This is a genomic window from Thioreductor micantisoli (assembly GCF_055392745.1).
Map to the genome: position 1 here is coordinate 461,372 of NZ_AP043760.1, position 57,671 is coordinate 519,042.

58 protein-coding genes (2 of these 58 running past the window's edge) are annotated in these 57,671 nt (G+C 26.7%); 52 read left to right on the forward strand and 6 right to left on the reverse strand.

The genetic code is table 11. The annotated features are described in order from the left end of the window. The 15 genes from yidD to ACZ5OA_RS02580 form a co-directional block, all read left to right on the forward strand. Positions 1-159: the 3' portion of a membrane protein insertion efficiency factor YidD gene (gene yidD / locus ACZ5OA_RS02510; protein WP_464907953.1), read on the forward strand. The gene continues 156 nt to the left of window position 1, outside the view; 159 of the gene's 315 nt are visible here — the last part of the coding sequence; its start codon lies off the left edge, out of view; the stop codon is at positions 157-159. A gap of 1 nt (position 160) precedes the next feature. Next, a complete protein-coding gene (gene yidC, locus ACZ5OA_RS02515; protein ID WP_464907954.1) occupies positions 161-1,729 on the forward strand; it encodes a membrane protein insertase YidC in 1,569 nt (522 codons plus the stop codon). Continuing rightward, entirely contained in the window at positions 1,726-2,499 is a 774-nt protein-coding gene (locus ACZ5OA_RS02520) for a Jag N-terminal domain-containing protein (protein WP_464907955.1), read from the forward strand. The genes yidC and ACZ5OA_RS02520 overlap by 4 nt, the downstream gene beginning before the upstream one ends. Continuing rightward, entirely contained in the window at positions 2,486-3,844 is a 1,359-nt protein-coding gene (gene mnmE, locus ACZ5OA_RS02525) for a tRNA uridine-5-carboxymethylaminomethyl(34) synthesis GTPase MnmE (RefSeq protein ID WP_464908314.1), read from the forward strand. The genes ACZ5OA_RS02520 and mnmE overlap by 14 nt, the downstream gene beginning before the upstream one ends. 9 nt (positions 3,845-3,853) lie before the next feature. Further along, positions 3,854-4,015 (forward strand): hypothetical protein, encoded by a 162-nt coding sequence (locus ACZ5OA_RS02530; protein ID WP_464907956.1) that lies wholly within the window; start codon positions 3,854-3,856, stop codon positions 4,013-4,015. Then, complete coding sequence (lpxB, locus tag ACZ5OA_RS02535) at positions 3,990-5,000, forward strand: lipid-A-disaccharide synthase (RefSeq protein WP_464907957.1); 1,011 nt, start codon at positions 3,990-3,992, stop codon at positions 4,998-5,000. The genes ACZ5OA_RS02530 and lpxB overlap by 26 nt, the downstream gene beginning before the upstream one ends. Before the next feature lie 3 nt (positions 5,001-5,003). After that, positions 5,004-7,934, forward strand: coding sequence for a caspase family protein (locus tag ACZ5OA_RS02540; protein WP_464907958.1), 2,931 nt, complete (start codon positions 5,004-5,006; stop codon positions 7,932-7,934). A 15-nt stretch (positions 7,935-7,949) separates the two neighbouring features. Continuing rightward, a complete protein-coding gene (locus tag ACZ5OA_RS02545) occupies positions 7,950-8,840 on the forward strand; it encodes an HAD family hydrolase (protein WP_464907959.1) in 891 nt (296 codons plus the stop codon). 238 nt (positions 8,841-9,078) lie between these two features. Then, entirely contained in the window at positions 9,079-9,570 is a 492-nt protein-coding gene (gene greA / locus ACZ5OA_RS02550) for a transcription elongation factor GreA (RefSeq protein WP_464907960.1), read from the forward strand. Then, entirely contained in the window at positions 9,566-9,994 is a 429-nt protein-coding gene (dut, locus tag ACZ5OA_RS02555; protein ID WP_464908315.1) for a dUTP diphosphatase, read from the forward strand. Before greA ends, dut begins: the two co-directional genes overlap by 5 nt. After that, positions 9,991-10,974 (forward strand): N-acetyl-gamma-glutamyl-phosphate reductase, encoded by a 984-nt coding sequence (argC, locus tag ACZ5OA_RS02560; protein ID WP_464907961.1) that lies wholly within the window; start codon positions 9,991-9,993, stop codon positions 10,972-10,974. The genes dut and argC overlap by 4 nt, the downstream gene beginning before the upstream one ends. Continuing rightward, the gene (locus ACZ5OA_RS02565; RefSeq protein ID WP_464907962.1) at positions 10,931-11,623 is read left to right on the forward strand and encodes a UDP-2,3-diacylglucosamine diphosphatase; all 693 of its coding nucleotides are present in this window, start codon (positions 10,931-10,933) and stop codon (positions 11,621-11,623) included. Before argC ends, ACZ5OA_RS02565 begins: the two co-directional genes overlap by 44 nt. A 67-nt stretch (positions 11,624-11,690) precedes the next feature. Beyond that, entirely contained in the window at positions 11,691-12,644 is a 954-nt protein-coding gene (locus ACZ5OA_RS02570; protein ID WP_464907963.1) for a chemotaxis protein, read from the forward strand. Continuing rightward, a complete protein-coding gene (locus ACZ5OA_RS02575) occupies positions 12,644-15,010 on the forward strand; it encodes a hybrid sensor histidine kinase/response regulator (RefSeq protein WP_464907964.1) in 2,367 nt (788 codons plus the stop codon). Before ACZ5OA_RS02570 ends, ACZ5OA_RS02575 begins: the two co-directional genes overlap by 1 nt. Positions 15,011-15,019: 9 nt before the next feature. Continuing rightward, positions 15,020-15,520 carry a chemotaxis protein CheW gene (locus ACZ5OA_RS02580; protein WP_464907965.1) on the forward strand — a complete coding sequence of 167 codons (501 nt, stop codon included), beginning with the start codon at positions 15,020-15,022 and terminating at the stop codon, positions 15,518-15,520. Between the two features lie 64 nt (positions 15,521-15,584). On the opposite strand, the gene lon is transcribed toward ACZ5OA_RS02580, so the two are convergent. The 3 genes from lon to ACZ5OA_RS02595 are packed head-to-tail and all read right to left on the reverse strand — an operon-like array spanning position 15,585 to position 21,133. Next, positions 15,585-17,909, reverse strand: coding sequence for an endopeptidase La (gene lon / locus ACZ5OA_RS02585; protein WP_464907966.1), 2,325 nt, complete (start codon positions 17,907-17,909; stop codon positions 15,585-15,587). 9 nt (positions 17,910-17,918) lie between these two features. Further along, positions 17,919-18,542: an outer membrane protein assembly factor BamD gene (gene bamD / locus ACZ5OA_RS02590; protein ID WP_464907967.1), complete on the reverse strand. Its 624-nt coding sequence runs from the start codon at positions 18,540-18,542 to the stop codon at positions 17,919-17,921. A 2-nt stretch (positions 18,543-18,544) separates the two neighbouring features. Then, on the reverse strand, positions 18,545-21,133 hold the full coding sequence (locus ACZ5OA_RS02595) for a valine--tRNA ligase (RefSeq protein ID WP_464907968.1): 2,589 nt from the start codon (positions 21,131-21,133) through the stop codon (positions 18,545-18,547). Between the two features lie 86 nt (positions 21,134-21,219). Between ACZ5OA_RS02595 and fliW the strand changes: the two genes are divergently transcribed. The 6 genes from fliW to hpf are packed head-to-tail and all read left to right on the forward strand — an operon-like array spanning position 21,220 to position 24,972. Then, entirely contained in the window at positions 21,220-21,594 is a 375-nt protein-coding gene (gene fliW, locus ACZ5OA_RS02600) for a flagellar assembly protein FliW (protein ID WP_464907969.1), read from the forward strand. Continuing rightward, complete coding sequence (locus ACZ5OA_RS02605) at positions 21,594-22,313, forward strand: pyrroline-5-carboxylate reductase (protein WP_464907970.1); 720 nt, start codon at positions 21,594-21,596, stop codon at positions 22,311-22,313. Before fliW ends, ACZ5OA_RS02605 begins: the two co-directional genes overlap by 1 nt. Then, positions 22,291-22,938, forward strand: a complete 648-nt coding sequence (locus tag ACZ5OA_RS02610) for a type II secretion system protein (protein ID WP_464907971.1) — start codon at positions 22,291-22,293, stop codon at positions 22,936-22,938. Before ACZ5OA_RS02605 ends, ACZ5OA_RS02610 begins: the two co-directional genes overlap by 23 nt. Then, positions 22,935-24,023: a pilus assembly FimT family protein gene (locus ACZ5OA_RS02615; protein ID WP_464907972.1), complete on the forward strand. Its 1,089-nt coding sequence runs from the start codon at positions 22,935-22,937 to the stop codon at positions 24,021-24,023. The genes ACZ5OA_RS02610 and ACZ5OA_RS02615 overlap by 4 nt, the downstream gene beginning before the upstream one ends. Next, positions 24,020-24,427 (forward strand): hypothetical protein, encoded by a 408-nt coding sequence (locus ACZ5OA_RS02620; RefSeq protein WP_464907973.1) that lies wholly within the window; start codon positions 24,020-24,022, stop codon positions 24,425-24,427. The genes ACZ5OA_RS02615 and ACZ5OA_RS02620 overlap by 4 nt, the downstream gene beginning before the upstream one ends. Positions 24,428-24,471: 44 nt before the next feature. After that, on the forward strand, positions 24,472-24,972 hold the full coding sequence (gene hpf, locus ACZ5OA_RS02625; RefSeq protein ID WP_464907974.1) for a ribosome hibernation-promoting factor, HPF/YfiA family: 501 nt from the start codon (positions 24,472-24,474) through the stop codon (positions 24,970-24,972). 15 nt (positions 24,973-24,987) lie between these two features. On the opposite strand, the gene mqnF is transcribed toward hpf, so the two are convergent. After that, a complete protein-coding gene (mqnF, locus tag ACZ5OA_RS02630; RefSeq protein WP_464907975.1) occupies positions 24,988-26,202 on the reverse strand; it encodes an aminofutalosine deaminase family hydrolase in 1,215 nt (404 codons plus the stop codon). Positions 26,203-26,277: 75 nt separating this feature from the next. Between mqnF and aroQ the strand changes: the two genes are divergently transcribed. The 9 genes from aroQ to fliY are packed head-to-tail and all read left to right on the forward strand — an operon-like array spanning position 26,278 to position 33,193. Continuing rightward, complete coding sequence (gene aroQ / locus ACZ5OA_RS02635; protein WP_464907976.1) at positions 26,278-26,748, forward strand: type II 3-dehydroquinate dehydratase; 471 nt, start codon at positions 26,278-26,280, stop codon at positions 26,746-26,748. Continuing rightward, entirely contained in the window at positions 26,741-27,763 is a 1,023-nt protein-coding gene (locus ACZ5OA_RS02640; RefSeq protein WP_464907977.1) for a M24 family metallopeptidase, read from the forward strand. The genes aroQ and ACZ5OA_RS02640 overlap by 8 nt, the downstream gene beginning before the upstream one ends. Next, complete coding sequence (gene folK, locus ACZ5OA_RS02645; RefSeq protein ID WP_464907978.1) at positions 27,750-28,205, forward strand: 2-amino-4-hydroxy-6-hydroxymethyldihydropteridine diphosphokinase; 456 nt, start codon at positions 27,750-27,752, stop codon at positions 28,203-28,205. Before ACZ5OA_RS02640 ends, folK begins: the two co-directional genes overlap by 14 nt. Further along, positions 28,206-29,411 (forward strand): flagellar biosynthesis protein FlhF, encoded by a 1,206-nt coding sequence (flhF, locus tag ACZ5OA_RS02650; protein ID WP_464907979.1) that lies wholly within the window; start codon positions 28,206-28,208, stop codon positions 29,409-29,411. Beyond that, the gene (locus tag ACZ5OA_RS02655) at positions 29,408-30,280 is read left to right on the forward strand and encodes a MinD/ParA family protein (RefSeq protein WP_464907980.1); all 873 of its coding nucleotides are present in this window, start codon (positions 29,408-29,410) and stop codon (positions 30,278-30,280) included. Before flhF ends, ACZ5OA_RS02655 begins: the two co-directional genes overlap by 4 nt. A gap of 11 nt (positions 30,281-30,291) precedes the next feature. Then, positions 30,292-30,651 (forward strand): hypothetical protein, encoded by a 360-nt coding sequence (locus tag ACZ5OA_RS02660; RefSeq protein ID WP_464907981.1) that lies wholly within the window; start codon positions 30,292-30,294, stop codon positions 30,649-30,651. Next, complete coding sequence (gene fliA / locus ACZ5OA_RS02665) at positions 30,632-31,306, forward strand: RNA polymerase sigma factor FliA (RefSeq protein WP_464907982.1); 675 nt, start codon at positions 30,632-30,634, stop codon at positions 31,304-31,306. Before ACZ5OA_RS02660 ends, fliA begins: the two co-directional genes overlap by 20 nt. After that, entirely contained in the window at positions 31,299-32,363 is a 1,065-nt protein-coding gene (fliM, locus tag ACZ5OA_RS02670; protein WP_464907983.1) for a flagellar motor switch protein FliM, read from the forward strand. The genes fliA and fliM overlap by 8 nt, the downstream gene beginning before the upstream one ends. Then, positions 32,360-33,193, forward strand: a complete 834-nt coding sequence (fliY, locus tag ACZ5OA_RS02675) for a flagellar motor switch protein FliY (RefSeq protein WP_464907984.1) — start codon at positions 32,360-32,362, stop codon at positions 33,191-33,193. The genes fliM and fliY overlap by 4 nt, the downstream gene beginning before the upstream one ends. Before the next feature lies 1 nt (position 33,194). Here the strand turns inward: fliY and lolA are convergent, their stop codons facing one another. Next, on the reverse strand, positions 33,195-33,704 hold the full coding sequence (gene lolA / locus ACZ5OA_RS02680) for a LolA-like outer membrane lipoprotein chaperone (RefSeq protein ID WP_464907985.1): 510 nt from the start codon (positions 33,702-33,704) through the stop codon (positions 33,195-33,197). Between the two features lie 48 nt (positions 33,705-33,752). On the opposite strand from lolA, the gene secA reads away from it, so the two are divergent. The 5 genes from secA (at position 33,753) to ACZ5OA_RS02705 (ending at position 40,467) form a co-directional block, all read left to right on the forward strand. Then, positions 33,753-36,413, forward strand: coding sequence for a preprotein translocase subunit SecA (gene secA, locus ACZ5OA_RS02685; RefSeq protein ID WP_464907986.1), 2,661 nt, complete (start codon positions 33,753-33,755; stop codon positions 36,411-36,413). Beyond that, positions 36,406-37,599: an FtsX-like permease family protein gene (locus ACZ5OA_RS02690; RefSeq protein WP_464907987.1), complete on the forward strand. Its 1,194-nt coding sequence runs from the start codon at positions 36,406-36,408 to the stop codon at positions 37,597-37,599. The genes secA and ACZ5OA_RS02690 overlap by 8 nt, the downstream gene beginning before the upstream one ends. Positions 37,600-37,608: 9 nt before the next feature. Next, positions 37,609-38,427 carry a carboxylating nicotinate-nucleotide diphosphorylase gene (gene nadC / locus ACZ5OA_RS02695; RefSeq protein ID WP_464907988.1) on the forward strand — a complete coding sequence of 273 codons (819 nt, stop codon included), beginning with the start codon at positions 37,609-37,611 and terminating at the stop codon, positions 38,425-38,427. A gap of 65 nt (positions 38,428-38,492) precedes the next feature. Further along, positions 38,493-38,780 (forward strand): hypothetical protein, encoded by a 288-nt coding sequence (locus ACZ5OA_RS02700; RefSeq protein WP_464907989.1) that lies wholly within the window; start codon positions 38,493-38,495, stop codon positions 38,778-38,780. A 10-nt stretch (positions 38,781-38,790) separates the two neighbouring features. Beyond that, on the forward strand, positions 38,791-40,467 hold the full coding sequence (locus ACZ5OA_RS02705; RefSeq protein ID WP_464907990.1) for an EAL domain-containing response regulator: 1,677 nt from the start codon (positions 38,791-38,793) through the stop codon (positions 40,465-40,467). A 5-nt stretch (positions 40,468-40,472) separates the two neighbouring features. Here ACZ5OA_RS02705 and ACZ5OA_RS02710 read toward each other — a convergent pair whose 3' ends face one another. Beyond that, positions 40,473-41,150 (reverse strand): response regulator transcription factor, encoded by a 678-nt coding sequence (locus ACZ5OA_RS02710; RefSeq protein WP_464907991.1) that lies wholly within the window; start codon positions 41,148-41,150, stop codon positions 40,473-40,475. Between the two features lie 56 nt (positions 41,151-41,206). Here ACZ5OA_RS02710 and ACZ5OA_RS02715 point away from each other — a divergent pair, with 56 nt between their 5' ends. The 17 genes in view from ACZ5OA_RS02715 to ACZ5OA_RS02795 are tightly spaced (at most 40 nt apart) and all read left to right on the forward strand, a layout consistent with a single transcriptional unit that may run on beyond the window. Further along, positions 41,207-42,712: a SpoIIE family protein phosphatase gene (locus ACZ5OA_RS02715; protein WP_464907992.1), complete on the forward strand. Its 1,506-nt coding sequence runs from the start codon at positions 41,207-41,209 to the stop codon at positions 42,710-42,712. Then, positions 42,702-43,760: a flagellar biosynthesis protein FlhB gene (gene flhB / locus ACZ5OA_RS02720; protein ID WP_464908316.1), complete on the forward strand. Its 1,059-nt coding sequence runs from the start codon at positions 42,702-42,704 to the stop codon at positions 43,758-43,760. Before ACZ5OA_RS02715 ends, flhB begins: the two co-directional genes overlap by 11 nt. A gap of 40 nt (positions 43,761-43,800) precedes the next feature. Further along, positions 43,801-44,736 (forward strand): DHH family phosphoesterase, encoded by a 936-nt coding sequence (locus tag ACZ5OA_RS02725; RefSeq protein WP_464907993.1) that lies wholly within the window; start codon positions 43,801-43,803, stop codon positions 44,734-44,736. Continuing rightward, positions 44,733-46,097: a M23 family metallopeptidase gene (locus ACZ5OA_RS02730; RefSeq protein ID WP_464907994.1), complete on the forward strand. Its 1,365-nt coding sequence runs from the start codon at positions 44,733-44,735 to the stop codon at positions 46,095-46,097. The genes ACZ5OA_RS02725 and ACZ5OA_RS02730 overlap by 4 nt, the downstream gene beginning before the upstream one ends. Next, the gene (locus tag ACZ5OA_RS02735) at positions 46,094-46,639 is read left to right on the forward strand and encodes a septum site-determining protein MinC (protein WP_464907995.1); all 546 of its coding nucleotides are present in this window, start codon (positions 46,094-46,096) and stop codon (positions 46,637-46,639) included. The genes ACZ5OA_RS02730 and ACZ5OA_RS02735 overlap by 4 nt, the downstream gene beginning before the upstream one ends. Then, positions 46,636-47,529 carry a UDP-3-O-acyl-N-acetylglucosamine deacetylase gene (gene lpxC, locus ACZ5OA_RS02740; RefSeq protein ID WP_464907996.1) on the forward strand — a complete coding sequence of 298 codons (894 nt, stop codon included), beginning with the start codon at positions 46,636-46,638 and terminating at the stop codon, positions 47,527-47,529. The genes ACZ5OA_RS02735 and lpxC overlap by 4 nt, the downstream gene beginning before the upstream one ends. Further along, a complete protein-coding gene (locus tag ACZ5OA_RS02745) occupies positions 47,501-47,965 on the forward strand; it encodes a hypothetical protein (RefSeq protein WP_464907997.1) in 465 nt (154 codons plus the stop codon). Before lpxC ends, ACZ5OA_RS02745 begins: the two co-directional genes overlap by 29 nt. Positions 47,966-47,974: 9 nt before the next feature. After that, on the forward strand, positions 47,975-48,856 hold the full coding sequence (gene thrB, locus ACZ5OA_RS02750; RefSeq protein ID WP_464907998.1) for a homoserine kinase: 882 nt from the start codon (positions 47,975-47,977) through the stop codon (positions 48,854-48,856). Between the two features lie 8 nt (positions 48,857-48,864). After that, positions 48,865-49,080 (forward strand): DUF448 domain-containing protein, encoded by a 216-nt coding sequence (locus ACZ5OA_RS02755; RefSeq protein WP_464908317.1) that lies wholly within the window; start codon positions 48,865-48,867, stop codon positions 49,078-49,080. Beyond that, entirely contained in the window at positions 49,070-51,505 is a 2,436-nt protein-coding gene (infB, locus tag ACZ5OA_RS02760) for a translation initiation factor IF-2 (RefSeq protein ID WP_464907999.1), read from the forward strand. The genes ACZ5OA_RS02755 and infB overlap by 11 nt, the downstream gene beginning before the upstream one ends. Then, positions 51,502-51,849 carry a 30S ribosome-binding factor RbfA gene (gene rbfA, locus ACZ5OA_RS02765; protein ID WP_464908000.1) on the forward strand — a complete coding sequence of 116 codons (348 nt, stop codon included), beginning with the start codon at positions 51,502-51,504 and terminating at the stop codon, positions 51,847-51,849. The genes infB and rbfA overlap by 4 nt, the downstream gene beginning before the upstream one ends. Continuing rightward, positions 51,846-52,442: a hypothetical protein gene (locus ACZ5OA_RS02770; protein WP_464908001.1), complete on the forward strand. Its 597-nt coding sequence runs from the start codon at positions 51,846-51,848 to the stop codon at positions 52,440-52,442. The genes rbfA and ACZ5OA_RS02770 overlap by 4 nt, the downstream gene beginning before the upstream one ends. Continuing rightward, positions 52,414-52,833 (forward strand): ribosome maturation factor RimP, encoded by a 420-nt coding sequence (gene rimP, locus ACZ5OA_RS02775; RefSeq protein ID WP_464908002.1) that lies wholly within the window; start codon positions 52,414-52,416, stop codon positions 52,831-52,833. The genes ACZ5OA_RS02770 and rimP overlap by 29 nt, the downstream gene beginning before the upstream one ends. Continuing rightward, positions 52,824-53,801: a bifunctional diaminohydroxyphosphoribosylaminopyrimidine deaminase/5-amino-6-(5-phosphoribosylamino)uracil reductase RibD gene (gene ribD, locus ACZ5OA_RS02780; protein WP_464908003.1), complete on the forward strand. Its 978-nt coding sequence runs from the start codon at positions 52,824-52,826 to the stop codon at positions 53,799-53,801. The genes rimP and ribD overlap by 10 nt, the downstream gene beginning before the upstream one ends. Next, the gene (locus tag ACZ5OA_RS02785) at positions 53,783-54,442 is read left to right on the forward strand and encodes a class I SAM-dependent methyltransferase (protein ID WP_464908004.1); all 660 of its coding nucleotides are present in this window, start codon (positions 53,783-53,785) and stop codon (positions 54,440-54,442) included. The genes ribD and ACZ5OA_RS02785 overlap by 19 nt, the downstream gene beginning before the upstream one ends. Then, positions 54,435-55,241 carry a J domain-containing protein gene (locus ACZ5OA_RS02790; RefSeq protein WP_464908005.1) on the forward strand — a complete coding sequence of 269 codons (807 nt, stop codon included), beginning with the start codon at positions 54,435-54,437 and terminating at the stop codon, positions 55,239-55,241. Before ACZ5OA_RS02785 ends, ACZ5OA_RS02790 begins: the two co-directional genes overlap by 8 nt. After that, positions 55,238-57,671, forward strand: partial view of a MutS-related protein gene (locus tag ACZ5OA_RS02795; RefSeq protein WP_464908006.1) — the 5' portion only. 326 nt of this gene lie beyond the right edge of the window; the window shows 2,434 of its 2,760 coding nt (coding positions 1-2,434); the start codon lies at positions 55,238-55,240; the stop codon falls past the right edge of the window. The genes ACZ5OA_RS02790 and ACZ5OA_RS02795 overlap by 4 nt, the downstream gene beginning before the upstream one ends.

The following is a 57,671-nucleotide window of genomic DNA, read 5'->3' on the forward strand; positions in this document are numbered from 1 at the left end:
ATATTAAGATGTAATCAGCTGTTTGAAGGTGGAATAGATTACCCTAAAATAAGATTTAAACCAAAAAAAATAGTATATGGAAAAATAATAGATATAAAGTTTTGGATAGTTCCTTATAAAAAAGATATTTATTATATTATAAAAGTATTAAAGGATTGAGATGAAAGATGAAGGAATGATGAAAAGAATAATAATAGCTACGGTTATTTCATTTGTATTTTTTATGGCTTATAGTTATTTTGTTATACAACCTCAAACTAAAGAAGCAAACAAGATAGAACAACAACAAGCTACTAGTACAAACACTACACAAACAAATAATCAAACACAAAATTTAAAAAAAATATCAAAAACAGAAGTAAAAAAAGCAAAAATTATAGCTACAATAAAATCATCTGCATTTGAAGTACATATTGATGAATTAGGAAGAATTTCACAATATATTTTAGAAAAAAATATTTTTAATGATAAAAAAGGTCATAAACTTAATTTATTGGGAGATAAACTTCCAAAACCTATGGAAATTAGATTTAAAAATGAAAATTTAAATAAAGAAGCTTTTCATACACCTGTAAGTATAGATAAAAGTGATGTTGTTTTAAATGGTAAAAAAGAAACAGTTACTATAACTCAAAAACTAAAAGAGTTAACTCTTAAAAAAATTATTACTTTTTATCCAGATGGTCATTATGATTTAAATGTAAAACTTTCAAAAAATGAGCCATATTTCTTAGCTGTTGGTTATGAGCCACAAGCTGCCACAAATATGTATGCATTTCATGGTGCTATTTTAGAAAATCCAGATGGCTCTTTGGAAAAAATTAAAGATGGTGATGCAGAAGAGAAAACATTTCATAATATGAAAATAGCTGCAATGGTTGATCAATATTATACAACTTTTATGTATAATCTTAAAAACCCTATGACAGTTATTGAAATGAGTGATAATGCAAAAGATGAGATTCCTATTTTATATATTAAAGGTGAACAAAATTTAAAACTAAATGGTTATATGGGTCCAAAATATGTAGAAGTTTTAAAGAATATAAATCCAGAACTTACAAAAGTAGTTGATTATGGGTTTATGACATTTATAGCTAAGCCTATGTTTAGCATTATTGTATTTTTATATAATATAGTTCATAATTGGGGTGTAGCTATTATTTTATTTGTTGTTTTAGTTAGACTTATTTTATTCCCTCTAACATATAAGGGAATGGTAAGTATGTATAAACTAAAAGAGATGGCTCCAAAAATGAAAGAGCTAAAAGAAAAATATGGAAAAGACCCACAAAAATTCCAAAAAAAGACAATGGAAATGTACAAAAAAGAGGGTGCAAATCCTTTAGGTGGATGTTTACCTATGATTTTACAAATTCCGATTTTCTTCTCAATCTATAGAGTTTTAATAAATGCAATTGAACTTAAAGGTGCAAGCTTTTTATGGATTAGTGATTTGAGTAGTATGGATCCATATTTTATATTGCCAGTATTGATGGGGCTTACTATGTATATGCATCAAAGAGTTACACCAAATAACTTTACTGACCCTATGCAAGAAAAAATATTCAAGTTTTTACCACTTATATTTACATTCTTTTTCTTTAGTTTTGCAGCTGGACTTGTATTATATTGGACAACAAATAATATTTTATCATTCTTACAACAACTTGTAATAAATAAAAAAATGAAAGCTATTGAAGAAGCTAAAAAGGAAGCGAAAAAATGATTTTTGAAGGTAAAACATTAGAAGAAGTTTATCAAAAAGCGAGTGATAATTTTGGTGTTTCAATTTCTGAGCTTCAAATTACAACTATTCAATCTCCTTCAAAAGGTCTTTTTGGATTTTTTTCTAAAAAAGCTATTATAGATGTTCAAGAACCTGAAGTCATAGTAAAATCTAAAAAAGAACAAGAAAAAGATGTAAAAGTAGAAAAAATTTTAGAAGAAAAGCAAGATAAAAAAGAAAATAAAAAAGAAACAACTGGGGTAAAACCAGAATATTTTGAGTATGAAATTGAACAAATTACTATCGAAGATGTAGTTAAATTAGCAAAAAAAGAAGTAAATGAACTTTTTAAATTGAGTTGTTTTGATATAAAAGAAATTGATGTAAAAGTTTATGACGATGAAACTATTATTTTTATAGTAAATGGAGAAGATGCAGCTCTTTTAATCGGAAAAGAAGGATATAGATATAATGCACTTTCAACTATGCTCTTTAATTGGATTTCTCAAAAATATGGATATAAAGTAAAACTTGAAATTGCTGAATTTTTAGAACAACAAGAAGAAATGATGAGAAAACTGCTTGAATCTTATATTCGTGAGATTGAAGAAAAAGGAAGATGTAAAACAAGAACTTTTGACGGTGTTTTAGCATATTTAGCTGTTGAGATTTTAAGAAGTGAATTTCCAGATAAATATGTGGCTATCAAAAAAAATAGAGATGGAAGTCAATATGTTGTGGTTAATAGGTTTTTAAATAAAGATGAATGATACAATAGCGGCAATATCCACTGCAAATGGGAGTGGGGCTATTTCTATCGTTAGAATGAGTGGACCTAATTCTCTCAAAATAGCCCAAAATCTAACCAAAACCACTTTTACTCCAAGAGTTGCAAAACTTGCAAAATTTTACAATTTAAATGACGAATTAATTGATATGCCTTTGGTTATCTATTTTAAAAATCCAAACTCTTTTACAGGTGAAGATATTGTGGAATTTCAATGTCATGGTGGAGTTGCGGTAAGTAGGCTTGTTTTGGAAAGTTTAATAGAGGCGGGTGCTAGACTTGCTGAGGCTGGAGAATTTAGTAAAAGAGCTTTTTTAAATGGTAAAATAGATTTAAGCCAAGCTGAAGCAATTGCCAAACTTATTGAAACAAAATCAAAAGAGAGTGTAAAGCTTTTATCCAAACAACTTCGTGGAGATTTAAGCCATTTTGTAGATGATATTAGAGATAAGCTACTTGAAATTATGGCTTATGTAGAGGTGAATATCGATTATGCAGAAGAAGATTTACCACAAGATTTGATAGATCAAATCAAAGATAGACTTAAAACTTTATCACAATTATTAGAAAAATCATTAATTGCATCTAAAAAAAGAGAAGCTATGTTTAATGGTTATAAAGTTGCAATTATTGGAAAACCAAATGTTGGAAAATCTTCACTTTTAAACAATTTACTTGATTTTGATAGAGCTATTGTAACTAGTATAGCAGGGACTACAAGAGATATAATCGAAGAAGAGATAACTATCGGAAGTCATATAATTAAAATAGTTGATACTGCTGGAATTCGTGATGATACAATTGATGAAATTGAAAAAATAGGTATTTCCAAAAGCCGCGCGGCTGCTGGGGAATCTGATATAGTTATTGCAATGTTTGATAATTCAAGAAAATTTGACGCAGAAGACGAAGCAATTTTAGAAATCATCAAAAACACAAATAAAGATGTCTTAGTTGTTTTAAATAAAATTGATTTAGAAACTAAATTTGATGAAACTAAATTTGATGAAACTAAATTAAATGAATTTGATATAATTAAAACTTCTCAAAAAGATGAAAATTATGAAATAGAGAAAAAACTTGAAAAAATTTTGGATTCTTATTCAAATACAGAGGATAATGTGCTAATTTCTCAAAGACAAGTAAAAGCTGTAGAAGATGCATATAATTCTATAAATGAAGCATATGAATTAATTGAAACGGCTGAGCTTGAACTATTTAGTTATAATGTACAAGAAGCAATTTTAGCAATTAGTAAAATTACAAAACCTTATGAACATGACGATGTATTAGACAAGATGTTTGGTAGTTTTTGTGTTGGAAAATAAGGAGTAGATATGTGTATGCCTACAAATTTTGGTAGTAAAAAAGATAAATCTTACAAAATTAAAGAGAAAAAAAAGAAAAAATCTGATTTTGATGATGACTTTTTTAATGATGATTTTCTAAAAGATGATAAAAATAAAAAAACAGATGAAACTTCTAATATCAAGTCTTGAACCTAGTGCAAATTTACACTTAGGAGAAATTTTAAAAAGAGAGAAGTTTGATATTGTTGGTATTTTTGATGAAAAATTTGGAGACTCATTATATTCAAGCAAAGAATTTGCTGTGATGGGTTTTTTGGATGTTTTACCAAAAATAAAAAAAGCAAAAGAAGCTATCAAAAAAATGGCCGAGCTTAGTAAAAACTGTGATAAAGTTTTACTAATTGATGGTCCTTCATTTAACATACCGCTTGCTAAAGAGATAAAAAAAGTAAATCCAAATATTGAAATAATTTATTATATTTTACCAAAAGTATGGGCTTGGAAAAAAGGAAGAGTAAAAGTAATTAATGAATTAATTGATAAAAAAGCTTATATTTTTCCTTTTGAAAAAGAGTATTGGGGCAAAACTTATGTAGGAAATCCACTTTTAGATGAAATTACTTCATTTAGAGATAATAAACTTTATAATCAAGTTGCTTTTTTAGCTGGAAGTAGAAAAAGTGAAATAAAATCTCTTATGCCTATTTTTAGAGAAATAGCAAAAAAAATTGATGTAAAAAAAGTGCTTGTAGTTCCAGAAAGTTATAAAAATGATATGAGTATTTATGGAGATATATCTCAGTTTAAAATATCTTTTGATACTCACGAAACTTTATTAAAGAGTGATTTTGCTTATATTTGTAGTGGAACGGCAACTTTGGAAGCAGCAATTATTGGAACTCCTTTTGTTTTGATGTATAAAGCTCGTCAAATTGAATATTTAATAGCAAAAATGTTTGTTAAATTAAATTATGTAGGTTTAGCAAATATTATTTTTGAAAAAGAGGGGTTAGAGAAGTATCACAAAGAGTATTTACAAGAGTTTGATATTGATGAATTAATAGATGATTATAAAAATACTAATTTAGAAGAGTGGCTTAAAAAGTCTCAAAAATTAAAAGAAATTTTAAAATTTGGAAGTAGTGAAAATGTTATAAAACTTTTAAAGGAATGAGAAATGAGACTATTACTTTTACTTTTACCATTTATGCTTTTTGCATCAAATGCAATTTTGAAACTTGACACAAAAGGTCATACGGCACAGATAACAGATATTATCGTTACAAAAAATGGGGATATAATATCTGCAAGTGATGATAAAACTATTAGAGTTTGGGATAAACAAGGACATGAAAAAAGAAAAATATTAGGACAAATAGGTGCTGATAGTGGTGAAATATATGCAATAGCATTAAGTCATAACGAAAAATATTTAGTAGTTGGAGGGTATTTAAATAATAATGGTAATTATGAGTATGGAAATATTAGAATTTACAATTATAAAACTGGGAAACTTATTAAAGTTTTAAAATCTCATAAAAATGTTGTATTGGACCTTTCAATAAGCAGTGATGACAGATATCTTATAAGTGGTTCAGGAGATAAAACTGCAAAAATATGGGATATTAAGCATAATTTTAAATTAGTTGATACTATTTATTTTCATACAAATGCAGTTTATGCAGTAAAAATTATAAAAAATCATAACAAATATTTTGCAGTTACTGCTGGATATGATAAAAAAATAGCTATTTATGATATGCAAAAAAGAAAAATTATAAAAAGTGATACTTTTAATTATATGCTTCAATATCTTGCAATAAATAAAATTAAAAAACATATTGCAGTTTGCGGATATGGAAATGAGATAAGAATTTATGATTACAATTTAAACCTTTTAAAAATTATAAAAAGTAAAACAGAGCCATCAGGACTGAATTATAGCCTTAATGGAAAATATTTAATTGCTGGATTTGGGGCACATCCTTATAATATAAATATTTATAATGTAAATAATAATTATTCATTAAAGTCATCATTTGAAAAACATACTAATTTAACTATGGCAGTTAATTTTATTGATAACCATACAGCAGTAAGTGGCGGTGGAAATAATAATGAAATATATATTTGGGATATTAATACTCTAAAAGTAAAAACAAAAATAGAGGGTGTTGGAAAAAGTGTTTGGAGTGTTGGAATAGAAGGAAATAATATTGCTTGGGGAAATATTTCTATGACACAAATAAATCAACACACACAACTTAAAAAATATATTAATTTAAATAATTTTAAAATATCATCTATTTATAATCAAAATTTTCATAGGATTTCTACTATAAATGGGGATTATTCTCTTTCTCATTCAAAAGGTGGTCCTTATGGATATGTTGATGCAGTTTTGAATGTATATAAAAGCAATCAAAAAATAGCATCAATTGTAAGAAATCCTTATAATGGATTAAATCATAGATGTTATGGTTGGTATAAAAATTATATTATTAGTGGTGGAAGTCATGGTCATCTTGAAATATATTCAAAACAGGGAAAAAAGATGGCAAATTTAATCGGACATACAGGAGAAGTTTGGTCTATTGCTATTGATGGAGATAGATTAGTTAGTGGAAGTGATGACCAAACTATAAAAGTATGGAATTTGAAAGAGTTGGATTATTTGAATAAAAGAAAATATGATGAAAAATATATTCAAGCAGTTATGAAAAAATATCATTATTCACGAAAAGAGGTAATAGAAATTGCTAAAAAAAGAAATATTGATATTTATTTAACTCCACAACTCTATCCAATGCTAAATATTTTCGTAAGTAAAGATAATGAATATGTAATTTGGTCAAAAAGTGGATATTATGCAAGTAGTGTTGGTGGTGATAAATATGTGGGGTATTGGATAAATCAAGGACCAGATAAAGAAGCGAGATATGTAAGTAGTGATAAATTTTATAAAACTTTTTATAGACCAGATATCATTAAATATATTTGGGAGTTGGGAAGTGAAGAAAAGGCAATTGCCTTTGCAAACAGAACAAAAAAAGTAAAAAAAATTGATGTTTTAAATTCACTGCCACCGGTTGTAACTCTTTTAAGTAATGACACAATAACAACTTTAAAAGATAAAATAACTATAAAATACAAAATTGAAAGTAATACTCCTATTAAAAAAGTGATTATTACTCAAAATGGTAGAAAATTAGATCGAAGAGCTTTAAGATTAAAAAAATCAAAAGGAGTTAAATCAATTACAATTGACCTTGAAAATGGAATAAACATAATCTCAATTCAAGCAAAAAACAGATATGCTTTAAGTGATGCAGTTTATCTAAACATAATTAAAAAATCTAAAACAAAAAATATTTTCAAACCAACTCTTTATATTTTGAGTATAGGAGTTAGTAAATATAAAAATAATGAATATAATTTAGAAGTAGCAGACAAAGATGCCGTGTCAATTGCTAAAATGTTTGAAGCTCAAAAAGGTAAAATTTATAAAGATGTAAAAGTAAAAGTTCTAACTAATCAAAATGCCTCAAAAGATAATATTTTAGATGCCTTAGATTGGATTGATAGAGAAGTTACAAGCAAAGATGTTGCAATGATATTTATTGCTGGACACGGAGTAAATGACGAAAAAGGAAAATATTATTTTATGCCGTATAATGCAAATGTTGAAAGATTAAGGAGAACGGGAGTTGCGTGGTATGAAATTCAAGATACTATAAGTGATTTACCTTCAAAAGTTATACTTTTAGCAGATACTTGCCATAGTGGTAGCATAATGGGAAATAGAAGAGATATAACTTCGGCAATCAAATCAATTGTAAATAGTGGAATCGGAAGTGTAATTATGACCGCAACTACTGGAAGTGGATACTCTTACGAACAAAACGACTGGGGACACGGAGCATTTACAAAAGCGATTTTAGAAGGAATAGCAAAAGATAAAGCAGATTATGACCACGATGGAATAGTTACTATAAAAGAACTTGATTTATATGTTACAAACAGAGTAAAACAACTAACAAAAGGTAAACAAAAACCAACAACAATTATTCCAAGAAGTGTGCCAGATTTCGCACTTAGTGCTAAATGAAAATAAAGGAATAAAATGAAAAATATAATTGCGGTTGTTTTTGATTTTGATATTACTTTGTCACCATATTTTCAACAAGATATAATTTTCAAAAAATGGGGAATTAAACCTAGCGAATGTTGGAGCAAGGCTAAAAAATTTATGCAAAAGGGATATGACCAAGAACATGCATATTTAAGATGTTTGATTGATTATAATAAACAAAAAGGCTATGTTCTTAATAATAAAAAACTTTACGAATATGGAAAAGAAATAGATTTATATGAAGGTCTTAGTAAAAAAAATAATCAGCACTCAATTTTTGATGATTTAGAAAATTTACTTAAAAAAGATGAATTTTCGGATGCAAATATTAAAATAGAGTATTATTGTATTAGTGGTGGAATTACCGAAATGATAGAAGGTGCGTTTGAGGCACATAATTTAAATTTTAGAGAGGTTTTTGCTTGTAAATTTGATGAAGATGAAAGTGGAAAATTAAATTACATAAAAGAGACAGTAGGACATACTATTAAAACTCAAAAACTTTATATGATAAGTAAAGGAGTTTCTCCAAAAAGAGGAGATAATCCAAACAAAGTAAATGAAAAGATAAATGAGCATAGAATTCCTTTTAGTAATATTATATTTTTAGGTGATGGACAAACTGATATCCCTGCTTTTTCTCTTCTCAAAAGAAATGGTGGAATTCCAATTGCCGTTTATAGAGAAGAAAAAAATTTTGATGGAAAGGTAAATGAAGAAAAAACATTACAAACTTATTCAAATGGATATCAATTAGCAATTGAAGCAAAAAGAGCAGAACAAATTTTACCAGCAGATTATTCATCTGGGAAACCTCTTAAAATGGCACTTTTAGGATATGTTGAAAAAATAGCAAAAAATATTGTAAGAGATTTGATATAATGATGAATAAAAATATATTTTACACTAACTAAAACATTCAACAATAAAACAAATTTTTTAACACTCCAAAAAGCTAAAAAGTGTCAACGCAAGCGGCCTTCGGGTTTGAAGCACACTTTTTTTAACGCTTTTTTTCGTTAAAATTTGTAGTTGTTTCATTTATTTAGTTTAGTGTTTAAATTTAGTTAATTGTTTTTAAAATAACTTTGATATAATTTTATAAAAAAAGGATAATTTTATGGATAGAAAAGAGCCAATGACGGAATATGGTTTTGAAAAACTTAGTAAAGAATTAAAATATATAAAAGAAAAAGCACTTCCTGAAAATGCAAAAGAAATAGAAGAAGCAAGACAACTTGGAGATTTGAAAGAAAATTCAGAATATCACGCGGCAAGAGAGCAACAACAACATTTAATGAGAAGAGAGTCTGAGCTTAGTGATATTTTAAGTTGTGCAGTTGTAGTTGATCCAAGTAAATCAAGTCATGCAAGAGTTAGTTTTGGAAGCACAGTTACACTCATTAATGTAGATACTGATGAAGAAGTTACTTATACAATAGTAGGGACACCAGAATCAAATGTAGAAAATGGACTTATTTCATACCATTCTCCACTTTCAAAAGCAATTATAGGTAAAGAAGCTGGAGAAGAGGTTGTAGTTAAATTACCAAGTGGAGCGGTAACTTATGAAATAGATAAAATTTGTTTTGAGGATATTTGTTTTGATTAATTTAAAAGTAAAAAAGTTATCAAATTTGGCCCAAATTCCAGAATATCAAACAGATGAAGCTGCAGGTTTTGATTTACATTCAATAGAAGATATTAAAATAGCACCACAAGAAAGAAAATTAATTGCTACAGGGCTTGCTTTTGATATTCCTGCTGGATATGAAATTCAAATTAGACCAAGAAGTGGCCTTGCATATAAACACGGAATCACAGTTTTAAATACACCTGGTACAATTGATAGTGATTACAGAGGTGAAATTAAAGTTTTACTAATAAATTATTCAGAAGAAGAATTTGAAATAAAAGTAGGTGAAAGAATAGCTCAAGCTATTATAAAAGAGGTTATTCAAGCTAAGTTTGAGGAAGTTGATGAGCTTAGTGAAACAAAAAGAGGTGAAAAAGGATTTGGGAGTACAGGAAAATGAAAAAAAGTGTAGCGATAGTAGGAGCAACTGGATATGCGGGGATTGAGCTTATTAAAATTTTAATAAATCATCCTAAATTTGAAATAAAAACTATTTTTTCAAGTAAAGGTGGAGAAAGAATTGAAGAACTTTATCCAGCTTTTAAAGGAGTTTTTGAAAAAGAGATAAAAAAAGCTGATATTGCCCAAATTGCAAAACATGATTTGGTATTTTTAGCAGTTCCTCACAAAACGGCGATGGATTTTGTAATTGAACTTATGAATGAAGATATAAAAATAGTTGATTTTTCTGCTGATTATAGACTTATTCAAGAAAACTATGAAGCTTTTTATGTAAAACATACAGATTCTAAAAATTTATCAAAAGCGGTATATGGACTTCCTGAATATTTTAGAGAAGATATTAGAAATACAAGACTTTTAGCAAATCCAGGATGCTATCCTACAGCTACCTTACTTGGACTTTTACCATTTAAAGAGTATATTGATGGAGCAGTTTTTGTAGATGCTAAAAGTGGAGTAAGTGGCGCTGGTAAAAAACTAAATGAAAATACTCAATATGTTTCTATAAATGAAAATATGTTCGCTTATAATCCAATAAATCATCGTCATTCAATTGAGATAAAAGAAAAAAGTGGGCTTGATATTAATTTTGTTCCACATTTACTTCCAATTACAAGAGGAATGATGATCTCAATATATGCAAACTTAAAAGAAGATATTGACCCGATAGAAATTTTGAAAGAAAAATATAAAAATGAACCTTTTATTAGAATAAAAGATAAACCAGTAGATATAAAAAGTGTAGCAGGGACTAATTTTTGTGATATATTTGCTATGAAAAATGGGAATAGTCTTTTTGTGAATACAACTATTGATAATCTTCTTAGAGGTGCATCTTCGCAAGCTGTTGTAAATGCAAATATTATGATGGGTTATGAAGAAAATATGGGAATTCCAAATATTGCATACATTCCTTAAAAATGGAGCAGTTTTTATAGCTGACTCTCATTATAAACATTCAAATGAAACTTTATATAATATTTTAACCCAGTTAAACAAAACTCCTCCAATCCAACTATTTTTGGTTGGTGATATTTTTCAACTTCTTTTAGATTTTCCATATTTAATAGAGTATAATAAAAAAATAATAAAGTTAATTAATTTAATTTCGAAAAAAACAGAAGTTTATTATTTTGAAGGAAATCACGATTTTTGTTTAGAAGATGTTTTTGATAAAAAGGTTATTTTACTTAAAGAATTAAAAAAAGATGATATTTGCATAAATCATGGAGATATATATATAACTGATAAATTTTATAAATTATATGTGAAAATTATTCGTCAAAAATGGTTTATGAAATTTATAAATATAGTTAGTTTTAATTTTATAAATAATTGGATGTTTAAAAAAATTTTGTCTAAAAATATAAAATGTGATCAAATGTATTCGTTTGAAGAATTAGCAAAAATGAAAATTAAGTTATATAAGGGTTGTAAATTAATTATAGAAGGGCATTATCACCAAAACAAAAGATATAAAAACTATTTGAATTTACCATCTTTATATTGTCAAAAATCTTATTTAAGGTATGAAAATAAACAATTTATAGAAATAAAAGTAAAATAACCTTAATTTTCTTGAAATAAGTGAAAAGTTATTATAAAATAATGTATTAGAACATCAAAGGATTTATATGAAAAAAAACGATGTATTACAAGTATCTTCCAATGAGATGGAGTTAGTTGATTTTAGAATTTATAAAAAAATGCCAGATGGTAAAATATATGAGGGTATTTATGGAATAAATGTAGCAAAGGTAAGGGAAATTATAAAAATGCCAGAGCTTACTGAGCTTCCAGGTGGTGGAGAATATATAGAAGGTATTTTTGATTTAAGAGGAATAGTAGTTCCTGTAGTAAATCTTGCAAAATGGATGGGAATTAAAGTACCTTCTCTTGAAGAATCACATATTACTCCAAGAGTTATTATTTCTGAATTTAATAATATTTTAATAGGATTTATAGTTCATGAAGCAAAAAGAATCAGAAGAATTTCTTGGAAAGATATAGAACCAGCTACATTTAGTGCAGGTGGTGAAAACATTGATAAAAGTAAAATAACAGGTGTTACAAGAATTGAAAATAATGAAATATTACTTATTTTAGATTTAGAAAGTATAGTAGAAGAGCTTGGTATTTATAGTCCTTCAATTAATACTGATATTGAAATAGAAAAATTTGATGGAATGGTTTTAATTTTAGATGATAGTGCAACTGCTAGAAAAATAGAAAAAGATGCTCTTAAAAAAATGGGATTTGATGTAATTGAAGCTACAGATGGAGAAGAAGGTCTAAAGAAATTAGATGAATTATATGCAACATACGGAGATTCTGTGCAAGATAAATTAAAGTTAATTCTTTCAGATGTTGAAATGCCACGAATGGATGGATTCCATTTTGCAGCAAGAGTAAAAGATGATGCTAGATTTAAACAAGTTCCAATTGTATTTAGTTCTTCAATTTCTGATGCTTTTAGTGAAAAAAGAGGTGAAGAAGCAGGAGGAGAAGAGTATTTAGTGAAATTTAAATCAGGAGAATTTGTTAAAAAAATAGCTGAGGTGATAAAATCTCATCAAAAGGATGGATAATGGATGAAATGCAAGAAATAATGGAAGACTTCTTAATTGAAGCTTTTGAAATGATAGAACAACTTGATCAAGATTTAGTTGAATTAGAATCTAATCCTGATGATTTAGAACTTTTAAATAAAATATTTAGAGTCGCTCATACAATTAAAGGGAGTGGAAGCTTTTTAAATCTTGATGTTTTAACTAAACTTACTCATCATATGGAAGATATTTTAAATAAAGCTAGAAAAGGTGAACTTAAAATTATTCCTGATATTATGGATGTTATTTTAGAATCTGTGGATATGATGAAAGCATTACTTGAAAATATTAGAGATAATGGAACAGATGTAACAGATGATATTGTTATAGATCCAGTTGTAGCTAAACTTGATGCTATTTCAAAGGGTGAAGCAGTTGCTACTAAAAGTGAAGAAGAATCAGTAAAACAAGAAGAATCAGCAGAACAAAAAGAAATAGAAGTTGACAATAATGAAGATGATATTTCAGAAGCTGATTTAGAAAATATGTCACCAGAAGAAGTAGAAGCTGAAATTGAAAGATTAATTGCAAAAAGAGCAGAAGAGGATAAAAAACTTAGAGAAGAAATGAAAAAAAATAATTCTTCAGAAAATAAATCAGAATCTCCAAAAGAAGAACCTAAAAAAGAGCCAAAAGAAGAAAAACAAATTCCTGAAAAAGTAGAAACAAAACCAATTCCTAAAAAGACAGCTCCTAAAAAAGCTGTTCCAGCTAAAAAAGCTTCAACCGTAGAACAAACAATTAGGGTTGATGTAAATAGACTTGATAATTTAATGAATTTAATTGGAGAACTTGTATTATCGAAAAATAGACTTATAAAAATTTATAATGATGTTGAAGAGAGATATGAAGGTGAACACTTCTTAGATGAGCTAAATCAAGTGGTTTCTTCTATTTCAATAGTTACAACCGATCTTCAAATTGCGGTTATGAAGACTAGAATGCTTCAAATTGGTAAAGTATTTAATAAATTCCCAAGAGTTATTAGAGACCTTAGTCGTGATCTTGGTAAAAAAGTTAATTTGGTTATCACTGGGGAAGAGACTGAACTTGATAAATCAATTATTGAAGAAATTGGTGATCCTTTGATGCATATGATTAGAAACTCTGTTGACCACGGAATTGGAACTCCAGAAGAAAGAGTTGCAGAAGGAAAACCAGAAGTTGGAACAGTTGAGCTTAAAGCATATAACGAAGGTAATCAAATTGTAATTGAAATTGCGGATGATGGTAAAGGAATGGATCCTGATATGCTAAAATCTAAAGCATTAGAAAAAGGTATTATTTCTGAAAAAGAAGCAGATATGATGGGTGATAAAGAAGCCTTTATGCTTATTTTTAGAGCTGGATTTTCTATGGCGGCAAAAGTTACAAATGTAAGTGGTAGAGGTGTTGGAATGGATGTTGTTAAAACAAATGTTGAAAAACTAAATGGTATTATTGAAGTTGATTCAACACTTGGTAAAGGAAGTATTTTCAAAATAAAAATTCCTTTAACATTAGCAATTATTCAAGCACTTTTAGTAGCTGCACAAGAAGAACTTTTTGCAATTCCTTTGGCAAATGTTATTGAAACAGTTAGAATCACGATAGAAGATATTTCGGCAGTAGAAGGTAAATCAGTACTTAAATTAAGAGATGAAGTTTTACCTCTTGTGAATATGAGTGATATATTTAAAATTGAAAAAATTCTTGGAATGAATCAATATTTATATGTTGTTGTTTTAGGGGTAGGGGCAAGTAAAGTTGGACTTATTGTTGATGGATTAATTGGACAAGAAGAGATAGTTATTAAATCTCTTGGAGAATATCTAAAAGGAATAGAAGGGATAGCAGGGGCCACTATTAGAGGTGATGGTAAAGTTACTTTAATTGTAGATGTCGCAGCTCTTATGAAACTTGCTAAAGAAACACATTCTCATACAGTTGTTACAAATACAATATCAAAAAAACATAAAAAAGAAAAACCAGAAGATTATGTGATTTTAGTTGTAGATGATTCAAGTACAGATAGAAAAATAATGAAAAAATCTATTGAGCCATTAGGCTTCCAAATAAAAGAAGCAACAAATGGGGAAGAAGCATTAGCTATTCTAAAAAATGATTCAAATATAGATGCAGCTTTAGTGGATATAGAAATGCCAAAAATGGATGGATACACATTAGCTCAAGAAATTAGAAAATATAATAGATTTAAAAATCTTCCATTAATTGCAGTAACAAGTAGAACTACAAAATCAGATAGAGTAAGAGGTGTGGAAGTCGGTATGAATGAATATATCACAAAACCTTATACACCGGACTATTTAGCTAATGTTTTAAAAAGAAATTTGAAATTATCATAAAGGATAAGTATGGGTAATCAATTAGAAAATGTGGTAAAACAACAACAAGAACAACAAGGTTTTACAAATCAAGAAAAACAAGAAAAAAATATAGTTCAATTAGTTGGATTTATTGTGGGAGAAGAAGAATTTGCAGTTCCTATTCTTTCTATCCAAGAGATTATAAAACCAATAGAATGGACAAGAGTTCCTTTTACATCAGATTATGTTTTGGGAGTTTTTAATTTAAGAGGTAATGTATTACCTTTACTTGATTTAAGAAAAAAATTTCATGCTCCTGAAGCCGAATTTGATGATGATGTTAGATTTGTAGTTATTAAAATAGGGGATGAACTTGCTGGTTTTGTAATAGATAGATTAACAGAAGCTCTTAGAATAGAAGAATCATCAATCTTACCAGCACCTGATACAGGAATGGATAAAGATATGATGATTGAAGGAATTGGAAGAAAAGATGATAGAATTATTTCTATTTTAAGAATAAAAACACTTCTTAAAACTGAGAGTTAATTCTTATTTCTAAATTTAATTATATTATTCGTGGATTTACAAATCCACGAATATATTTGTATTTTTAAATTAAACTATATTTCAATACTTCTTCTACTCGTTCAACTGCAATTATTTCAAGTCCATTTTTCACTTCATCAGGAAGTTCATCTAAATCTTTTTCATAGTTTTTCTTAGGAATGAGTACTGTTTTTATTTTTGCTTTAAATGCAGCAATTAATTTTTCTTTAAGTCCTCCAATTGGTAAAACATCACCAATTAAACTAACTTCACCTGTCATAGCAATATCTCGTCTAATCTTTTTATTACTAAAAATTGAGCTTAAAACTGTAACCATGGCAATACCTGCACTTGGTCCATCTTTTGGAGTAGCTCCGGCAGGAAAATGAATATGTACATCAAAGTTTTTGTAATATGGCTCTTTTGAATCAAGTTCAGGTACTTTTACTTTTTCTTCATCTATGAGAACTCTTACCACACTAAGAGCAATTCTCGCACTTTCTTTCATTACATCACCCAAACTACCGGTTAATGTAAGTAAGCCTTTTCCTTTGATTTTGATAGCTTCTATTTTTAGAATATCTCCACCAACCGTTGTCCATGCAAGTCCATTTACGACACCGATTTTATCTTTTTTATCAATTTCTTCAATTCCACCATAACTTTTTTCAAGATAACTTTCTAAATTTTTAATAGTAATTGATACTTTTTTATCTTCTTTTAGAATTTCTTTCGCAGATTTTCTCATAAGTTTAGCAATTGTTTTTCTTAAATTTCTAACTCCTGCTTCTCGTGTAAATTCATCAATAATCATTTTCAATGCACCATCACTGATTGATACTTCTGTTTTTTTTAGAGTATGTTTTTTTATTTCTTGTGGTATTAAATATTTTTTTGCTATTGAAAATTTTTCATTTGGTGTATAGCTATCTACAAAGATGAGTTCTAGTCTATCTCTCAGGGGCGCTGGTACTTGTGAAATGTCATTTGCAGTTGCTATAAAAATAATTTTAGATAAATCTATATCAAAATTTAAATATAAATCTCTAAAACTAGAATTTTGCTCTGGATCTAAAACTTCAAGTAATACAGAAGTTGGATCACCCCTATGGCGAGCTACTTTATCAATCTCATCAAGAACCATTACAGGGTTCATACTTTTTGCATTTATTAAGCCTTGAACAATTCTTCCTGGCATACTTCCGATATAAGTTCTTCTGTGGCCTCTTAGTTCACTAACATCGTCGATTCCACCAAGAGCAATTCGAATAAGCTCTCTTTTTAAACTTTTAGCAATTGAATTTGCTAAGCTTGTTTTTCCAACTCCAGGAGGTCCTACGAAACAGATAATAGCACCTTTATACTCTTTTCCACGAAGTTCCACAAGCTCTTTTGCTGCAAAATAATCAACAACTCTCTCTTTTGGTTTTTTTAGGCCATAATGGTCTTTATCAAGTCTTTTTTGAAGTTCATCTACACTAAGTTTTGCTTTTGAAACTTTACCAAAAGGAATATCTAATGCCCATTCTACATAATTTTCAGTGGTTGAATATTCACCACCTTCTGGATGCATTTTAGAAAGTCTATCTATTTGTTTTTTGATTTCTTTATAGGCATTTTCTGGCATTTTATTTTTTAAATTTTCTAATTTTTTATAATACTCTTCAATTTCTTCATTTTTATTGTTAGTAAGTCCTAATTCTTCTTGAATCATTTGAAGTTGTTGTTTTAAAAAATATTCTCTATTTGTTTCATTTATTGATTTAGTTACTTTTTTAGCTAATTCATTTTTTATTTTTAAATTTTCTATTTCTTCAAGTATATATTTAATAAGTAAAAGAAGTTTTTCTTCTATATTATTTAGTTTAAATAGCTCATAAGCTTTAACTTTATCTATTTTAAGGGAAGAAGTTATTAAATCAACTATTCTATTTATATCATTATTTTCATTTATTACTTTTATTAAATCATGGGGAAAAGCAGGATTATATTTTGAAAGTTCTAATGTATGATTTTTCAATGTATCAAGTAAGGCATCTACTTCTACTTTATTATATTTAGGAGTTTTTGATAGCTCAATAATACCTTTTAGAGGTTTATCATTTGTAATTTCTTTAATTGTTCCTTTTGCTATTCCTTGAAAAAGGATTTTTATTTTTCCATCAGGAAGTTCTACTTCTCTTAGAATTGAACCAATAGTCCCCACTGATTCATTTTGAGTTTTTGTAGTAAGAAACAGTAATTTTCCATCACTATTTGCTTCTTTTACTACTTTAATATCCTCTTTTTTTGTTAAAAAAATAGGAACTATCATAAATGGATATATTATATTTTCTCTTTCTAAAATAGCTAATTCAGTAGGAAATTTTTCGTAATTTTCTAGTTTCATTTATACTCCTTACCAATAAAATAGTTTTTTATACCAAGGAATGTATGGAGGTATAATATCACTTTTATTTATATCTGTTTTATAAATTTCAGCAGATTTTGGTTTATCAATTCTTTTGTATAGATTTGAAATATTTTGTCTGAAAAGTTTTTTCGTAATTTCAAGTTTTGTTTTTATTGTATTTAATTCATAATTATAAATACTATTTGGATATGTTTGTATAGTTGAATTTACAAACTTTAGAGCTTCATTAACGCCTTGTTGATTAGTATATGCTTCTTTGATTGATAAAAATTTATATTTTGATATCATATAGTCAGCCCATTCTTTATCTTCGAAAGAAGCATATCTTTTTTTGAATTCTTGCATATAAAAAGTAGCTAATTCAAGCTCTTGATTTTTTGCATGTGCAAGGGAGAGTTGTAACATATCAATAGGAATAAATTTTGATGCGGGATGTTCTACTCCTAACGAAGTAAAAGCATCATCTGCTGAATCCAAGTCCATTGGTGTTAAATTGTGAAAAACAATTTTATGCCATGTCAAAGCAGTTTGCTTTGAAATTTTTCTATTTTTATCAGCACATCCAATTATTAAAAAAGCTATAAAAGCTACAAAAACTATTTTTTTCATTTTTATCCTTTTAGTTTATTAAGTTCATCTTGTATACTTAATAATTTATTATTAATTTCAGCAAGTTCATTTCTGTTTTTTTCTATTACATTAGCAGGTGCATTTGCTACAAATTTTTCGTTATTTAACATATTATCAAGTTTTGTTTTATCTTTTAATAGTTTTTCTTGTTGTTTTGAAAGTCTATTTATAATTGGTGTTAAGTCAATATCGCTTAGTGGTATAAAAGTTTGAAGATTATTACTAATATCACTTACTGCATTTTCTATTCTTTCATCTACCAATTCAATATTTTCAACTTTTGCTAATTTTTCTATATAAGCTAAAGCCCAAGTAGGTAGTTTAGCCAAAACCATAGCTTTATTAATTCTTTGATTTGGCATTTCGATTAAAGCTTTTGCTCTTCTAAGTGATGTGATTGCTTCGATGATAATGTCAAATTCTTCTACTTTTTCAACTTCTTGAACTTGTGGATAATCCATAATCATAATTGAATCATTTGTAGCTAAATCTGTTTTGTTTAAAGTTTGATATAAATATTCAGTGATAAATGGCATAAATGGGTGAAGTAGTTTCATACTCTCTTTGTAAATTGCTCCAAGCTCTGCTACTGAATCTTTATTTGCTTTACTAAGTTCAATTCCCCAGTCACAGAAATCTTGCCATAAAAATCTGTAAAGAGTCATACTTGCATCATTAAATTTATACTCATCAAGTTCATTTCTTACTTTTTTTACTGCTTCATTAAATTTATAAAGCATATATTTTCCAAGTTCTGTTTTGATTTCAATTTTGTCTAAATCTTCAAATTTATCTTGACTCATTAGAAGATATTTAGTTGCATTATAAAGTTTATTTGTAAAGTTTCTACTAAGTTCTAGTTTTTCATCACTTAGTTTGATATCTCTTCCTTGAACAGCTAAAATAGCAAGTGTAAATCTAAGAGCATCTGTTGAATATTTTTCTATCATTTCAAGTGGGTCAATTACATTACCTTTTGATTTACTCATTTTTTGACCATTTTTATCTCTTACAAGTGCATGAAGATATACATCTTTAAATGGCACTTTATTTTCAAAGTGAGTTCCCATCATCATCATTCTTGCTACCCAGAAAAATAGAATATCAAAACCAGTAACCAAAAGATTATTTGGATAAAATCTTTCTAAATCTTCCGTGTTCCAAAGTTTGCCTTCTCCAAATTCATCATTTCCCCATCCAAGAGTGGAAAAAGGCCATAAAGCTGAGCTAAACCAAGTATCTAAAACATCTTTATCTTGACGAATTTTTGTGCTTTTACATTTTGGACATTCACTCGGAGTGCCTTCATCAGCCCATTCATTTCCACATTCATCACAATAAAATACAGGAATTTGATGACCCCACCAAAGTTGTCTTGAAATACACCAATCTCTAAGCTCTTTCATCCAAGCATCATAATTGTTTTTCCAAGAAGCAGGGTGGAAATTAACATCACCTTTGTTTGCTGCTTCGATAGCTGGCAAGGCAGTCTCTTTTTTCAAAAACCATTGAGTTGAAACATAAGGTTCGATTACACTTTTACATCTGTAGCAATGACCTACTTGATGAGTATGTTCTTCTATTTTTTCTATAAAGCCTTCATCTTGAAGTTTTTGCACTATATCAGCTCTTGCTTCTAGTCTGTCACTTCCAGCAAATTCACCTGCTATTGGTAGTAAAATACCTTTTTCGTCAAATACTTTTATAATTTCTAGATTATGTCTAAGTCCTACTTCGTAGTCATTAGGGTCATGAGCTGGAGTTACTTTAACGAGACCCGTTCCAAATTCCATATCTACATATTCATCTGCAATTATTGGAATTTCTCTATCCATTAAAGGCAATCTAACTTTTTTACCAATTAATTCTTTATATCTTTCATCGTTTGGATTTACCATTACAGCACTATCTCCAAAATATGTTTCAGGTCTTGTAGTAGCAACTATGATGTATTCATCACTATTAACTATTGGATATTTGATGTGATACATATGTCCGTGATGTTCTTCATATTCTACTTCTATATCACTTATAGCACCGTCTTTTGGGCACCAATTTACCATATAATTACCTCGAACTATAAGGCCTTCATCATAAAGTCTTTTGAATGCCTTTTTTACTGCTTTTTGAAGTCCCGCGTCCATTGTAAATCTTTCTCTTTTCCAAGCAGGACTTACTCCAAGACTTCTAAGCTGTGTTGTAATTGTATTTCCACAGCTTGCTTTCCATTCCCATACTTTTTCAAGAAATTTTTCTCTTCCGAGCTCCTCTTTTGTAGTGCCTGTTGCTAAAATTTGTCTTTCTACTACATTTTGAGTTGCGATTCCTGCATGGTCAGTTCCTGGTTGCCATAAAGTAGCAAATCCATCCATTCTTTTATATCTAACTATAATATCTTGCAATGTAAAAGTAAGAGCGTGTCCAATATGTAGGCTTCCAGTTACATTTGGAGGTGGCATCATAATTGCGAAATTTTTCTTTTTAGAATAGTCAACTTCGAAATAATCTCTATCTTCCCAGATTTTATAATATTTATTTTCTATATTTTTAGGATTATAAATTTTTTCCATTATAAATTTCCTTTTAAATTTTTTCATAATTATAACTAAACTTTGCTATAATTACGAAATAAGCAAAATAAATTAAAAGGTTTAATATGAAATTTGAAGCAGTTTTACCAATTTTAGGATTTGAAAATATAAAAGAATATGAATTTGAAAAAATAGATGATGTTTTTTTTAAATTAAAAAGTGGAGATATTTCTTTTACTTTGATCAATCCTTTTGTTATAAGAGAATATGATGCAATTATAAATGACTCTGATAAAGAAAAACTACAATTAAACGAAAAAACAAATTTTTTAATTTTAAATAATATGATAGTAGCAACTCCATTACAAAATTCTACAATTAATTTTGCATCTCCACTTATTTTTAATATTGATACAAATAAAATGGGACAAGTTATTTTGGAAAATGCTGGGGATTATTCTTTAACAGATCCTTTAGCAAATTATATTAAAGGTAAATAATGGTTACAATTATTGGTAATGGTAAAATGGCTTTGGCTATTGCTAAAGGTTTAAATGGTGAAGTTGAGGTTGTTGGAAGAGATGAAAAAAAACTTCAAAAATTTTGCACGGAAAGTAGTGCAAGAAAATATCATCTATTAAATAATTTTGATATAACTGATAAAATTATTATTTTAGCTACGAAACCTTATGCTTTAGATTTGCTATCATTAAAAGGAAAAGCTAAAGAAGTTATTTCAATAATGGCAGGTAAAAAAATAGAAGAGATTAAAAAACATATAAAATCTGAAATTTATTCGAGAGTTATGCCAAATGTTGGTGCTATTCATCAAGCCTCTACAACAGCTGTTTTTGGAAGTGAAAATGCTTATGAAATATTTTCTAAAATAGGAGTGGCTATTAAAGTGAGTAGCGAAAAAGAACTTGATATATCAACTGCAATTGCAGGAAGCGGTCCTGCATTTTTAGCAATTGTGGCAGAGGCTATAGCAGATGGTGGAGTTTTATGTGGAATGAATCGAGAGATGAGTTACGAATTTACAAAAGGTCTTTTTAGAAGTTATGCCTCTCTTGAAGATAAACCAGCAAATATAAAAGATTCTGTGATAAGTCCAGCAGGAACGACGGCTTCAGGAATAGAAAAATTGGAAGAAAATGGAGTAAGAAATGCTTTTATAAAAGCTATTAAGGGAGCTTATGAAAAATCCCAAAAAATCTAGTTTTACATTAATAGAATTAGTAGTAGCAATGGTGGTAATAGGAATAGTTGTAACCTCTATTCCTATGCTTTTGGCAACTGTATCTCAAAACGCTTCTACAAGTTTAAAATCAAATTCTTTTTATAATGCTTATTCAACTTTGGCTTTAATAGAATCAATGGATTGGGATGAAAACAACACAAAGGGTGACAATTATTATAAAGTTTTAACAGCTAATGGTGGGGATAGTGAGTTAAAATGTGAAAGAAATGGAACTAAGCAACTTAATAATGAGAGTGGTGCTGAGTGTGATGATAATACAACATCTCATATAGGAGTTGATGTTGCTGATGGTGAAATTGATAGTAATAGTTCTACTTTTGATGATGTGGATGATTTTAATGGTTATAGCTTTGAAGTGGGAGATTATAATATTACAGTTTCTGTAAAATATGTTAAAGATGATACTAATTATTCTGAGAAAAATATTTTTTATAATGATGCTTTAACTACTTCGAATAATACAAATATAAAAGAAATAGAATTAAATGTTAGTAATAAAAAAAGTGGGACACTTGTATCAGTAATTAGAGGAAAAGCAGATAATATTGGTGCTGTTAAAATTTATAGTAGGAATGATTTATGAAATTTATGAAAAAAAGTTTTACATTAATAGAATTAATTGTTGTTATTGTAATTATGGGTATTTTAGCAACTATTACATTTGATATTTTAAATAAAGTCTATAAAAATTATATTTATACTAAAGAAATAAATAAACTAGATAATAGATTAGATGGAGCACTTTCAGAAATGTCAGCACTTCTTAGAAATAGAGTGAAAAATAGTGTGATTGCTACTAAATATCCTAGTGAAAAGGATGAAAATGATTCTACTAAAGTAGATTTTAAATCTGTATCAGAATTAAATGAGAATGATACTAATTATACAGTATTAGAATGGATTGGTAAAGATTATGAAGCTAAATATGGAATGTGGGATGCAAATCAAAAACATATTCAAACAGGTTGGAGTGGTTTTATTGATTTAGATGAAGCGAACAGAACAAATGATGATCCAAAAGAATTTAATGTAACTACACTTGATAGTAATTTTAATTATGTTAAATCAATAGATAGAAATATAACAGCTGCTTTAGGTGAAAATATTAATCCTTTTGAAAAAAATGTAACTACCCTCATATTTTCTGGATATGATATGGGAGGGGATTTGAATCCTGATGTAAATCAAAGTTTTGGTTGGTATTTTGATAAAGATAAGAATAGAACAGCAAAATCTATATTTGCAATTAACAAAAACTATCATCAATATAAAGATGGTAATGGTAATCCTATTGTAGATTTAAATATCACATCTATTACAGAAAACAATAATACAACTTTATATGCAAGATATTTTTTGGTTAGAACTGCTTATGCTATAGTTCCTATTATAAATAATATGACTGAATCAAATGGAAGTATATTAACTGATTATAATTTGACACTTTATTATAATTATCAACCTTGGAGAAAAGATTGGTGGAATAAACTTCATGAAACTAATCAAGAAGCAAATCATACTTTAATACTAAATCATGTAACTCAGTTTAGATTTAAAAAAGATACAAATTCTCCAATGTTTAGAATCTATCTTTGTGTAGAATCCAGTTTTGTAGATATTAATTCAACAAATAAATTAGAAGTTTGTAAAGAAAAGGTAGTATTTTGAAAAAATCATTTGCGATGCTTTTGGCTATTATTTTTATTGTTGTGTTAGGAACAGTAGGAACACTTATGATGTATTTTTCAGCATCAAGTGTAAAACGAACAGCCAATGAATATTTGTCCGTACAAGCACAGATAAAAGCAAAATCTGCCACGGAATATGCTATTATGGCACTTGAAGCAAGAGATTTTGCAACTAATGGATGTATAAATAAAATAGATATTAATTCTACACTATATGATGTGAATATGACTTTTCATTATTTTTTAACAGATTGTCCAACTGATTGTAATTGTTCACCTATAACAACTCAAGATTCAAATGGAACGGTTATGATAAATACTTATGTTACAAGCAAAATTGATCCAAATATTCGTTTTTTTAGACAAACTGTTCAAAAACCCTAAATTTTTGGTATAATTTATTTAATTTAAAAATATGGAGGTGCATTATGAATGTAAGTATAGTTGGAAGACGTATAGATGTAACAGATGGAATGAAAGCAAGTATAAATGCTGTAATAGAGGATATTAAGAAATATAATCTTGATATTATTTCTACAAAAGTAATAGTAGAAGAAGATAAAAAACATGAAATAAAAGTTGAATTTAATGTAATTATAGCTGAAAAAGGTAGTGTAGTTATTACTCAAAGAGATAAAGACTTTTATAAAGCAGTTGATTTAGCAAAAGATAGATTAGGTAAAAAACTTAGAAGATATCATGATAAATTAGTTTCTCATAGAATAAAAGAAGATATACCTTCAGTAGTAGTTGATACTCAAATTGATGAAATAGTTCCAGTTGATTTAATGGCTGAAAAACCTATGACTGTAGATGAAGCTTTAGTTGAATTTAAACAAACAAATGAAGCTTTTATTGTGTTTAAAGATTTGGGTGGTGAGACAAGAGTTCTTTACAGAAGAAAAGATGGAAAATTTGGGCTTTATTAAAAGTCCTTTTTTTTCTTAAATCTCTATTTTTTTCCCATTTATCCACATTTTTTCTATTTCGTTAATATGTAAAATAATTTGTAAATATAAATCTTCTATATTTAAACATTTGGATAATTTAAAACTAATTAAATCAGCAAATTTTCCAACTTCAATACTACCATTATTCAAATTTAATATATCGCCTGCATTTTTTGTTACAGATTTAATCAAATCTTTTGCCAAATATTTTGGATGAAGTCCTGTGTGCATAAAAAGTGATGTTCTAATTTCTTTGAATAAATTTAGTGAATAATTACTACTAAGTCCATCAGTTGCTACGCTATAAGGAATTTGTAAATTTTTTACTCTTTCAATATCAAGTAATCCTGTATTTAAAAGTCTGTTTGAAACAGGACAATGTGCGATGGAAGCATTCATTGATGAAATTTTTTGAAGTTCTTTTTCGTTTGCCCAAACCCCATGTATAAAATGTGTTTTTACTTGTTCAAATTGGCTTAAAAACTCTATAGTAGATGTTACTGCTTTTTCTTGATTAAGATTTTGTTTGAAAAATATTTTGAAATCACCTTTATTATTATCGAGCCATTCTCTCTCAGCTTGACTTTCCATAAAATGTGCTGAAACTATCATATTTTTTTTTCTAGCAATATCAAGTGCTTTTTTGATTATAAGTGGATGGACTGAATATGGAGAATGAATAGAAATAGAAGGTATAAATTTTTCACTTTTATATTTTTCACTTTCATTTAATCTATTTAAAAAATCTTGATATAAAGCATCAATAGCAGCTGGATTTGAGCCTATAATTTCATTAAAATATACTACTTTTAGTTCAGTTTTTTTCAATTGTTCTAAATCAAGTCCTGTTGAAGATATTTCTCCAAACGCTACAACTCCACTTTTTTTCATTTGATTAATTGCTTTTTGATAACAATGACTACGACAATCATTAAGTAAATTTTCTCTTTTTGCTATTACACTATTAAGCCAACTAATAAAATCACCATAAATGAGTGTTGTTTGATTTGCACTAAATTCTAAATGAGTATGAGTATTAATAAGTCCTGGCATTAAAACAGAATTTTTACCTAAATCAATAGTTTTTATATTTTTTTCTAAATTTTTTCCAACTTTTATAATTTTTTTATCAAAGATAACCTCTCCATTTTCAATAATTTCATTTTTTTCATTCATAGTTAGTACATAATTTGCTTTTAATTTAATCATTTTTGTCCTTTTTGTAAAATATACTACTCTTTTATCGGAAATTTTTGTAAAATATCAAAAAAAAAAGGATAAAAGATGAAAATATGTGTAATTCAAGGACCAAACTTAAATATGTTGGGGGTTAGAGAAACAAATATTTATGGGCCAATGAAATTAGAAGATATTCATAATCAAATGAAAGCAGTTGCAGAACAAAACAATGTTGAAATTGAATTTTTTCAATCAAATTTGGAAGGTGAAATAGTTGATAAGATTCAAGAATGTTTAGGTGATGCAGATGGAATCATAATTAATCCTGCAGCTTATACTCATACTTCAATTGCAATTAGAGATGCTTTAAGAGCAGTACAACTTCCAGCTGTAGAAGTTCATATATCAAACATAGCTTCAAGAGAGGAGTTTAGAAAAACAAGTATGATTTCTGATGTATGTGCAGGAACTATTGCAGGATTTGGACCATTTAGTTATCATTTAGCAATGATTTCAATGATTCAAATTTTAAATGAAGTAGCAAGAATTAAAGCCCAACAAGCAAAAAATGCATAATAATTTTATTTTAAATAAAGAAAATGAAATATATTATGAGTGTGGATATAGCTGTGATAATGTTATATTTTTATCAATTGAAGGTGAAAAATATTTTATCACAGATGGTAGATACACTCTTGATGCTAAGCAAAATGCAAAAGCTAAGGTAATTACAACTTCAAATCTTTTAAAAACTGCAAAAAATATTATTTTAAAAAATAGGGTAAAAAGAGTTATAATTGACCCATTAAACTGGGATTATGACTCATATGTTAGTTTAAGTAAAGTAACAACTTTAAAACAAATTAGAAACTATTCACATCAAAAAAGAGAAATAAAAAGTGAACAGGAACTAAAAATAATAAAAAAAGCAGCCAAAAAAGGTGCTAAAGCTTTTGAAAAGTTTAAAAAGAAAATAGAAACTAATTTAGATGAATTTGAGCTTTCATATAGATTTAAAGAAAAATTAACTCATAGAGGTAAAAATGAACTTAGTTTTGAGCCAATTGTTGCAATTAATGAAAATAGCGCAAAACCTCATGCTACTTTTAGTAATAAAAAGCTTCATAAAAATGATTTATTATTGCTTGATGCAGGACTTAAATATGAAAGATATTGCAGTGATAGAACAAGAACTATTTCTATAAATGATAATATTTCTATGAGTAAAATTCAAAAATTTAAAGATAAAGAAAAACAAAAAATTTATGATATTGTTTTGAAGGCAAATGAAGAGGCTATTAAGGCTATCAAAGTTGGAATGAAGATTTGTGAACTTGATAAAATAGCAAGAAAAGTTATCCAAAATGCTGGATATGGAAAATTTTTCATTCATTCCTTAGGGCATGGAGTAGGGCTTGACATCCACGAATGGCCATATGTTAATTCAAGAAATGAAACAATTATTAAACCTGGTATGGTTTTTACAATTGAGCCAGGAATTTATTTACCGGGTGTTTTTGGTGTAAGAATTGAAGATATGGTTTGTGTGAATTATAATGAAGAGGTGGAGGTACTTAGTGAATATATTTAGTAATACTTTTTTCCCTTTTCATAAAAAAAAAGCTAAATTTAAACATAAAGTATTAATTGGAATTGGTTGTAATGTAGGAGATTGTTCTAGAAGATTCAAAAAGCTATTTTTATTTCTCAAATCGCATCCAAAAATTGATATAAGTGATACTTCATATCTTTATAAAAATCCACCATTTGGCTATTTAGAGCAAGATAATTTTATTAATTCTGTCATAATTATATCTACTTCGTTTGCTCCCATGGAATTACTTAATTTCCTTTTATATACAGAAAAAAAATTTAATCGTAAAAGAAGTTTCAAAAATGCACCAAGAACATTAGATTTAGATATAATTATGTATGATAATATTAAATTAAATAATAAAAGACTGAATATTCCACATCCTTTTTTTAAACAAAGGGACTCAGTTTTGTTACCACTTTATCTATTAAGGAAATAAATGGCACTAAAAACATTTACTGGACAAACTATGCAAGAAGCTATGGCAAAAGTAAAAGCCGCAGTAGGAGATGATGCATTAATTGTCTCAAACAGAGAAATAAAACGAAAAACACTTACCACACCTGGACTTTATGAAATTGTTGTTAAAATTGATGATAATTCTAAATTACCAAAAAAAGATAAAAAAAATAGTTTTGGAAACGATGTAATGCTTAAAATTTCAGAAGCTGCTAAAGAGATTAATTCTATTTCAAAAGATAAATTTCAAAATAATAATTTAAATACAAATGTGGTAGAAATTAAAGAATTACAAAAAGAGATAAAAGAAATCACGAATAATATGAAACTTTTACAAGCTACAGTTTGGGATTTAAATGCACCAAGAAGAGATAATCTTATAATTCCACCTGAATTTAGTGAAATTTATGCAGTTGCAAAAAACAGTGGTATGAATAAATCTCATTTAGATGAAATTATGCAATTAACTCTGAAACATATGCCAGTAAAAATGAGAAAAAATTTTATTACAATAAAAAGATATTTTAATACACTTCTTAAAAAAATGATACCAATTAGACATGAAAAAGAGCTTTGTGTAGGGGACAAAAAAATTATGATGTTTGTAGGCCCTACTGGGGTTGGAAAAACGACAACTATTGCAAAATTAGCAGCTCGTTATGCATTTAAAAAACATAAAAAATATAAAGTAGGAATTATTACACTAGATACTTATAGAATTGGGGCAGTTGAACAGCTTATGACATATGCTAGGATGATGAAACTTTCAATTGAAGCAGTAGTTGATCCAGATGATTTTAGTGAGGCACTTTATAAACTTAAAAATAATGATATTATTTTAATTGATACAGTAGGAAGTAGTCAACATGATAAAGATAAAGTTGATAGACTTAATCAATTTATTAATATTAGCACATTTGCTTCAATTGATGTGAATTTAGTTATGGCAGCAACTACAAAATATGAAGATTTAAAAGATATCTATGAAAATTTTTCAATTTTGCCAATAGATACTTGTGTTTTTACAAAATTAGATGAAACTGTAAGTTTAGGAAATATTTTTTCTTTAATCTATAATGTAAAAAAACCAGTGAGCTATCTTTCAATTGGTCAGGAAGTTCCAGATGATTTAATGGTTGCAGATAATGATTATTTAGTAAATAATATTTTAAAGGATATTAAGTGAAGACAACACAAGCAGATAAATTAAAAGAACTTGTTGATTCTTCAAACAACACTAAAAAAAGAACAACGAAATTTTTAGCAATTACTAGCGGAAAGGGTGGAGTAGGTAAATCTACTATTTCTGCAAATTTAGGGTATATATTGCATTCGCTTGGATTTAAAGTAGGTCTTTTTGATGCAGATATTGGTTTAGCTAATTTAGATGTTTTATTGAAAGTTAATACCAAAAAAAATATTTTACATGTTTTAAAAGGAGAAGCTAAATTCAGGGATATTATAGTAGAAGTAGAAAAAGATTTCTATTTGATACCAGGAGATAGTGGTGATGAAATTTTGAAATATAGTGATGAATTTATGTTTGATAGATTTGCAGAGGATATTTCTGAATTAGATGATTTAGATTTTTTAATTATAGATACAGGGGCAGGGATTGGAAAAGAAGTTCAAACATTTTTATTAGCAGCAGATGAAGTTATAGTTGTTACAGTGCCAGAACCAGCAGCAATTACAGATGCCTATGCTATGGTAAAGGTATTAAGTGAAAAAAGAGATAGACTGTTTTTACTTATGAATGAAGTTGATTCACAAAAAGAAGCAAATAATATTTATCAAAAAATTGCAAATGTAGCAAAAGAAAATATTAAATCAAATTTTAGACTCCAAATGATAGGTTATTTAAAAAAAGATAAAGTAATACAAACAGCATCTATAAAAAGACAACTTTTTGCAAAAGAGTATGCTTTTTCACAGCCAACTGAGCAATTAAAAATTATTGCCAAAAAAATAGTTCAAATTTTGGAACGAAAAGTGCTTGTAGAAGAGGAAACTGGACTTAGTAGATTTTTCAAAAAGATTTTAAATCGTTTTTAAAGGAAGTGTATATGTTTAGAAGTGATAATTTTATCTCTTTTTTAACAGTAGTAGGATTTTTTATAGGTCTTATATTTGCCGTGTTACATGGCTTTGAACCTGATAAATTTTTGTATTCTGTTTTTATAATTTCATCCATTTTTTATATTTTAGGATTAGCAAGTAGTAGTTTTTTCATAAAATATATTTCTGTTAAAAAAATATTTCATCTTGATAAAAATTTTTTAGAAAAAGCAATAGATATGCAAATTTATGAATTGGATAAAAAAGAGGATTTTATTAGAGATGCTCACTATTTTATAAAAGAAATAGAAAAAGAAGAAAGGTTATTTTATAAAAAAGAAGATAAAAATGAATCCTTACGAAAATAGTATAAGAGTTTATCAAGATAGTTTGGCAGTAGAATATTTACCAGCTGTAAAGAGTTTAGCATATAGAATAAAATCAAGGCTTCCTTTGAGTGTGGATTTTGATGATTTAGTAGCAGTTGCTACTGAAGAGCTTATAAAAGTATCAAGAAGATATGACCCTAAACAGAATGATAATTTTTGGGGATATGCTAAAATGAGAGTGGAAGGCGCTATGCTTGATTATTTAAGAAGCTTAGATATTGTGAGTAGGGGAAATAGGAAAATAATAAAAGATATAGAAAAAAAAATTAATATATATTATCAAAAATATCAAATAGAGCCAACTGATGAATATTTGGCTGAGGTTTTAGAATTACCACTTAATAAAATTCAAAAAGCAAGGATTGCTGGGGATATTTATAATGTTATGCCAATAGAAGAGCAGCTTGAAGTTTTTGATAATATAGATAAAAAAATAGAAGAAGAAGAACTTATTGAAATTATAAAAAAAGAGCTTTCCAAAATGGATAAAAGAGAACAGATGGTTATTCAACTTTACTATTTTGAAGAGCTTTCATTAAAAGAGATTTCAGAAATTTTAGATATTAGTGAAAGTAGAATTTCACAAATACATAAAGCTGTAGTTAGAAAAATTAGGGAGAATTTAAATGGCTGATATTTTAAGTCAAGAAGAAATTGATGCCCTTTTAGAAGTTGTTGATGAAGATAATATAAATCCTGATGAGCTAGAAAAATCATCAGAAATTTTAGATCAAAGACAAATTACACTATATGATTTTAAAAGACCAAATAGAGTAAGTAAAGAGCAGTTAAGAGCTTTTAGAAGTATTCATGATAAAATGGCAAGAAATTTAGCCAGTCAAATTTCTTCTGTAATGAGAAGTATAGTTGAAATTCAACTTCATTCAGTTGATCAAATGACTTATGGTGAATTTCTCATGTCACTTCCTTCTCCGACCTCATTTAATGTTCTTTCGCTCAAACCCTTAGATGGAAAAGCAGTAGTTGAGATAAATCCTTCTATTGTTTTTCCGATGATAGAAAGGTTACTTGGTGGCCCTGGTGAATCATATGATGGAAATAGAGATTTTAGTGATATAGAACTTAATTTACTTGACACTATTTTAAAAGTAATAAGTTCAAATATAAAAGAGGCATGGGCTCCCGTAATTGACATATTCCCATTAGTAGAAGCAAAAGAATCTTCTCCAAATGTTGTGCAAATTGTTGCTCAAAATGAAATTATAGTAATGGTTGTAATGGAACTCATTATTGGTCATACAAGTGGAATGATAAATTTTTGTTATCCAGTAATTACACTTGAATCAGTTCTTCCAAAACTTGCAAGTAGGGATTTAATGCTTACAGAAACAAGTAGTAGAAAAAGTAGAAATAAAGAATTAAAAGCATTGCTTGGTGGGGCTAAAGTAGATGTGGAAGCGATAATTGGGCATGCAAATTTAACAATGAAAAGTATTCTTGAATTAGAAAAAAGTGATATTATAAGGCTTGATAGAAGTGCAGATGATACAGCTATTTTAAGAGTAGATGGTAAAGATAAATTTTTAGCAAATATTGGTGTAAATAGATTTAGAAAAAGTGCAAAAGTTGTGGAAGTATTAAAAACAGAACATGATGAAGTAAAAGATATTCTAGAAGAGATAGAATATGCAAGAAAAAGTAAAATAAATATGGTTGAGGAAGAAAAATGATAAAAGATTTTTTAGATTTATTAAAAAAAGATATAGTGTCTACAGTAGAAGGTTTAATTGGAGTTGCTCCTAAAGTTAGTTTAAAAGATTCTAGTGAAGGTATTGGAAATTTAACTCCTCCTTATGCACAGATTAATGTAGAAGTTAGTGGTGATATAAGTGGTAAAATTATATTTTTAATCCCTCCCAAGAGTGCAACTGCACTTGGTGATTTGATGCTTGCTGGTGAGGGAACTGAAAAAGATGAAATGAATGAAGAAGATTTAGATGCTATTAAAGAAATAGTCTCTAATATTTTGGGGAGTCTTTCTACTGCTTTGTCAGCTCAACAAAATGTTCCAAATTTAAATTTTTCTGTAAGTAGTGCAACATTTGAGTCAAGTGGTGAATGGAATTCAAATAGTTATAAAGCAGTATTTGATTTTAATATAAACGATAAAGATTATGAATGGATTGTTTTATTTGATAATGATATTTATTCTAAATTAAATCTATCAGTAGTAGAAAGTAGTGGATCTAAAACAGATGAGCATTCTTATGAAGGGCATGGTATTGACAATGATGAAATCAAAAATTTAAAGCTTCTTTTAGATGTTAAATTAAATGTTAGAGTAAGAATTGGTTCTAAAAAAATGCTTTTAAAAGATGTTATTAATATGGATATAGGAAGTATAGTTGAACTTAATCAATTAGCAAACGAGCCTTTAGATCTATTAGTTGATGATAAGAAAATAGCAGAAGGTGAAGTTGTAATTGTAGATGGAAATTTTGGTATTCAGATTACTTCTATTGGAACGAAAAAAGAGAGAATGAAAACGCTAAATTCTTAATTTACTTTGCATAAATTGTATCTACATATGATGGATATTTTGGTGTGAAAGTAGATAAATTTAGATCTTTCTTTTTTATATTATAGAAATTAAGAGTTACTAAATTATCTATTTTGTCTTTATAGTATATTTTTTTGATTAAATTATTGTTAGTTTTAAAATAAATTTTATTATTATTATATTTCTTTAAATATAAATTTTTCTTTAATTTTTTTGCACTTTTCATAAGTTTGAAAAAATCATCTTTTTTAGAAGTGTTATAAATTGTTACTTGTTCTAAATCAGGTTCATATACATAAATTTTATCACTCAAAGTCACCCATATTTTTTTTTCAATTGGTTTTGTGTAATGCCAGAAAATGAGTTCATTATTTACGAATACTTTCCCTTCATAATTAATTGTTTTATTCTCACTTTTAACAGATTGATTAAAATCACTTACAAATTTATTATATTTAAGTTGAAATCCAAAAGAGTAAATAGTTATTAAAATAAAAAATAACTGTTTCATTTTTTTCCTTTTTTTTGGTATTATAACAAAAAAAATAGAAGGTATGAAATGTTAAAAACATTAGGAAAAATATTTGGAACAAGAAATGATAGAGAACTTAAAAAATACCAAAAAAGAGTAAAAGAAATAAATGCACTTGAATCTATTTATGAAAAACTAAGTGATGAAGAATTACAAAATAAATTTTTTGAATTTAAAAATAGAGTTTTAGAAGATATAAAAAATGGATGTGATAATAATGAAGCTTTAAATAAAGTTTTGATAGATGTTTTTGCAATTACTAGAGAGGTAAGTAAAAGAACTTTGAAAATGCGACATTTTGATGTTCAATTAATCGGTGGAATGGTTTTACATGAGAATAGAATTGCTGAAATGAAAACAGGGGAAGGTAAAACGTTAGTTGCAACTCTTCCAATAGTTTTAAATGCAATTTTAGGTAAAGGTGTGCATTTAGTAACTGTAAATGATTATTTGGCTGCAAGAGATGCTGATTTGATGAGACCAGTTTATGAATTTTTGGGCTTTAGTGTAGGAGTTGTAGTTGCCAATAAAAGTGAGCCTGAGAGAAAAGAAGCATACGGGAGTGATATTACATATGCGACAAATAATGAACTTGGATTTGATTATTTAAGAGATAATATGGCTTTTAAAATTGAAGATAAAGTTCAAAGAGGGCATTATTTTGCGATTGTAGATGAAGTTGATTCTATCTTAATCGATGAAGCAAGAACTCCTCTTATTATTTCTGGACCTGCTGATAGAAGTTTAGAAAATTATGTAGTTGCTGATAAAGTAGCAAAACAACTTGAAAACAAAAAACATTTCACACTTGATGAAAAATATAAATCTGCACTTCTTACTGAAGAAGGTATTAAAAAAGCAGAAGAACTTTTTGAAGTTGAAAATCTTTATACTCCAGAAAATGCAATTTTAGCCCATCATCTTGATCAAGCCTTAAAAGCAAATTTTCTTTTCTTAAGAGATGTTGATTATATTGTTAGAAAAGGTGAAGTTTTAATTATTGATGAATTTACAGGTAGAATTAGCGAAGGTAGAAGATTTAGTGAAGGTCTTCATCAAGCACTTGAAGCAAAAGAAGGAGTTAAGATTCAAGAAGAATCTCAAACTTTAGCTGAAATCACATATCAAAATTATTTTAGACATTATAAAAAGTTAGCAGGTATGACAGGTACTGCTCAAACAGAAGCAACTGAATTTGCTGAAATTTATGGGCTTGAAGTTATTTCAATCCCAACAAATAAACCTATTATTAGAAATGATGAACATGATCTAATTTATAAAACAGAAGAAGAAAAATTTGAATCTGTAATAAAAAAAATAAAAGAAGTTTACAAAAAAGGTCAACCTGTATTAGTTGGGACTGCATCTATTGAAAAAAGTGAATTATTACATAAATTACTAAAACAAGAGAAACTTCCTCATACTGTTTTAAATGCAAAAAATCACGAAAAAGAGGCTGAAATTATTATAAAAGCTGGACAAAAAGGTTCTATTACAATTGCTACAAATATGGCTGGTCGTGGAGTTGATATCAAGCTTGGTGAGGGTGTGAAAGAACTTGGTGGACTTGCAATTGTCGGGACTGAAAGACACGAAAGTAGAAGAATTGATAATCAGTTAAGAGGTAGAGGTGGACGACAAGGAGATGCTGGATATAGTCAATTTTATCTATCTTTAGAAGATAATTTACTAAGAATTTTTGGAAGTGATAGAATTAAAAATATAATGAATAGACTTGGTATTGAAAGAGGAGAACATATTCAAAGTAAAATAGTAACTCGTTCAATCGAAGGTGCTCAAAAAAAAGTTGAAACTATGCACTTTGAAAATAGAAAACATATTTTAAAATATGATGATGTTGCAAATGAACAAAGAAAAGTTATCTATAAATTCAGAAATGATTTAATGGATCCAAAATATGATATTGAAAATAAAATAAAAGAAACAAGAAAAGACTTTGTTGAAGTTTTATTAAATAGAGCAGATATTTTTGAAGATATGGTAGAAGAGGACTATGCTTTAGAAGCACTTGTTAATATAGTCGTTGAATATACAACTCTTCATTTGGATATAAATTCTCTAAAAGGAAAAAATTATTTGGAACTCATTGATTTTATTTCTGAGAAACTTGAAAAATATTATGAAGATAAAATGAGTATGGTAGATGATGAACAAAGAAATGAAGTTGAAAGAACGTTATATATTCAAGTGTTAGATGAAAATTGGAGAGAACATTTATATCAAATGGATATCTTAAAAACAGGAATAGGTCTAAGAGGATATAATCAAAAAGATCCGCTTGTAGAATATAAAAAAGAATCATTTAATCTATTTAATGAATTAATTGAAAAAATAAAAACAGAATATATGAAAGTTATTCATTCTTTGCAATTAAATTATGAAGGGGAACCAACTCCAGATTTTGGAGAAATTCCAGATGAAGTTTTGGCCGAACTTGCAAAAAGACAAGAAAAACTTGAATGTAAAGGAAAAGAACTTAGTGAAGAAGATATTGTAAAAGCAATAGAAGAATTTAACAAAGGGCTTGAAAAAAATTCAGGTGAAAGTATAACTAATATTAAAAAACCAAAAAGAAATGACCCTTGCCCTTGTGGAAGTGGAGAAAAATATAAAAATTGTTGTGGAAAAAGTGGTCCTAAAAAAGGACTTTTAGCAAATAATGAATAAAAAATTTGTAAGTTTTATTGTTAAAAAGTATTTGAAATTTGATAAAACTCAACCTTTTATAAGTGTCAGTTTTATACTTGCTTTTTTAGGTATTATGACGGGGGTTGGAGTCTTGATTATTGCGATGAGTATAATGAATGGAATGGATAAAGAGTTTGAAAAAAAACTTACTATTATGAATTATCCATTAACTATTTATTCTCAAATAGGTGGCAATATTGATGATAAGTTTGTAAAAAAACTTGAAAAAAAGTATTCAAATTTAAAATTTTCTCCTTATATTCAAACTTCTGCAATTATTAAAAATCAGCAAATGAATGGTGTTATTTTATATGGTGTTAATTTCGGGAAAGAGAAACAAATTAATCCAATTTTAGCAAAGGCTGTGAAAGGTAATAAACTTAGAAAGTTTGATATTGTCGTAGGTAAAAGACTTTTTGATGATATGGGTATAAATAAAAATGATAAAGTTATAATGATTTTTTCAAATTCAGATCCATATGGTATAGAAGTAGCACCAAGGCTTAAAAAAGTGAAAGTTGTCAGTTATTTTCACTCAGGTCTTAATGCCTATGATAAAGGAATTGCTTATATGAATATTGAAGGTCTGAAAGTTATTTTGAGACAAAAAAATTATACAGGTATTCATATTTATTCTAAAAATCCATTTCAAGACATTAAAAAATTAAAAAAAGATTTGCCTTTTGGAGTTGGAATTGTTGGATGGTGGCAACAAAATGGAAATTTTTTTAGTGCTTTAAAACTTGAAAAAAGAGCTATGTTTTTAGTTTTGATGCTTATAATTATAGTAGCATCACTCAACATCATTGGCTCACTTTTGATGATGATAATGAATAGAAGAAAAGAGATAGCTTTGATGATGAGTTTGGGAGCAAGTAAAAAAGAAATAAAAGCGATATTTTTCCGACTTGGTATGGTTGTTGGATTTTTTGGGATAATAGCCGGAATAAGTTTAGGTGGAATTGGTATTTGGATTTTAAATACATTTGATATAGTTTCTCTTCCAGCTGATGTATATGGAACAAGTAAAATACCTACAGATTTAAGTTTAGTTGACTTTTGTTTAATTATTGTAGGTGCTGTTGTTGTGATTATGCTTTCAAGTTTTTATCCAGCTAAAAAAGCCAGTGAAGTAGATATTTTAACGACTTTAAGATTTGAATAAAGGAATTTTATGAAATTTGAAAAAATAGAATTTTTAAAAAAAGCACTAAAAGAAGATATAGGAAGAGGAGATTTAGCAAGATTTATTGTTGTTGGGCAAAGTTCAGCAATTATAAAAGCTAAACAAAATGGAATTTTAAGTGGAGTTGAATATATTAAATATATAAATGAAATTGCTGATATTGATGTTGAATTTTTTTATAATGATTTAGATGAAATTAAAGAGGGTGATATTATTTGTGAGTTAAAAGGAAGTAGTAAAGATTTACTTTCTTGTGAAAGAACAATTTTAGATATTTTACAACATTCAAGTGGAATTGCTACAAATGCAAAAAAGTATGTAGAATTAACTAAAAATAAAATAAAAATACTTGATACACGAAAAACTCGTCCACTTCTTAGAACTTTTGAAAAATATTCATCAAAAAATGGAGGAGTTACAAATCATAGAATGGGGCTTGATGATTGCTTGATGCTTAAAGATACTCATTTAGCTTTGTTTGAAAATATTACCCAAGCGGTAAAAAAAGCAAGAAAGAATATCCCTTTTACTACCAAAATAGAAGTAGAGTGTGAAACTTATGAACAAGTAGTTGAAGCGATGTGTAACCAAGTTGAAATAATTATGTGTGATAATATGAGTGAAGATGAGATAAAAAAAGTTGTAGAATATAGAAACAAATTTGCAAAACAGACTTTAATAGAAGTCAGTGGAAATATTACATTAGAAACTACTCCAAAATATATAGATTTAGGTATAGATGCTATTAGTAGTGGAAGTATTATTCATCAAGCTACATTTTTAGATTTTTCTATGAAAATGAAATAAAGAACCTATTTGTTTTATGAATAATTTAATTTTGTGCTATAATTATTAAAAAAAAGGAGTTTTTTATGGAAATTAAAAAAATAAGTGATGGAAGTATTGAAATTAAAGGTGTTATTAAAACGATTGAAGATGTAGAAAATATAAAACAAACAATTGAAAATTATGTAAAAGGATCTAATGTAGTTTTGAAAATAGTTGATAGTTTTGCTATGCCTTCTGCTTTGATTGGTTATTTGATTAAATTAAAATCTTTAGAAAAAAAGAATGTAACACTTAAAATTGCAGATGAGGGGCTTTATGAACTTATGAAGGATTTGAATTTGGAAGAGGAATTTAATTTACAAAAAATTTAAATGGGGAATTATGGAAAATATCCTAGAAAAAACTAAAACTTATAATGTCTTATTGATTGATGAAGAAGATTCTTCTAAAGATGGGGTGGAAGAATTATTAAAAAAATTTTTTAATAATGTTGATTTAGCTATAGATGGGAAGGAAGGTCTTTCAAAATATTTAAAAAATGATTATGATATAGTAATTACAGATATTCAAATACCAAAAATGAATAGTATTGAACTTATTAGTAAAATTAAAGAGTTAGATTATTTTCAAAAAGTCATAATACTTATGGATCATAAAGATAAAGAAGCTATTTTAGATGTGATTTATTCTCAAGCTGATGGATATTTGATTAAACCCTTTAGTATTGATGTTTTTAAAAAGTTGATTATTAAAATATCTCATCAAATAGAATTTGAAAAACTTGATGAAAGTTATAAAAATTCAATAGAAGAATTATTAATAAAAAAAACTGAAGAATTAAAAAAATCTTTTTTTATAGATGAACTTACAGGATTTTATAATTACAATAAGTTAAAAGAAGATTTACAAAATATAGATAATTCTTTTTATTTTGTAGGTATTGATATTTCAAATTTTAGAAAAATAAATTCAATTTTTGGTATTGATAAAGGTAATTTAGTTTTAAAAAAATCTGCAAAATTTTTTAAAACTATTTTTCCAGAAACTCCTTTTTATAGACTTCAAGATTCTAATTTTGCTTATCTATTTCCAGAGGATAATAATATAAATGATATATTAGAAATCTTAAAAAATGAATTATTAAAATTTACAGTAGATATTCATTCTATTGAATTTAAATTTACTTTTAAAGTTTTGGCAGTTTTGGGTAAAAAAGATATTTTATCAAAATATAGTTTAGTTAGTTCTTTTATAAAAGATAAGGGGATTAAACAAATTTATCAATATTTCAATGGTAAAATTAAAAAAATTAAAAAAGATCAAAAAGATAGATTGTTTTGGATAAATAAAAGTGTAGAAGCTGTTAATAATTCAAATATAGAGCCTTTTTTTCAACCAATTGTAGATAATAAAACTAAAAAAATTGTTAAATATGAAGTTTTAGCAAGATTAAAAGATGGTGATGAATATGTCTCACCATCTTTTTTTATAGAACCAGCTAAAGAAACGGGAATATTAGTACCAATTACAAAAATAATTATAGAAAAATCATTTAAAAAAATAGCTGATACTAATTTACAAATTTCTATAAATATTACTGCTCATGATTTAGAAGAATGCTATTTAGAAAAATTTTTAGAAAAAAAATTAAAAGAAAATAATCTTCTGCCACATCAAATTACTCTTGAAGTGTTAGAAGGAATTGATAATGAAGATAATGATAAACATTTAACTCAGATAATTAAATTAAAAGAAAAAGGCTTTATAATTGCCATAGATGATTTTGGAACAGGATATAGTAATTTTCAAAGAGTTTATCAAATGCGTCCTGATTTTATTAAAATAGATGGAATTTATATAAAAGATATTGATAAAAATGAGAATTCTTTAAAAATAACAAAAGCTATTGTAAGTTTTGCAAAAAGTATTGATGCAAAAATAATTGCAGAATTTGTGATAGATGAAAAAATTTATAAAACAGTAACAGAATTAGGTATTGATTATTCTCAAGGATATTATTTTGCTAAACCTTCATTAGAAATTAAGGAAAAAATATAAACTAATTAAGTAAGTTCATTCATTATAATTATGAATTTATTATTTGAATATGTGTCAATTTTAATAGAATAAAAATGATTTTTATATTTGATGATTTCTTTTTCTATTTTTCTTAAAGATAATTTAGGTGTTATTTGGTTAAAAAATAGATTTATATCTTTATCTTCAATAAGATTTTTTGCTTTTTTGTTGATAGTAACAATTTTATTATTTTCAACAAAAAATGCAAAATCAAAAAAATTTTGAATAATAGTTTGAATAATGTCATCTTTTTTTTCATTCTCTTTTTTTGCTATGATAAATCCAGCTTTTTGTTCTAAAATATTTAAATAATTTTGTATATCGTCAATTGGTTTTAAAAAAAATCCATTAATCCCAAGTTTTATAGCTTCAATAGCATAATTTATATCATTAAAAGCAGTTGTTATTATTATAGGAATATTTTTATTTTCGTTTCTAATGTTTTTAATCATATCAATACCATTTATTTTTGGCATTTGAATATCTGTGATAATTAAATCAGGATTTGAGTCTTTAAATTTTACTAATCCTTCTTCCCCATTTTGTGCTAAATATATTTTTTTTGTGAATTTTTTTAATATATTTGAAAAAACCATTTGAATGGTTTCATCATCTTCAACATAAAGAATAGAAATTTTATTAAGATTTGGATATTTATTCATTTTATTTTTATTCTCTTTTTTTGGTATTATTATACAAAAAATAAAAGGCTCTTGATATGAAAATTATAATTTTGGATAGAAATTTAGTAGTTTTAGATTATTTTTCTTTTATTTTAAAAAATTTTAAATTAAAAATAAAAATTTTTTCAAAAGAAAAAGAGTGTTTAGAGTATTTAAATGAAAATCCAAATGTTGATTTTATTTTTGTAGAAGAGTTTTTTTATGAAAATTTTTTAGATAAATATATGGATAGTTTTTTAATAATTTTATCTTTTGTAATTAAAAATTTAAATATAAAAAATAGAATTTATTATAGAATGAAAAAAGATATTTTACCTATAGAATTTAATGCTAGATTTGAGATTATTAAAAAATTAAGAGAATATTTTATAAAAGAAAAAGAAAAGAAACTTGAATTAACAGGAATTATTTCATATAAAGAACAGCAAGAAGAAATGGCTACTCAAAAACAATTAAAATTATTTGCCAATGAACTTAGTATGTTTTATGAAAATGATATAATGGTTGAAACATACTTTAATCCTAAAGATATTTTAAGTGGAGATGCTTTAATAACAAAAAGAATAGATGAAAATAGATATTTTGTAGCTATTATAGATGCAATGGGTAAAGGACTTAATGCTTCTCTTACGTCGTCTAATAGTATAGGATTTTTGAATTATGCCGTATTTCAAGCTTTAAAACATAATGATTTTAAATTTACTAAGACAATAGAAAGTTTTGTAAATTATGTAAAATCTATTTTGATTGAGAATGAAACACTCTGTTTTAGTATTGGTTATATTGAAAATAATGAGTTTACTTTTGTAAATTTTGGAATGCCACCTATTTATATTGATAGACAAAAAATCAAAGCAAATAATATGCCTCTTAGTGAATGGAATAAAGAGATAAAAATTGATAAAGTAGAATTTAAAAATGATATTTTAATGTATAGTGATGGATTAATTGAGTGTTGGACAAAAACAGAAGAATTATATTTAAGAAGATTCAAAAAATTACTCCCTAGTTTTATATTTTTGCATGATATTATTCGAGATTTTAAAAAATATGCAATTCAATCAGATGATACTACAATTATTTATGTAAAAAAAGAAAAATTTAAATTTAATAAAATATATGAAAAAGAAATAAAAATTTCTAAGGAAAATATTAATCAATTTTTCAAAGAGTTTGAAAATATAAATATAACAAAAAAAGAAAAAATAGAATTTATTTTACAAGAACTTTTAATGAATTCATATGAACATAGTGCATTAAAATTACAATCTTTAAAAGATGCTATTTTAAGAGATAATGAAATAAAAATTGAAACTAAAAATAATATTATAGCTAAGATAGTTATATATGAAAATGATAAATTTATAAAATTAGATTATAGTGACGATGGAGAAGGATTTAGTGTTGATATTTTAAAAACTTTAAGTAAAAATAAATTGCATGGAAGAGGTATTAAAATGATAAAATCTATCGCTGATGGATTTTTTTATAACTTTAGAGGAAATGGAATACATGTCTTTATGAGGATAAATAATGGCTGATGATCAAGAAAAAACAGAAGAGCCAACCTCCAAAAAGATAGAAGATGCTCGTAAAGAAGGAAATGTTGCTAAAAGTCAAGATGTAGTAGGAGTTACTACACTTATTATTGGTGTGGTTGTGATTATATTTTATCTGAAATTTCTTTTTTATAAAGTAATGGGCTTTTATGTTTATTATTTATCTTTTACTTCTCATGAGTTTAGCAAAGCTGATTTAATAAATTTGGTTATTAAATCTACTTTTGAAGTGTTTATTTTACTTATTCCATTAATGGCAGCTATAATGTTGGCTGGAGTTTTAGGAAATGTTTCACAATTTGGATTTTTGTTTACTACAAAAGCTATAATGCCTAAATTTTCTAAAATAAATCCAATTTCAGGATTAAAAAATTTATTTAGCAAAAAGAAACTTTTTGAAGGTGTAAAAATGACTTTAAAAGTTGCTATTGCTTTTGGTATTGGGTTTAATCTGTTTTTAGGTTGGCTTGAGGAGATTCCTAAATTAGAGCTTTTTCCACTTATGACACAAATTAAATGGCTTATGAATAAATCTATTATTTTGGCTTTTACAATGATAGCTGTTTTTGTAGTTTTTGCGGCTATTGATTTTGTTTTTCAAAAATATAGCTATAAAAAATCACTTAAAATGAGTAAACAAGAAATAAAAGATGAAATGAAAAATAGTGAAGGTAATCCAGAAATCAAAGCTAAAATTCGTCAAATTCAGATGAAAATGGCAAGTCAAAGAATGATGAAAGAAGTTCCAAAAGCTGATGTAGTTGTTACAAATCCAACTCATTATGCAGTAGCTATTCGTTATAATTCAAGTGAAGATAAGGCTCCTAAAGTAGTGGCAAAAGGGGTTGATCATTTAGCACAAAAAATTAAAGAGATAGCAAGAGAAAATGATGTAATGGTTGTTGAAAACAGACCATTAGCTAGACAACTCTATGCTGAGGTTGAAATAGAAGATTATATTCCCGAAAAGCTGTATAAAGCGGTTATTGAAGTTTTAGTTATGGTATATAAAGCAAAAGGAAAATCATAAAATATGTTATAATTATAAGATTATTTAATAAAGGATAAAAATGTATAAAAAAATATGGAATAAAATCATAGAAAGCGATAATATAGTTTTAATAGCGCATGTAAATCCAGATGGAGATGCATTAGGAAGCAGTTTAAGTATGTATAATATTTTGAAAAGTAAAGGTAAAAATGTAACAATTTGTAATATGACTAAGCCTGCAAAATATTTAGACTTTTTACCAAATTACGATAAAATAAAACAGACTTTACCTAAAAAAATAGATTTAATGATTAGTTTTGATTGTGGGAGTTTCGATAGATTAGGAATTGAGAGAAGAGATTTCTTTTTAATTAACATAGACCATCATATCTCAAATACAAATTATGGGGATATAAATTTGATTGAAGATGCTGCTTCCTCTTCTCAAGTTGTATTTAATATTTTAGAAGCTAATGATGTAAAAATAGATAAAAATAGTGCAACTTGTATCTATACAGCACTTGTAACAGATACTGGAAATTTTCAATATGAATCTGTAACTGCTGAGGTTTTTAGAGTTGCTAGTGAACTCGTAAAATGTGAAGCAAGTCCTGAATTTATCTCAAAAATGCTTTATGAAAGAGATAGATTATCTAGACTTAGATTTCTTGCAAAGGCACTTGATACACTTGAATTATATCTTGAAGGACAAGTTGGAGTAGTAGAAGTTACAAAAGAGATTATGGCAAAAACTGGAGCTATTAAAGATGATACAGAAGGGCTTGTAAATATGGTTAGAAAGCTTGAAACAGTGGAAGTTTCTATGATGCTTAGAGAAGAAGACGAAGGAATTAAAATATCACTTAGAAGTAAAAATTATGTAGATGTTAGTAAAATTGCTGTTAAATATGGTGGTGGTGGTCATATAAGAGCAAGTGGAGCCACTATAAAAGATAAAACATTTAAAGAAATTAAAGATATGGTTATAAATGATATTAAAGGACAATTAAAATGAAAAAATTTATAGGAATTTTAATATTATTAGGTTTACTAGCTATCCCATCATATATATATTTTTCTCCAATATTTGAGAAAATTCCTCCTAAAATTACGACAACTCATGGAGAGTTTTGGAATTTAAGAGATAAATTTAATATAAATATTAGTGATAAAAGTGGAATTAAGTATTATAAAATTGTATTGATTAATGACTTAAAATCCAAAGTTTTAAAAACAAAAGAGTTTTTACCAAGTGATGTAAAACGAAACATATCTGTAGATATAAAATTACCAGATTTTTATCAAATTAAAGGTGAAAATTTAACTTTAAAAGTTGAAGCAGTAGATAATTCTAAATGGAATTGGTTTGCTGGTAATGAGGCTAAAAAAGAATTTGATATAAATGTAGATACAACCGCGCCTACAACAGAAGTTATAAATAATAGCTATGCTATGAGAAGAGGTGGAAGTGGAATTGCTATTGTAAAAGTTAGTGATAAATATTTAAAAGAAGCTTATATTAAAATAAGTAATAGAGATAATCCACAACAATTTTATAAATTTAAATTAACTCCTTTTTATAAAAAAGATTATTATATTTCTTTACTTGCTTGGCCTTATAAGTTTAAAACTTTTAGTGCAGATTTAATAGCTAAAGATATGGCTGAAAATGTTTCTACGACTTATATTCCTATTAGATGGATTTTACCAAAATTTAAGCATCCAAAAATTAAAATAAGTGAAAATTTCATAAGAACAATTGATGTTCCACTTCTTCAAAAAATGAATATGAGTGTTCCAAATGATTTAGTTGAAGTATTTAAAACGGTAAATGAAAAAGTAAGAAAAATAAATGAAGATAAAATTTATAAAATTACAAATGTTTTGTTAGATAAAAAAATAGATAGTTTTTATGTTAGACCTTTTCATCCAATGAAAGATGCAGCAAAAGAAGCTGGTTATGGAGAACAAAGAAGCTATATTTTCAAACATAAAGTAATTAGTCATGCTATTCATAAAGGAGTTGATTTAGCTTCATATAAACATGCAAAACTTTATGCAAGTAATGCTGGAAAAGTTATTTTTGAAGGTTGGCTTGGAATTTATGGTAATACATTAGCCTTGTATCATAAGTTAGGATTAGTTTCTACTTATTCACATTGCTCTGGATTTAATGTTAGTGTAGGATCTGTTATATCAAGAGGAACAATTATTGCTAATAGTGGTGCAACTGGTGCAGTGTTTGGAGATCATCTTCATTTTGGAATTTATGTACATGGAATACCTGTTACACCTATTGAGTGGATGGATGCTCATTGGATAAAAGATGATATTACAAATATAATTTTAAAAGCAAAAAGGATTATCAATAGATGAAAACTAGGCAAAGAAGTGTTAGAGTTTTTGAAATAATTACAGAAAACTATGATAAATTTGTTAAATTTGCAATTACAAGAGAAGCTACATTAAAAAAATATCTTGTAGTTGTTAGAAGTAAAAATGAAAAAATAAAAGAGTATTTAGAAAATAGTGATTTTGAATATAGAGTAGTAAAACCAGATTTTGAAGCAACTAATAAAAAATTAGAAATAGAAGAAGACCATAACGATGGTAAAGTGAAAGTGGAAAATAAGAGTAATTCGACAAAACTAGAAATTTTTGATAGAATTATACGAAGCGGAGAAGAAATTAATTCTAATAATAAATTAATTTTTTTAAAAAGAATAAATGCAGGAGCAAAAATTATTGCAACTGAATCAATAGAAATTTTTGATGAGGTAGAAGGGGTGATAATTTGCACTGGTGAATATATAATAGTTAAGAAAAATGAAAAAGGGACGATTTTATTTCATAATGAAGAAATAAAAGTGGATAAATTATCATTTATTAGTAAAGATGGGATAAAGGAATTAGAATGAAACAAAGAACTATAAAAAAAGCAGTAGAAGTTGTAGGAATTGGACTTCATAAAGGTGTACCAGTAAATTTAAGACTAGAGCCAATGCCAGAAAATAGTGGAATAGTTTTTTATAGAAATGATAAAGGTGTTACTATTCCTTTGGGAATTGAAAGTGTGGTTGATACAAAAATGGCTACTGTAATTGGTAAAAAAGGTGTGGTTATTTCTACTATTGAGCATTTAATGAGTACTATTACTGCTTTTGGGATAGATAATTTAAGAATAATTTTAGATAATGATGAAATACCTATAATGGATGGTAGTGCAATTAGTTTTTGTTTATTACTTAAAGAGGCTGGAATATTAGAACAAAATGAAAATAAAAAATTCATTAAAATAAAAAAAGAAGTAGAAGTTACAATGGAAGGAAAATATGCAAAAGTAACTCCTAGTGAAGATATATCGTACAGTTTTAAAATCAACTTTAATCATCCTTCAATTGGAGAACAATTTTATAAATTTAATTTTTCTACTCAAAACTATATAGAAGAAATAGCAAAAGCTAGAACATTTGGATTTTTGAAAGAAGTTCAATATTTAAGAAGTATTGGTCTAGCACTTGGTGGAAGTTTGGATAATGCAATTGTATTAGATGATAAAAAAATATTAAATGAAAATTTAAGATATAATGACGAATTCGTTAAACATAAAATTTTGGATGCAATAGGTGATATGAGATTACTAGGGTACAATATGATTGGTAGTTATGATGCTTTTTCGAGTGGCCATCATATAAATCATTTATTAACTAGGAAGATTTTTGCAGATAGTCAAAATTATGAAATAGTTACTGTTAATAATCAAGTAGAGGAGAAAGTATTTGTCACAAGCGCACAAACAGCATATTAATATAGTTATAATTTCTATTTCAAATCCTATTAAAATAGGTATCTATATAGATAAAGTCTTATTTGAAGAGATTGTATCAGATGAAATGACATCTGATTTTTTGCCTAAATTTTTTGATAAAATATTAAAAGAATATAGTATAGATAATATAATCTATTCAAAAGGTCCTGGGAGTTATATGTCGATAAAACTTACATATATTTTTCTAAAAACATTACAAATTACTAATAATATAACTATATTAGCAGTAGATGGTTTCTATTTTAATCAAAATTCTCCAATAAAAGCGCTTGGAAATAGATTTTTTGTTAAAGAAAATGATACAATTACGATAATGAAAGCGGAAATTAAAAATTCATTTGAATTACCACAAAAATTGAATTTTAATGATTTTTCAAATGATATTGAGCCGCTTTATATATTAAATGCAGTGTAAGGACAAAAATTGATTATATCGACTCCAGCAACAAGTGCCAATTTAGGCCCAGGTTTTGATACATTAGGTGTATCATTGGCTTTGAGAAATGAAGTAGAGATTAAATTTTCACAAATAGAAAAAGTGGAACTTTATGGGGAGAATGCAGAATATCTGAAAAAACTTCCAAATAATATGTTTGTAAATATATTTAGTGAAGTATATAAAAATTTAACTGGATTCAAGCCAACTTGTCATTATAAGTTTAATAATAAAATTCCAATTTCAAGGGGTCTTGGAAGTAGTTCAGCGTTAATTTCTGCGGCTATAACCGCGGCCTATGAATTAGCTGAAATTCCTTATAAAAAGGATAAGATTTTAAATTATGCTTTAAGTTATGAACATCATCCAGACAATATTACTCCCGCAATTTTAGGTGGTTTTTGTGTAGCTAAACTGAAAAAAAATAGAGTATATTTTCTTAAAAAATTTGTTCCAAATTCTATAAAGGCAGTTGTTGTTATTCCAAATAAAACTGTTTCAACAAATCAGTCAAGAAATACATTAAAAGAGCAATATCCTTTAAAAGATATAGTGACTAATATATCATCAGCATCTATGATAACAGCAGCATTTTTTAGTGAAAAATTTGAATTATTAAGAAATGTGGTAGAAGATAAAATTCATCAAGAATTTAGAATGAAAGCAATGCCTGATCTTTTTAAAGTTAGAGAAATTGCACTAAGAGAAGGGGCTTTGATGAGTACATTAAGTGGAAGTGGAAGCACTTATTTTAATCTTGTTTATAAAGATGATGCTTATAATGTATTCAGTGCTTTGAAATCTTATTTCCCAGAATTTAATGTAAAAATTTTAAATTTTGATAATCTTGGTGTTAAGGTTTATAAGTGACGGAAAGAATGTGTATAGTGTGTCGTAATAGGCTTCCTCAAAATAATATGTTAAGACTTCAGTGTAAAAATGGAGAACTTTTGAGATTTAATGGGAATGGAAGAAGTTTTTATTTATGTAAAAATTGTGAAAATAGTAAAAAATTAGATAAAATTATAAAAAGAATTTGTAAAAAAAATATAAGTATCGAAAATATAAAGGAGATAATCATATATGGAAATTAAAATTAAAGAGGTAGCTGTAGAACTTGGAAAGAGTTCAAAAGAAGTTATCGATATTTGTAAAGATATAGGAATTAAGAATGTAAAGGCTGCTACTAGTTCGGTAACACCTGAGGAAGCTATGAAAATAGCTGAATATATTCAAAGTCCAATATCTAAAGAAGAAGTGAAAAAAGAGGCTAAAACTACAAAAAAAGAAATGCCTAAAAAAACAAAAAAAACAGAGGCTAAAAAAGAAGAGCCAAAAGAAGAAGTAAAAGAAGTTAAAAAAGCTAGTTCTATTAGAAAAGGTAAAGGTATTAGAATTGTAAAAAAGGCTAAACCAACAGTTTCTTCATCATCAATGCCAAAAAGAGAAATTAAAAAAACTATTGCACAAACTCCAAAAGTAAAAAAAGAGAAAAAGAAAATTGCTCCAAAAGCTATTGATAAAGGTAATGAACTTCAAATAAATAGAGAAATTGCAGAAATTAATTCTATCGAGGATAATCAAGTTCAATTATTGGATTTATCTTTTGTAGATATTACAATGCCATTAGAAGAAAACAGACCTAAAAGACCTAATCAAAACAGACCTAAAAGAAAAACGAACAATAGAAAAAGAACTATTACAAAAGAAGATAATAAAAAGAAAAAATACGCTAAAAAAGAGAAAGAACAAGGAACTATTTTTATAAAAAGTGAAACAAGAGTTTATGAGCTTGCAGATAAAATAGAAAAACCTTTACAAGAAGTTATTGATAAATTTAGAGAGTATGGTGAAGAACTTGATAAAAATGATTTTATTAATGCAGATTATATAGAAATGCTTGCCGATGATTTTGATGTAGATGTTAAACTTTACAACCCAATCGAAGATTTTGATTATGTTGGTAAATATGATTTAATTAAAGATAAAGAAAAAGATTTAGTAGAAAGATTTCCTGTTGTTACAATTATGGGACATGTTGATCATGGTAAAACAACTTTACTTGATAATATTAGAAATTCAAGAGTAACAGCAAAAGAAGCAGGTGGAATCACTCAACATATTGGTGCTTATATGGTAGAAAAAAATGGTAAAAAAATCACATTTTTAGATACACCAGGACATGCGGCCTTTACTTCTATTAGAGAAAGAGGTGCAAATATAACTGATATTGCTATAATTGTAGTAGCTGCTGATGATGGTGTTATGCCTCAAACAAGAGAAGCTATTAAACATGCTCAAAATGCAGGAGTACCAATTATAATAGCAATTAATAAAATGGATAAACCTGATGCAAATCCAGAAAAAGTAACTACTCAACTTAGTGAATTTGGAATTATGCCAACTGATTGGGGTGGAGAAAATGAATTTGTGAAAATTTCAGCGAAAACTGGAGAAGGTATTGCTGACTTACTTGAAACTATAAATATTCAATCAGAAGTTTTGGAATTAAAAGCTAACCCTAAAAGAGAAGCAAAAGCCGTAGTTATTGAAGCCGAAACTCAAAAAGGTAGAGGGCCAGTTGCAACTGTAATTGTTCAAAACGGAACACTTAAAAAAGGTGATATAGTTGTATGTGGAACTACATTTGGTAGAATGAGAAATCTAATCAATGATTTAGGACAACAAGTAAAAGAAGCTAAACCAGGTGAGCCGGTTCAAGTAGTTGGGCTTAATGAAATTCCAAAAGCAGGTGAATTTTTGGTAACTGCTAAAAATGATAAAGAAGCTAGAAATTATGCAACTAAATGGAAAGAATTTTTACTTGAAAAAGCAAGAGGTAAATCAACAAAAGCAACACTTGAAGATTTACAAAAAATGATGATTGAATCAAAAATCAAAAAACTTCCTATCGTTATTAAAGCCGATACAAATGGAAGTGTAGAAGCTATTAGATATTCATTAGAAGAGCTTAAGAATGAGGAAGTAAGAGTTGATGTATTAAGTGCTAGTATCGGTGATATTACAGAAAATGATGTGGTTTTAGCAGGAGCTGGTGAAAATAAAGCTATTATTGTTGGATTTAATGCAAAAGAAACACCAGATGCCAAAAGAAAAGCAAAACAAGAAGGAATTGAAGTTAAACTTTATAATATTATCTATGAATTAATCGATGATATTAAAGATAAACTTTCAGGTATGTTGAGTCCTGAAATTGTAGAGACTTATACCGGTAAAGCTGAAGTAAGAGCAATATTCCCTACAAAAACTGATGATAAGATTGCTGGATGTATGGTAATGGATGGTGCTATTCATAGTGATGATTTTGCTAAAGTTATAAGAGATAGTGAAGTTATTTATACAGCTCCCTTGTCATCACTCAAAAGATTTAAAGATGATGTAAAAGAAGTTACAAAAGGTAATGATTGTGGTATTATGATAGAAGGATTTAATGATTTCAAAGAGTATGATATGATAGAAACTTTCAAAAAAGTTGAAAAAAGAGCTGAATTCAAATGAGTAATAAAAGTATAAAAGTCCAAAGAAAAGAATCAATATTAGTAGAACTTTTAAATGAAGCTCTTTCTACTCTTAATGATTCTAGACTTAATTCTTTAACTGTTTTAGAAGTGGTTTGCTCAAGAGGTGCAAGTGATGCAAAAGTTTATCTTGAAAAATCACTTCTTACAAAAGAAGAACAAAAAGAAGCTTTGAAGTTATTAAGAAAAGCAAATAGCTTAATTTCTAAATATTGTTTAGAAAGTACAGGATGGTATAAAGTACCTAATTTTAGCTATACTTTTGATAATTTATTTGAAAAAGAAAATAAAATAGAAGAGCTATTTGATAAAATAAAAAAATGAATGAATTAGAAAAATATAATAAAATTTTTAATCAATATAATATAAATGTTGTAGAGGAATTTTTTTATATTCTTTTTAATTGTGTAGATTCTTCTATTGATACATATGAAACATTAGATAAAATATTAAAAAATAATCCTAATTATGAAAAAGTAAAAGAAAAATATAAAGAATTTTATTATTATGTAATTAATTATTTGAAATCTTTAGATACTTCAAAAGAGATGTTTTTACATACTCAAGTAATTAGTTTAATAGATATTTTAATGAAAATAGATAAAAAATATATTGAAAATAATATCTATATTATTATTTCAAATGTTATAGATTTAGTGTTTTTTAAATATAAATTAAATATTAATAAGTTTAATACAAATGAAAAAATTAAAAGCTATTTAATGAGTAAAATTAATGATGAAAATATTGTTAATTTATTAAATGTGTTACTTTTAAGTAGTGTTTCTTTAGAAATGGAATATGTAAAAAAAATTTCAGAAGAGGATTCAGAACATATATTAAGAACAATTATTTTAATAAGTTTATATATTTGTAATAAGGATAAAAATGAAAGAAATGGTAAAACAGATAGTTGAGGATAATGGATTTAAGTTATATGATATTGAAATAAGTGAAGAAAATGAACATAAATATTATAGAATTTATATTCAAAAAAAAGATGGTAATAGTGTTAATTTAGATGAATGTGCTGGGGTTAATAGAATTATCTCACCGATTTTTGATGTAGAAGAGCCTATGAGTGATGCATATTTTTTAGAAGTAAGTTCCCCTGGGATTGAAAGACCACTTAAAAAGTTAGAACATTTTAAAAATTCTATTGGTGAAATAGTAAAAATTTCTATGACTGATGGAAGTAAAATAATCGGAAAACTTCAAGATGTAACTGATGAAAAAATAAATGTAAAAAATAAAATTATTTCTTTTTCTAATATTAAAAAAGCTAGAACATATTTTGAATGGAAATAGATTACTTAAAACTTGCAATTCTTGAAGCTTGGAAATATCAGTTTTTAACTTATCCAAATCCTGCTGTTGGGTGTGTCGTAGTTGTAAAAAATCGAGTTTTTGTAGAAGCACACAAAAAAGTGGGAGAGCCTCATGCGGAAGTAAATGCTTTGTGGAGTACTTATAAGTCATTTTTTTCTACTCCAAATTTAACAACATCACAAGAAATTCACGAATATTTATATAAAAATCATAATAATTCTTTTAATGATGCTACTATTTATGTAACATTAGAGCCTTGTAATCACATAGGTAAAACGCCAGCTTGCTCACAACTCATTGAAACTATAAAACCGAAAAAAGTAGTAATTGGATGGCTTGATCCTATTTCTTCACATTCTGGTGGAGTCCAGAGACTTAAAAATGCTGGAATTGAAGTAGAAATTTTAAATGATAAAAGATGCTTTGATTTAATAGAACCTTTTATAAAATGGACAAATGATAAATTTATATTTTTTAAATTTGCAACTTCACTTAATGGTGCTTATACGGGTGGATATATTACTAAAAAAGAATCCTTAAAATGGGTGCACAAAGTTCGCGATAAGTTAGATTTAATTGTAATAGGTGGTGAAACTGTCAGAACAGACAGGCCAACTCTTGATGCAAGAATGGTAAATGGAAAAGCCCCAGATATTTTAATATATTCAAGACAAAAAGAGTTTGATAAAACAATTCCTTTATTTAATATTGATAATAGAAAAGTTTATATTAGTGATAATTTGGATATAATTAATAAATATAATTTCATTATGATAGAAGGTGGTGAAAACTTATATCAAAAAGTAAAACAAATAGTCGATTGGAATCTTTTTATAATAAATATAAATAAAATTTTAGATAGAAAAAATTACAAATTTGATGATGAAATAGAAGTTATACATGTTGAAAAAAAAGAGGATATGTTTTTATGGACACAAAAAATGTAGAAATTTATGAAAAATTAGCAAAAAAATATGATTTAGCTACAAACATAGTCTCTTTTGGGATAGAAAAAATTTGGAGAAAAATATTTGTAAAAAAAGTAAAAAAATATATAAAAAATGGAGTTTTACTTGATGTTGCAAGTGCTACTGGAGATATGGCAAAAGAGATGGATTTTGATAAAATGTATTTGCTTGATCCAAGTGAACAGATGAATAAAATTGCACAAGAAAAATTAAAAAATAAAAATGCTATTTTTATTCAAAATTATGCTGAAACTTTTGAATGTCCCCAGAAAGTTGATTTAATAACAGCATTTATGGCAGTTAGAAACTTTGATAATTTAGAAGAAGGTATAAAAAATTTGGATAAATGTCTGAAAGTAGACGGATATTTTGCTATAGTAGAGCTTACTAAAAGTGATTCAATACTTTTTAAACTTAGTATGTTTTATATGACTAAGGTAGTACCATTAATTGGTGGTATAATTACAGGAGAATTTGAAGCTTATAAGAAGTTTCCTAAAATGATAAAAAATATCACAGATGAAGAGATATTACAATATTTTAATAATTATGAAATAATAGAAAAACAAAGGCTTTTTCCACCAATGGCAACTTTAATAATAATGAGGAAAAATGGATAGAATTTTTGAAATAGAAATTTCAGAAAACATTGATGTTGTTATTGATTCAAGATATAGAATAAAAAGTTTTATTGAATTTATAAGACTTTCATTTAATAAACTTGAAATTAAAGATGATGAATATTTTATCTATTTTGATACAGAAAATATAAAAAAACATAAATTATTGCTCCAAACATTAATTAAACTATATAAAAAAACCCATAAAGATGATTCTATTTCAAAAAGAATAGCATTAAATTATAGAAAAAATGTTCGAATGAAAATAAAAAAACATAGTATCTCTTTTAATAATATTTTAAATATTGAAATTAAAAAAATTTCTTCAAAAGAATTTAGCATAGAATTTTCAAAATTTATTAAGCCAGTTTATAACTACATAAAAGGTCTTTTTTTATTCCATATATTAGAGCTTTATGAAAATAAATTAATAATCTCTTTTAATGAGAATTCAAAAGATTTAGTATATGAAATAGGTAAAAAAAATTCTATTATGGGATATAAAGTTCATTTTGTTGTAGATGAAAATGAATTTAGATTTTCATCAAGAACTTTTAGTGTAGAAGGAAGTATAAAAGAGTATTTAGCCAAGATTAGAAATGCACTTTCAATTTTTGGAGTGGAGAATATTTATGAGTTTGAAACAGTTAAAAAAGAGTATAAAAGACTTGCTAAAAAATATCATCCAGATATCCATAGAAATAAACCAGAACTTATTCAAAAAATATATAATAAAAAATTTATGAAAATAAAAGAAACTTATGAAGTATTAGAAGAATATGCAAAGAGTAAATTATGATAAATAAAATATTAAATTCGAATAAACTCTTGACTCAAATCTATTTTGATTTGCAAAAGTATTTTGAAACTAAATATCCTAATCCTTTGGTTTTGATGGAAATAGGAGCATTTTTTGAAGTATATGAAGCAAATGAAATTGGCAAAGCTAAAGAAGTTGCGGAGCTTTTAAATATTCAGCTTACAAGAAAAAATAAATCAATTATAGAAGTAAATGAAAAAAACCCACTTTTAGCAGGTTTTCCAAATCATGCACTTGATAGATATATACAAAAACTTATAGATGAAGAAAAATATACAATTATTTTAATCAAACAAAAAGGCCTCCCTCCAAAAGTAACAAGGTATATAAGCGATATAATTTCCCCAGGTGTGAATTTTGATTATATAAAAAAAGAAGAAAATTATGTTACAAGCATAATAATTGAAAAAATAAAAGATATTTATCACACAGGATATGCGAATGTAGATGTGACTACTGGAAAAACAAATATTTTCGAAGCATATTCTACAAATGAAGATAAAACATTTGCTTTAGATGAACTTTTTAAAATGATTCAAACATATAAAAGTAAAGAGTTTATTTTAACTCTTGATAAAAGTGTAGAATGTGATGAAGTAATTAATTATTTAGAACTTAAAAATATAAATTTAATCTATTCATCTAAAAGAGTGAAAATTAATTATCAAAATGAACTTCTTAAAAAAGTATATAATATAAAATCTCTTTTAAGTCCAATTGAATCTTTAAATTTAGAGACACTTCCAATAGCAACTGAAAGTTTTGCTATTTTACTTGAATTTATAATTGCACATAATTATAAAATTATCCAAAAAATAGATGCACCAAAAGTAATAGAAAATGATAAATATTTATATTTTGGGAATAATCCAATATCTCAACTTGATTTGGACGAAGTATTGAAATTAATTGATAAAACTTCCACTCCAATGGGCAAAAGAGTTATAAAACAGAGATTTTTCAATCCTATAAAAGATGAAAAAGAGCTTAAAAAAAGATATAAAGCAGTAGAATTTATGTTAAAAGAAGGTGAAAAATTTGAAAATTTAGTCAATGAAATATATGATATTGAAAGATTAGATAGAAAAATAAAACTCTCTAAACTTCATCCTTTTGAAATAAATTATTTATATACTTCTTTAGAAAATAGTAAAAAAATATATTTACTTTTAAATAAAGATATTTCACAAATAGAAGAGTTTTTATTTGATATAACTCAAACTTTTGATTTGAATAAATCAGCTAAAGTTATGTTTAATGATATAAAAGAGTCAATATTTAAAAATGGATATTCTAAAAATCTGGATGATTATAACAATAAAATAGAAAAACTAAATAAAGATTTAGAACTGATTGCTAAAAAAATAGAATCACTTTTTGAAGGAAATGTAAAACTAAATATAAATGAACTTGATAAAGAGGGGCATTATTTAAGTTTAACAAAAACAAGATTTAATCTAATAAGAGATAAATTTAATGATACTTTTGTAGAGATTGACAATAAAAATTACTTTTTCAAAGATTTTAATATCAAAATTTTAACTAATAGTGTAAAAATTACAGGTTCAATTATAGATGAAATAAGTAATAAAATAGTGATTATTAGACAAAAATTAATTAATTCAACTTCGGAATTGTTTTTAGAAAAATTAGTTGAATTTGAAAAAAAATATCCATTTTTAAATGAATTAGCTACTAAAATAGCTGAGGTTGATATAGCACTAAGTTCCGCAAAAATCGCTAAAAAGTATGACTATTCAAAACCAATAATTAAAAATTGTAAATTAAAAATAAAAGAAGTTCGTCATCCTCTTATAGAAATAAATCAAGAAAATGGAATATATGTTCCAAATGATGTTGATTTCAATAGATATGATGGAATGCTTTTATATGGAATTAATTCAAGTGGAAAAAGTTCATTAATGAGAAGTGTGGGAATTTGTGTAGTTTTGGCTCAAAGTGGATTTTTTGTTCCAGCAGATAAAATGGAATTTAGTTTATATGATTCTATTTTTACAAGAATTATCTCAAAAGATAATTTATCCAAAGGATTATCTACATTTGCAGTGGAGATGATGGAGCTTAAAAATATATTCAAAAGAGCAAATTCTAATTCATTAGTTTTAGGTGATGAAATATCTCATGGGACTGAAACATTATCAGCTTTAAGTATTGTAGCAAGCTCAGTTATAAAACTTTCTAAAATTAAAGCGAATTTTATTTTTGCTACACATTTACATCAATTAATGAATTTAGATGAAATAAAAACTTTAAAAAATGTAGTAGCTAAACATTTAGAAGTTTATTTTGATGAAAAATCTCAAAAGTTAATATATGATAGAAAGTTGCAAGATGGGAATGGAAGCAGTGTTTATGGACTTGAATTTGCAAAAAGTTTATATATGGATG

Excerpts from the sequence above, each read along its gene's own strand:
- yidC (WP_464907954.1), top strand. The coding sequence starts at position 161 with ATGAAAGATGAAGGAATGATGAAAAGAATAATAATAGCTACGGTTATT.
- ACZ5OA_RS02520 (WP_464907955.1), top strand. The coding sequence starts at position 1,726 with ATGATTTTTGAAGGTAAAACATTAGAAGAAGTTTATCAAAAAGCGAGT.
- ACZ5OA_RS02530 (WP_464907956.1), top strand. The coding sequence starts at position 3,854 with ATGTGTATGCCTACAAATTTTGGTAGTAAAAAAGATAAATCTTACAAA.
- lpxB (WP_464907957.1), top strand. The coding sequence starts at position 3,990 with ATGAAACTTCTAATATCAAGTCTTGAACCTAGTGCAAATTTACACTTA.
- ACZ5OA_RS02540 (WP_464907958.1), top strand. The coding sequence starts at position 5,004 with ATGAGACTATTACTTTTACTTTTACCATTTATGCTTTTTGCATCAAAT.
- ACZ5OA_RS02545 (WP_464907959.1), top strand. The coding sequence starts at position 7,950 with ATGAAAAATATAATTGCGGTTGTTTTTGATTTTGATATTACTTTGTCA.
- greA (WP_464907960.1), top strand. The coding sequence starts at position 9,079 with ATGGATAGAAAAGAGCCAATGACGGAATATGGTTTTGAAAAACTTAGT.
- argC (WP_464907961.1), top strand. The coding sequence starts at position 9,991 with ATGAAAAAAAGTGTAGCGATAGTAGGAGCAACTGGATATGCGGGGATT.
- ACZ5OA_RS02565 (WP_464907962.1), top strand. The coding sequence starts at position 10,931 with ATGAAGAAAATATGGGAATTCCAAATATTGCATACATTCCTTAAAAAT.
- ACZ5OA_RS02570 (WP_464907963.1), top strand. The coding sequence starts at position 11,691 with ATGAAAAAAAACGATGTATTACAAGTATCTTCCAATGAGATGGAGTTA.
- ACZ5OA_RS02575 (WP_464907964.1), top strand. The coding sequence starts at position 12,644 with ATGGATGAAATGCAAGAAATAATGGAAGACTTCTTAATTGAAGCTTTT.
- ACZ5OA_RS02580 (WP_464907965.1), top strand. The coding sequence starts at position 15,020 with ATGGGTAATCAATTAGAAAATGTGGTAAAACAACAACAAGAACAACAA.
- lon (WP_464907966.1), bottom strand. The coding sequence starts at position 17,909 with ATGAAACTAGAAAATTACGAAAAATTTCCTACTGAATTAGCTATTTTA.
- bamD (WP_464907967.1), bottom strand. The coding sequence starts at position 18,542 with ATGAAAAAAATAGTTTTTGTAGCTTTTATAGCTTTTTTAATAATTGGA.
- ACZ5OA_RS02595 (WP_464907968.1), bottom strand. The coding sequence starts at position 21,133 with ATGGAAAAAATTTATAATCCTAAAAATATAGAAAATAAATATTATAAA.
- fliW (WP_464907969.1), top strand. The coding sequence starts at position 21,220 with ATGAAATTTGAAGCAGTTTTACCAATTTTAGGATTTGAAAATATAAAA.
- ACZ5OA_RS02605 (WP_464907970.1), top strand. The coding sequence starts at position 21,594 with ATGGTTACAATTATTGGTAATGGTAAAATGGCTTTGGCTATTGCTAAA.
- ACZ5OA_RS02610 (WP_464907971.1), top strand. The coding sequence starts at position 22,291 with ATGAAAAATCCCAAAAAATCTAGTTTTACATTAATAGAATTAGTAGTA.
- ACZ5OA_RS02615 (WP_464907972.1), top strand. The coding sequence starts at position 22,935 with ATGAAATTTATGAAAAAAAGTTTTACATTAATAGAATTAATTGTTGTT.
- hpf (WP_464907974.1), top strand. The coding sequence starts at position 24,472 with ATGAATGTAAGTATAGTTGGAAGACGTATAGATGTAACAGATGGAATG.
- mqnF (WP_464907975.1), bottom strand. The coding sequence starts at position 26,202 with ATGATTAAATTAAAAGCAAATTATGTACTAACTATGAATGAAAAAAAT.
- aroQ (WP_464907976.1), top strand. The coding sequence starts at position 26,278 with ATGAAAATATGTGTAATTCAAGGACCAAACTTAAATATGTTGGGGGTT.
- ACZ5OA_RS02640 (WP_464907977.1), top strand. The coding sequence starts at position 26,741 with ATGCATAATAATTTTATTTTAAATAAAGAAAATGAAATATATTATGAG.
- flhF (WP_464907979.1), top strand. The coding sequence starts at position 28,206 with ATGGCACTAAAAACATTTACTGGACAAACTATGCAAGAAGCTATGGCA.
- ACZ5OA_RS02660 (WP_464907981.1), top strand. The coding sequence starts at position 30,292 with ATGTTTAGAAGTGATAATTTTATCTCTTTTTTAACAGTAGTAGGATTT.
- fliA (WP_464907982.1), top strand. The coding sequence starts at position 30,632 with ATGAATCCTTACGAAAATAGTATAAGAGTTTATCAAGATAGTTTGGCA.
- fliM (WP_464907983.1), top strand. The coding sequence starts at position 31,299 with ATGGCTGATATTTTAAGTCAAGAAGAAATTGATGCCCTTTTAGAAGTT.
- fliY (WP_464907984.1), top strand. The coding sequence starts at position 32,360 with ATGATAAAAGATTTTTTAGATTTATTAAAAAAAGATATAGTGTCTACA.
- lolA (WP_464907985.1), bottom strand. The coding sequence starts at position 33,704 with ATGAAACAGTTATTTTTTATTTTAATAACTATTTACTCTTTTGGATTT.
- secA (WP_464907986.1), top strand. The coding sequence starts at position 33,753 with ATGTTAAAAACATTAGGAAAAATATTTGGAACAAGAAATGATAGAGAA.
- ACZ5OA_RS02690 (WP_464907987.1), top strand. The coding sequence starts at position 36,406 with ATGAATAAAAAATTTGTAAGTTTTATTGTTAAAAAGTATTTGAAATTT.
- nadC (WP_464907988.1), top strand. The coding sequence starts at position 37,609 with ATGAAATTTGAAAAAATAGAATTTTTAAAAAAAGCACTAAAAGAAGAT.
- ACZ5OA_RS02700 (WP_464907989.1), top strand. The coding sequence starts at position 38,493 with ATGGAAATTAAAAAAATAAGTGATGGAAGTATTGAAATTAAAGGTGTT.
- ACZ5OA_RS02705 (WP_464907990.1), top strand. The coding sequence starts at position 38,791 with ATGGAAAATATCCTAGAAAAAACTAAAACTTATAATGTCTTATTGATT.
- ACZ5OA_RS02710 (WP_464907991.1), bottom strand. The coding sequence starts at position 41,150 with ATGAATAAATATCCAAATCTTAATAAAATTTCTATTCTTTATGTTGAA.
- ACZ5OA_RS02715 (WP_464907992.1), top strand. The coding sequence starts at position 41,207 with ATGAAAATTATAATTTTGGATAGAAATTTAGTAGTTTTAGATTATTTT.
- ACZ5OA_RS02725 (WP_464907993.1), top strand. The coding sequence starts at position 43,801 with ATGTATAAAAAAATATGGAATAAAATCATAGAAAGCGATAATATAGTT.
- ACZ5OA_RS02730 (WP_464907994.1), top strand. The coding sequence starts at position 44,733 with ATGAAAAAATTTATAGGAATTTTAATATTATTAGGTTTACTAGCTATC.
- ACZ5OA_RS02735 (WP_464907995.1), top strand. The coding sequence starts at position 46,094 with ATGAAAACTAGGCAAAGAAGTGTTAGAGTTTTTGAAATAATTACAGAA.
- lpxC (WP_464907996.1), top strand. The coding sequence starts at position 46,636 with ATGAAACAAAGAACTATAAAAAAAGCAGTAGAAGTTGTAGGAATTGGA.
- ACZ5OA_RS02755 (WP_464908317.1), top strand. The coding sequence starts at position 48,865 with ATGTGTATAGTGTGTCGTAATAGGCTTCCTCAAAATAATATGTTAAGA.
- infB (WP_464907999.1), top strand. The coding sequence starts at position 49,070 with ATGGAAATTAAAATTAAAGAGGTAGCTGTAGAACTTGGAAAGAGTTCA.
- rbfA (WP_464908000.1), top strand. The coding sequence starts at position 51,502 with ATGAGTAATAAAAGTATAAAAGTCCAAAGAAAAGAATCAATATTAGTA.
- ACZ5OA_RS02770 (WP_464908001.1), top strand. The coding sequence starts at position 51,846 with ATGAATGAATTAGAAAAATATAATAAAATTTTTAATCAATATAATATA.
- rimP (WP_464908002.1), top strand. The coding sequence starts at position 52,414 with ATGAAAGAAATGGTAAAACAGATAGTTGAGGATAATGGATTTAAGTTA.
- ribD (WP_464908003.1), top strand. The coding sequence starts at position 52,824 with ATGGAAATAGATTACTTAAAACTTGCAATTCTTGAAGCTTGGAAATAT.
- ACZ5OA_RS02785 (WP_464908004.1), top strand. The coding sequence starts at position 53,783 with ATGGACACAAAAAATGTAGAAATTTATGAAAAATTAGCAAAAAAATAT.
- ACZ5OA_RS02790 (WP_464908005.1), top strand. The coding sequence starts at position 54,435 with ATGGATAGAATTTTTGAAATAGAAATTTCAGAAAACATTGATGTTGTT.